Annotated in this window: 49 protein-coding genes, 2 tRNA genes and 10 pseudogenes (2 of these 61 only partly in view); 30 read left to right on the top strand and 31 right to left on the bottom strand. The window is 64.1% G+C overall.

Features of this window, described 5'->3' with window-relative positions; all coding sequences use genetic code 11:
- A protein-coding gene (gene glsB / locus LN139_RS10020) for a glutaminase B (RefSeq protein WP_236359761.1) crosses the window boundary here: on the bottom strand, positions 1-445 show its 5' portion. It extends 473 nt beyond the left edge of the window; 445 of the gene's 918 nt are visible here — the first part of the coding sequence; it begins with the start codon at positions 443-445; its stop codon lies beyond the left edge, outside the window.
- 132 nt (positions 446-577) lie between these two features.
- Here glsB and LN139_RS10025 point away from each other — a divergent pair, with 132 nt between their 5' ends.
- The 7 genes and pseudogenes from LN139_RS10025 (at position 578) to surE (ending at position 6,755) form a co-directional block, all read left to right on the top strand.
- Positions 578-1,117 (top strand): cytochrome b, encoded by a 540-nt coding sequence (locus LN139_RS10025; RefSeq protein ID WP_236359762.1) that lies wholly within the window; start codon positions 578-580, stop codon positions 1,115-1,117.
- An 81-nt stretch (positions 1,118-1,198) separates the two neighbouring features.
- The gene (locus LN139_RS10030) at positions 1,199-2,164 is read left to right on the top strand and encodes a PAS domain-containing protein (RefSeq protein ID WP_236359763.1); all 966 of its coding nucleotides are present in this window, start codon (positions 1,199-1,201) and stop codon (positions 2,162-2,164) included.
- Positions 2,165-2,187: 23 nt separating this feature from the next.
- Positions 2,188-2,499 (top strand): annotated as a pseudogene (locus LN139_RS10035) (GAF domain-containing protein); the annotation flags it as partial.
- 208 nt (positions 2,500-2,707) lie between these two features.
- Complete coding sequence (locus LN139_RS10040) at positions 2,708-3,799, top strand: ATP-binding protein (RefSeq protein ID WP_236359764.1); 1,092 nt, start codon at positions 2,708-2,710, stop codon at positions 3,797-3,799.
- Positions 3,792-4,883, top strand: coding sequence for a D-alanine--D-alanine ligase (gene ddlA / locus LN139_RS10045; protein WP_236359765.1), 1,092 nt, complete (start codon positions 3,792-3,794; stop codon positions 4,881-4,883). The genes LN139_RS10040 and ddlA overlap by 8 nt, the downstream gene beginning before the upstream one ends.
- A gap of 8 nt (positions 4,884-4,891) precedes the next feature.
- Entirely contained in the window at positions 4,892-6,001 is a 1,110-nt protein-coding gene (locus LN139_RS10050) for an FUSC family protein (RefSeq protein ID WP_236359766.1), read from the top strand.
- The gene (gene surE / locus LN139_RS10055; protein WP_236359767.1) at positions 5,982-6,755 is read left to right on the top strand and encodes a 5'/3'-nucleotidase SurE; all 774 of its coding nucleotides are present in this window, start codon (positions 5,982-5,984) and stop codon (positions 6,753-6,755) included. Before LN139_RS10050 ends, surE begins: the two co-directional genes overlap by 20 nt.
- On the opposite strand, the gene LN139_RS10060 is transcribed toward surE, so the two are convergent.
- Positions 6,752-7,396, bottom strand: coding sequence for an HAD-IA family hydrolase (locus LN139_RS10060; RefSeq protein WP_236359768.1), 645 nt, complete (start codon positions 7,394-7,396; stop codon positions 6,752-6,754). The genes surE and LN139_RS10060 overlap by 4 nt on opposite strands.
- A 46-nt stretch (positions 7,397-7,442) precedes the next feature.
- Positions 7,443-7,997 (bottom strand): DUF924 family protein, encoded by a 555-nt coding sequence (locus LN139_RS10065; RefSeq protein ID WP_236359769.1) that lies wholly within the window; start codon positions 7,995-7,997, stop codon positions 7,443-7,445.
- 151 nt (positions 7,998-8,148) lie between these two features.
- On the opposite strand from LN139_RS10065, the gene LN139_RS10070 reads away from it, so the two are divergent.
- From LN139_RS10070 to LN139_RS10085, 4 genes and pseudogenes are all read left to right on the top strand, one after another.
- Positions 8,149-8,397 (top strand): hypothetical protein, encoded by a 249-nt coding sequence (locus tag LN139_RS10070; RefSeq protein ID WP_236359770.1) that lies wholly within the window; start codon positions 8,149-8,151, stop codon positions 8,395-8,397.
- Positions 8,304-9,350, top strand: coding sequence for an MFS transporter (locus tag LN139_RS10075; protein WP_236359771.1), 1,047 nt, complete (start codon positions 8,304-8,306; stop codon positions 9,348-9,350). The genes LN139_RS10070 and LN139_RS10075 overlap by 94 nt, the downstream gene beginning before the upstream one ends.
- A gap of 345 nt (positions 9,351-9,695) precedes the next feature.
- Positions 9,696-11,353 (top strand): annotated as a pseudogene (locus LN139_RS10080) (nitrite/sulfite reductase).
- Positions 11,337-11,834 (top strand): DUF934 domain-containing protein, encoded by a 498-nt coding sequence (locus tag LN139_RS10085; protein ID WP_236359772.1) that lies wholly within the window; start codon positions 11,337-11,339, stop codon positions 11,832-11,834. Before LN139_RS10080 ends, LN139_RS10085 begins: the two are co-directional and overlap by 17 nt.
- A gap of 171 nt (positions 11,835-12,005) precedes the next feature.
- On the opposite strand, the gene LN139_RS24810 is transcribed toward LN139_RS10085, so the two are convergent.
- From LN139_RS24810 to sohB, 4 genes are all read right to left on the bottom strand, one after another.
- A complete protein-coding gene (locus LN139_RS24810; RefSeq protein WP_268944849.1) occupies positions 12,006-12,140 on the bottom strand; it encodes a hypothetical protein in 135 nt (44 codons plus the stop codon).
- Positions 12,127-13,080: a hypothetical protein gene (locus LN139_RS10090; protein ID WP_236359773.1), complete on the bottom strand. Its 954-nt coding sequence runs from the start codon at positions 13,078-13,080 to the stop codon at positions 12,127-12,129. The genes LN139_RS24810 and LN139_RS10090 overlap by 14 nt, the downstream gene beginning before the upstream one ends.
- A gap of 2,575 nt (positions 13,081-15,655) precedes the next feature.
- Complete coding sequence (locus tag LN139_RS25170; protein WP_329611032.1) at positions 15,656-16,930, bottom strand: dermonecrotic toxin domain-containing protein; 1,275 nt, start codon at positions 16,928-16,930, stop codon at positions 15,656-15,658.
- A 63-nt stretch (positions 16,931-16,993) separates the two neighbouring features.
- On the bottom strand, positions 16,994-18,013 hold the full coding sequence (gene sohB, locus LN139_RS10100; protein WP_236360351.1) for a protease SohB: 1,020 nt from the start codon (positions 18,011-18,013) through the stop codon (positions 16,994-16,996).
- Between the two features lie 221 nt (positions 18,014-18,234).
- Here sohB and LN139_RS10105 point away from each other — a divergent pair, with 221 nt between their 5' ends.
- Positions 18,235-18,549 (top strand): SCP2 sterol-binding domain-containing protein, encoded by a 315-nt coding sequence (locus LN139_RS10105; RefSeq protein WP_236359775.1) that lies wholly within the window; start codon positions 18,235-18,237, stop codon positions 18,547-18,549.
- Here LN139_RS10105 and LN139_RS10110 read toward each other — a convergent pair.
- The 3 genes and pseudogenes from LN139_RS10110 to LN139_RS10120 form a co-directional block, all read right to left on the bottom strand.
- Positions 18,527-19,857 (bottom strand): annotated as a pseudogene (locus LN139_RS10110) (ATP-binding response regulator). The gene LN139_RS10105 and the pseudogene LN139_RS10110 sit on opposite strands and share 23 nt — an antisense overlap.
- Positions 19,841-21,004: an alcohol dehydrogenase-like regulatory protein ErcA gene (gene ercA, locus LN139_RS10115; RefSeq protein WP_236359776.1), complete on the bottom strand. Its 1,164-nt coding sequence runs from the start codon at positions 21,002-21,004 to the stop codon at positions 19,841-19,843. Before ercA ends, LN139_RS10110 begins: the two are co-directional and overlap by 17 nt.
- 38 nt (positions 21,005-21,042) lie before the next feature.
- Positions 21,043-22,599: an EAL domain-containing protein gene (locus LN139_RS10120; RefSeq protein WP_236359777.1), complete on the bottom strand. Its 1,557-nt coding sequence runs from the start codon at positions 22,597-22,599 to the stop codon at positions 21,043-21,045.
- Positions 22,600-22,772: 173 nt separating this feature from the next.
- Between LN139_RS10120 and LN139_RS10125 the strand changes: the two genes are divergently transcribed.
- Positions 22,773-23,216, top strand: coding sequence for a CBS domain-containing protein (locus tag LN139_RS10125; protein ID WP_236359778.1), 444 nt, complete (start codon positions 22,773-22,775; stop codon positions 23,214-23,216).
- Positions 23,217-23,237: 21 nt separating this feature from the next.
- Here LN139_RS10125 and LN139_RS10130 read toward each other — a convergent pair whose 3' ends face one another.
- From LN139_RS10130 to LN139_RS10165, 8 genes are all read right to left on the bottom strand, one after another.
- Complete coding sequence (locus LN139_RS10130; protein WP_236359779.1) at positions 23,238-24,227, bottom strand: hypothetical protein; 990 nt, start codon at positions 24,225-24,227, stop codon at positions 23,238-23,240.
- A 40-nt stretch (positions 24,228-24,267) separates the two neighbouring features.
- Positions 24,268-25,455 carry a leucine-rich repeat domain-containing protein gene (locus tag LN139_RS10135; RefSeq protein ID WP_236359780.1) on the bottom strand — a complete coding sequence of 396 codons (1,188 nt, stop codon included), beginning with the start codon at positions 25,453-25,455 and terminating at the stop codon, positions 24,268-24,270.
- Positions 25,349-27,919, bottom strand: coding sequence for a dermonecrotic toxin domain-containing protein (locus LN139_RS10140; RefSeq protein ID WP_236359781.1), 2,571 nt, complete (start codon positions 27,917-27,919; stop codon positions 25,349-25,351). Before LN139_RS10140 ends, LN139_RS10135 begins: the two co-directional genes overlap by 107 nt.
- A 126-nt stretch (positions 27,920-28,045) precedes the next feature.
- Positions 28,046-28,384, bottom strand: a complete 339-nt coding sequence (locus tag LN139_RS10145; protein WP_236359782.1) for a hypothetical protein — start codon at positions 28,382-28,384, stop codon at positions 28,046-28,048.
- Between the two features lie 56 nt (positions 28,385-28,440).
- On the bottom strand, positions 28,441-29,745 hold the full coding sequence (locus LN139_RS10150) for an OprD family porin (protein ID WP_236359783.1): 1,305 nt from the start codon (positions 29,743-29,745) through the stop codon (positions 28,441-28,443).
- Between the two features lie 342 nt (positions 29,746-30,087).
- Positions 30,088-30,918 (bottom strand): amidohydrolase family protein, encoded by an 831-nt coding sequence (locus LN139_RS10155; RefSeq protein WP_236359784.1) that lies wholly within the window; start codon positions 30,916-30,918, stop codon positions 30,088-30,090.
- A gap of 25 nt (positions 30,919-30,943) precedes the next feature.
- Positions 30,944-32,200, bottom strand: coding sequence for an MFS transporter (locus LN139_RS10160; protein WP_236359785.1), 1,257 nt, complete (start codon positions 32,198-32,200; stop codon positions 30,944-30,946).
- 36 nt (positions 32,201-32,236) lie between these two features.
- Positions 32,237-32,968, bottom strand: coding sequence for a GntR family transcriptional regulator (locus LN139_RS10165; protein WP_236359786.1), 732 nt, complete (start codon positions 32,966-32,968; stop codon positions 32,237-32,239).
- Positions 32,969-33,139: 171 nt separating this feature from the next.
- Between LN139_RS10165 and LN139_RS10170 the strand changes: the two genes are divergently transcribed.
- The gene (locus tag LN139_RS10170) at positions 33,140-33,385 is read left to right on the top strand and encodes a hypothetical protein (RefSeq protein WP_236359787.1); all 246 of its coding nucleotides are present in this window, start codon (positions 33,140-33,142) and stop codon (positions 33,383-33,385) included.
- 243 nt (positions 33,386-33,628) lie between these two features.
- Positions 33,629-35,020, top strand: coding sequence for an MFS transporter (locus LN139_RS10175; RefSeq protein WP_236359788.1), 1,392 nt, complete (start codon positions 33,629-33,631; stop codon positions 35,018-35,020).
- Positions 35,021-35,248: 228 nt separating this feature from the next.
- Here the strand turns inward: LN139_RS10175 and LN139_RS10180 are convergent, their stop codons facing one another.
- The gene (locus tag LN139_RS10180; RefSeq protein WP_236359789.1) at positions 35,249-35,755 is read right to left on the bottom strand and encodes a hypothetical protein; all 507 of its coding nucleotides are present in this window, start codon (positions 35,753-35,755) and stop codon (positions 35,249-35,251) included.
- Between the two features lie 297 nt (positions 35,756-36,052).
- Positions 36,053-36,871: pseudogene (locus tag LN139_RS10185) on the bottom strand (IclR family transcriptional regulator); the annotation flags it as partial.
- Positions 36,872-37,109: 238 nt separating this feature from the next.
- Here LN139_RS10185 and LN139_RS10190 point away from each other — a divergent pair.
- The 8 genes and pseudogenes from LN139_RS10190 (at position 37,110) to LN139_RS10225 (ending at position 43,797) form a co-directional block, all read left to right on the top strand.
- Positions 37,110-38,128 (top strand): annotated as a pseudogene (locus LN139_RS10190) (ABC transporter ATP-binding protein).
- Complete coding sequence (locus LN139_RS10195) at positions 38,125-38,994, top strand: ABC transporter permease (RefSeq protein ID WP_236359790.1); 870 nt, start codon at positions 38,125-38,127, stop codon at positions 38,992-38,994. The pseudogene LN139_RS10190 and the gene LN139_RS10195 overlap by 4 nt, the downstream one beginning before the upstream one ends.
- A gap of 3 nt (positions 38,995-38,997) precedes the next feature.
- Positions 38,998-39,790, top strand: a pseudogene (locus LN139_RS10200) (ABC transporter permease).
- Positions 39,791-39,807: 17 nt separating this feature from the next.
- Positions 39,808-40,098 carry a (2Fe-2S)-binding protein gene (locus LN139_RS10205; RefSeq protein ID WP_236359791.1) on the top strand — a complete coding sequence of 97 codons (291 nt, stop codon included), beginning with the start codon at positions 39,808-39,810 and terminating at the stop codon, positions 40,096-40,098.
- Positions 40,095-41,454, top strand: a pseudogene (locus LN139_RS10210) (FAD-dependent oxidoreductase). Before LN139_RS10205 ends, LN139_RS10210 begins: the two are co-directional and overlap by 4 nt.
- An 11-nt stretch (positions 41,455-41,465) precedes the next feature.
- Positions 41,466-42,586, top strand: a pseudogene (locus LN139_RS10215) (NAD(P)/FAD-dependent oxidoreductase).
- Positions 42,577-43,608, top strand: coding sequence for an ABC transporter substrate-binding protein (locus tag LN139_RS10220; protein ID WP_236359792.1), 1,032 nt, complete (start codon positions 42,577-42,579; stop codon positions 43,606-43,608). Before LN139_RS10215 ends, LN139_RS10220 begins: the two are co-directional and overlap by 10 nt.
- Positions 43,609-43,711: 103 nt before the next feature.
- Positions 43,712-43,797, top strand: a tRNA-Leu gene (locus tag LN139_RS10225).
- Positions 43,798-43,961: 164 nt separating this feature from the next.
- Here the strand turns inward: LN139_RS10225 and LN139_RS25615 are convergent.
- The 6 genes and pseudogenes from LN139_RS25615 to LN139_RS10245 form a co-directional block, all read right to left on the bottom strand.
- Entirely contained in the window at positions 43,962-44,846 is an 885-nt protein-coding gene (locus tag LN139_RS25615; RefSeq protein ID WP_442964426.1) for a methyl-accepting chemotaxis protein, read from the bottom strand.
- A gap of 18 nt (positions 44,847-44,864) precedes the next feature.
- Positions 44,865-45,017: pseudogene (locus LN139_RS25620) on the bottom strand (hypothetical protein); the annotation flags it as partial.
- A gap of 76 nt (positions 45,018-45,093) precedes the next feature.
- Positions 45,094-45,588 (bottom strand): annotated as a pseudogene (locus LN139_RS25625) (MCP four helix bundle domain-containing protein); the annotation flags it as partial.
- A gap of 122 nt (positions 45,589-45,710) precedes the next feature.
- Positions 45,711-46,148 (bottom strand): lysozyme, encoded by a 438-nt coding sequence (locus LN139_RS10235; protein ID WP_236359793.1) that lies wholly within the window; start codon positions 46,146-46,148, stop codon positions 45,711-45,713.
- A 215-nt stretch (positions 46,149-46,363) separates the two neighbouring features.
- Positions 46,364-47,065, bottom strand: a complete 702-nt coding sequence (locus LN139_RS10240; protein ID WP_236359794.1) for a DUF3053 domain-containing protein — start codon at positions 47,063-47,065, stop codon at positions 46,364-46,366.
- 108 nt (positions 47,066-47,173) lie between these two features.
- Positions 47,174-47,575, bottom strand: a complete 402-nt coding sequence (locus LN139_RS10245) for a response regulator (RefSeq protein ID WP_236359795.1) — start codon at positions 47,573-47,575, stop codon at positions 47,174-47,176.
- A 167-nt stretch (positions 47,576-47,742) separates the two neighbouring features.
- On the opposite strand from LN139_RS10245, the gene LN139_RS10250 reads away from it, so the two are divergent.
- A complete protein-coding gene (locus tag LN139_RS10250; protein WP_236359796.1) occupies positions 47,743-48,072 on the top strand; it encodes a DUF6555 family protein in 330 nt (109 codons plus the stop codon).
- Between the two features lie 166 nt (positions 48,073-48,238).
- Positions 48,239-49,003 carry a S24 family peptidase gene (locus tag LN139_RS10255; protein ID WP_236359797.1) on the top strand — a complete coding sequence of 255 codons (765 nt, stop codon included), beginning with the start codon at positions 48,239-48,241 and terminating at the stop codon, positions 49,001-49,003.
- Between the two features lie 9 nt (positions 49,004-49,012).
- On the opposite strand, the gene LN139_RS10260 is transcribed toward LN139_RS10255, so the two are convergent.
- Positions 49,013-49,315, bottom strand: coding sequence for a DUF1654 domain-containing protein (locus LN139_RS10260; RefSeq protein WP_268944850.1), 303 nt, complete (start codon positions 49,313-49,315; stop codon positions 49,013-49,015).
- Between the two features lie 79 nt (positions 49,316-49,394).
- Entirely contained in the window at positions 49,395-49,694 is a 300-nt protein-coding gene (locus LN139_RS10265) for a hypothetical protein (RefSeq protein ID WP_236359799.1), read from the bottom strand.
- A 150-nt stretch (positions 49,695-49,844) separates the two neighbouring features.
- On the opposite strand from LN139_RS10265, the gene LN139_RS10270 reads away from it, so the two are divergent.
- Positions 49,845-50,303: a hypothetical protein gene (locus LN139_RS10270; RefSeq protein WP_236359800.1), complete on the top strand. Its 459-nt coding sequence runs from the start codon at positions 49,845-49,847 to the stop codon at positions 50,301-50,303.
- A 180-nt stretch (positions 50,304-50,483) separates the two neighbouring features.
- Here the strand turns inward: LN139_RS10270 and LN139_RS10275 are convergent.
- Positions 50,484-50,557 (bottom strand) — tRNA-Cys (locus tag LN139_RS10275).
- Between the two features lie 269 nt (positions 50,558-50,826).
- On the opposite strand from LN139_RS10275, the gene LN139_RS10280 reads away from it, so the two are divergent.
- From LN139_RS10280 to LN139_RS10295, 4 genes are all read left to right on the top strand, one after another.
- A complete protein-coding gene (locus LN139_RS10280) occupies positions 50,827-51,378 on the top strand; it encodes an ATP-dependent Clp protease proteolytic subunit (RefSeq protein WP_236359801.1) in 552 nt (183 codons plus the stop codon).
- Positions 51,379-51,609: 231 nt separating this feature from the next.
- Complete coding sequence (locus tag LN139_RS10285; protein WP_236359802.1) at positions 51,610-51,804, top strand: general stress protein; 195 nt, start codon at positions 51,610-51,612, stop codon at positions 51,802-51,804.
- 144 nt (positions 51,805-51,948) lie between these two features.
- Positions 51,949-52,806 carry an SDR family oxidoreductase gene (locus LN139_RS10290; protein WP_236359803.1) on the top strand — a complete coding sequence of 286 codons (858 nt, stop codon included), beginning with the start codon at positions 51,949-51,951 and terminating at the stop codon, positions 52,804-52,806.
- 36 nt (positions 52,807-52,842) lie between these two features.
- Positions 52,843-53,982, top strand: a complete 1,140-nt coding sequence (locus tag LN139_RS10295; RefSeq protein ID WP_236359804.1) for a glutathione-independent formaldehyde dehydrogenase — start codon at positions 52,843-52,845, stop codon at positions 53,980-53,982.
- 29 nt (positions 53,983-54,011) lie between these two features.
- Here the strand turns inward: LN139_RS10295 and LN139_RS10300 are convergent, their stop codons facing one another.
- Together LN139_RS10300 and LN139_RS10305 are read right to left on the bottom strand one after the other, a co-directional pair.
- On the bottom strand, positions 54,012-55,040 hold the full coding sequence (locus LN139_RS10300; protein WP_236359805.1) for a zinc-binding alcohol dehydrogenase family protein: 1,029 nt from the start codon (positions 55,038-55,040) through the stop codon (positions 54,012-54,014).
- Positions 55,041-55,151: 111 nt separating this feature from the next.
- Positions 55,152-55,710 carry the final stretch of a chloride channel protein gene (locus tag LN139_RS10305; RefSeq protein WP_236359806.1) on the bottom strand. 725 nt of this gene lie beyond the right edge of the window, so only the last 559 of its 1,284 coding nucleotides appear in the window; its start codon lies off the right edge, out of view — the gene reads right to left on this strand; the stop codon is at positions 55,152-55,154.

Below are 55,710 nucleotides of genomic sequence, written 5' to 3' on the forward strand. Positions count from 1 at the left end.
TGTCGGCTACGATCTGACCGTTGCCGGAAAGGCGCCGCACAAAGTCGCGCAGCGACAGCGTCGGCGCGGCGAAGCGTGACTGGTTGATGTCGCAGATCACCAGCGCGCCTGCGTTGATGAACGGGTTACGCGGGCGGCCGCGCTCGAACTCCAGCTGCACCATCGAGTTGAACGCCTGGCCGGAAGGCTCATGGCCCAGCCGCGTCCAGATCTCTTCGCCGGAATGCTGGATCGCCTGCACCAGGCTGAACACCTTGGAGATGCTCTGAATCGAAAACGGGGTGCGCGCATCGCCTGCATACCAGGCCTGGCCATCCACTGCCTGCACCGCGATACCCAATTGATCGGGGACCACTCTGGCCAGCGCCGGAATATAAGTGGCGACGTGGCCCTGGCCGATCATTGGCCGTACCTGTTCGAGAATTTCGTCAAGCAACGCTTGCATGCAACACCTGTCATAACCATCGAAGCGAGTGTGCCCTAGACGCCTGGCATCGCCAGTTCATCACATCGGCAGTTGCGCACCGCTGGCGCATCTGCGAAAACTGCGCTCACTGCGCCACCCAAGGAAGCTGCAATGGCTATCGCACGTTACAACGGGGTCATCCAGGCCCTGCATTGGTTGACTGCCGCTGCGCTGTGCGGGGTGCTGCCCTTCGTCTGGGTGGCGGAGAACTTTCCGCCGGGGGCCGAGCGTGTTTTCTGGTACCTGTTGCACGAGTCCACCGGCATCATGGTGTTCCTGCTGGTGCTGCTGCGCCTGACCTGGCGCTGGCGCCACCCTGCCCCGGCTCCGCTTGCGGGTACGGCACGCTGGGAAGCCTGGTTCGCACACCTGAACCACGCGTTGCTGTACCTGATCCTGCTGGTGATGCCGGTGACCGGCTACATCATGGCCGGCAACGGCAGGCCGGTGCCGGTCTACGGGTTGTTTTCGTTGCCGGGCTTTCCTACTCACGATGCGCTGGGCCAGTGGGCGAACCAGGTGCATGTGGCCGGGCAGTTCGTGCTCTATACGCTGGTGATTCTGCACGTGGCCGCTACCGCCTGGCATGTCGCCGTGCGCCGCGACGGGCTGCTCGACCGCATGCTGCCGCCTCAGCGCCCGCCCGAGTGAGGTGCGCTTCGATGGCTGAGCCAGTGCTATAGTGCCGCCACTTTCAAACCCTTGACCTGCCCCTCGCGGAACCCGCCCTGCATGCCTCAGCCCTTCGATGCCCGCCCTGCCCACACCCTGCCGTTCCTGCTGGCAGGCGGCGAAATGGCCGAGCGCATCGGCGCCCTGGATGCAGCCGGCCTTCTGGGCGAGCCTTGCGGGTGGCCGGCACCGCTGCAGGCGGCCACCGGCCTGTTGCTACGCTCGCCGCTGCCCATGGTGCTGCTCTGGGGCGCCCACGGCGTGATGGTCTACAACGACGCCTATGCCGCGTTTGCCGGCAGCCGCCATCCTGGCCTGCTCGGCCAGCCGGTGCGCGAGGGTTGGCCGGAAGTGGCGCAATTCAATGACCATGTGATGCGCACAGTCATGGCCGGTGCCCCGCTCGTCTACCGTGACCAACCCTTGATATTGCAACGCGGCGATGAGCCGGGCCAGGTGTGGCTCGACCTGTACTACGCCCCGGTCCCGGGCGAAGCCGGCGAGCCTGCGGGGGTGATGGCAACGGTGGTCGAAACCACCGAGCGAGTGCGCGCCAACATCGCCCTGCGCGACAGTGAAGCGCGCCTGAGCGCGCTGGTCGACGCCACTGCCGATGCGGTTTACAGGATGTCGCCCGACTGGGCCTCGATGGTGCAGCTGGAGGGCAAGGGGTTCGTCAACGACAACCGCCGCGAGAACCCGGACTGGCTGAGCGCCTACGTACACCACGGCGACCACGCCCAGGTCCTGGCGGCCATCGAGCAGGCGATCCAGGCCCGGGCGCCCTATCAGCTGGAGCACCGAGTGCTGCGTGTCGACGGCAGCACCGGCTGGACGTTTTCCCGCGCGGTACCGGTGCTCGATGAACAGGGCCAGGTGCGCGAATGGTTCGGTGCCGCAAGCGACATCAGCACGCGCAAGGCCAACGAAACGGCGCTGCGGGCGAATGAGGAACGCTTGCTCTTCTCGACATTCTGGGGCGCACCACCTCGCAGAGCAGCGATGCCGACCAGATCCTGCGGCTGACCACCGAGCTGCTGGGGCGCCATCTGGGCGCTTCGGTATGCTCCTACGCCGATGTCGAAGCCGACGGCAACGCCTTCACCGTTCGTGGCAACTGGCACACGAACCAGGCCAGGAGCATCGTCGGCCAGTATCGGCTGGAAGATTTCGGCGCATTGGCGGTGCGTAACCTCACCTGCGGGCAGCCACTGATCATCAACGACAGCGAGCGAGAGCTACCGGCTGGCGAAGTGCACAGCTACCAGGCGCTCGGCGCACGCGCCACGGTGTGCATGCCGCTGCTCAAGCAGGGCAAGCTCACCGCACTGATGGCCGTGCATGACCACCTGCCGCGGCAATGGCAGGCGCAGGAGCTTGCCCTGCTCGCCGAGGTGGTAGAGCGCTCCTGGGCGCACATCGAACGGGTGCGTTCGGCGGCGGTGGCCCGCGAAGGCGAACAGCGCTTTGTGCACTCGCTGGAGACGCAGGTCGCTGAACGCACCGCGAGCCTTGCCCGCAGCGAGGAGAACATCCGCCGCACCGAAGCCGCTTTGCAGCAGGCGCAAAATGGAAGCGCTGGGCAACCTTACCGGCGGCATTGCCCACGACTTCAACAATCTCCTGATGGCGGTGCTGGGCAACCTGGAGCTGTTGCGCAAGCGCCTGCCGGCCGACCCCTCGCTGCAGCGCCTGGCAGACAATGCCAGTGCCGGTGCCCAGCGTGGCGCGGCGTTGATCGAGCGCATGCTTGCCTTCGCTCGCCGCCAGGCGCTGCGCACGCAACGGCTGGACCCGGTCGCGCTGGTGCACGGCATGACCGAGCTGATGCAGAGAACCCTCGGCCCAACGGTGACGATCCACAGCGAGCTGCCGGCGCATCTACCGTGGGTGGATACAGACCCCAACCAGCTGGAAGCGGCGCTGTTGAACCTGGCGGTCAATGCCCGCGATGCCATGGGAGGCCAGGGGCGCATCACGCTCACCGGCCACGTGGCGCCGTTGGCCGAAGGTGGGTTGCCGCACGTTTGCCTGGCGGTCAACGACACCGGTGCAGGCATGGATGAGCGGACCTTGAAGCGCGCGACCGAGCCCTTCTTCACCACCAAAGGCGTGGGCGAAGGCAGCGGGCTTGGGCTGTCGATGGTGCTGGGGCTGGCCGAGCAATCAGGTGGCACCCTTCGCCTGGTCAGCCACCCAGGCCAGGGCACCACCGCACAGATCTGGCTGCCCGCTTGCCCGCCGCAGGCGCAGCCCGTCGAGGCCGCCAACGGCCCACAGCTGCCGCCAACCCCCGCGCTGCAAGTGCTGGTGGTCGACGACGACCCGCTGGTCCGCGACAGCACCTGCGCCCTGCTCGCCTCACTGGGCCATAACGCCACGGTCGCGAGCAGCGCTGAGCAGGCGCTGGGGTTGCTGCACGCCGGTGCGTTCGACCTGCTGCTCACCGACCACGCAATGCCTGTGCGCACCGGCACCCAACTGGCCGAGCAGGTACGCATGCACTACCCGGCACTGCCGATGCTGCTGGTCAGCGGCTACAGCGATGTAGTGGCACCACCGGAGCTGCGGCTGACGCGCCTGGCCAAACCCTTTTCCCGGCAACAACTGGCGCAGGCCGTGCATCAGGCACTGCGCACTTCAGAGGTGTGTGATGAGTGACAAGATCCGTGTCGGCATCGTGTTCGGCGGCCGCAGCGCCGAGCATGAGGTGTCCTTGCAATCGGCGCGCAATGTGTTGGAGGCCCTGGACCGGGAGCGCTTCGAGCCTGTGATGATCGGCATCGACAAGCACGGCCACTGGCATTTGTGCGGCACCGCCGACTACCTGCTCCACCCCACAGACCCGGCGCTGATCGCCCTGAACCCCAGCCACCGCGAGGTGGCGCTGCGCCCCGGCGACACCCGCGCCTCCCTGGAAGAAGCCGGCGCACCGCAGGCGCTGGCCAAGGTCGATGTGCTGTTCCCGCTGGTGCATGGCACCCAGGGCGAAGACGGCTGCCTGCAAGGCCTGCTGCGGATGCTCGACCTGCCCTTCGTCGGCTCCGACGTGCTCGGTTCGGCGATCTGCATGGACAAGGACGTGGCCAAACGGCTGCTGCGCGAAGCGGGCCTGCCCGTCACCCCTTCGCTCACTGTGCGCCGGCACCGCCCGATCAGTTTCGAACAGGCCCAGGCAGCGCTGGGCATGCCGGTGTTCGTCAAGCCGGCCAACAGCGGCTCCTCGGTAGGCGTCAGCCGTGCCGACGATGCAGCCAGTTTCGCGGCCGCACTGGCCGAAGCATGGCGTTACGACGACAAGCTGCTGGTGGAGGCCGCTGTAGAGGGCCGCGAGATCGAATGCGCGGTGCTGGGTAACGACGCGCCGGTGGCCAGCGGTTGCGGCGAAATCGTGATCGGCCAGGGCTTCTATTCCTACGAAACCAAGTACATCGACGATCAGGCGGCCCAGGTCGTCGTGCCGGCTGCGATCGACTCCGCCGCCAGCGAGCGAATCCGAGCGCTGGCCTTGCAGGCCTATGAGGTACTCGAATGCGCTGGCCTGGCGCGGGTGGACGTCTTCCTGCAAGCCAATGGCGAGGTGCTGATCAACGAGCTCAATACCCTGCCGGGCTTCACTCGCATCAGCATGTACCCCAAGCTCTGGCAGGCCGCCGGGCTGAGCTATACCGAACTGGTCAGCCGCTTGCTCGACCTTGCCCTGGCGCGGCACCAGGGCCGCCGCCAACTCGTCACAAGCCGCTGAGGGCCTCGATGATCAACCGCCACCTCCCTGCGCTGCTGCGCCGCGCGCTCAGGCCGCTGCTCGACCCCTACCGCCGGTTTCGGCATGCGCGCCTGATCCACGCCCTGCGTGTGTCGGTCGGGCTGGTGGCGACCATCCTGCTCACCACCGGCATCCACCTGCCCCACGGGGAATGGGCGTCGGTCACCATGCTGATCGTGATCGGCGGCCTCCAGCACCACGGCAACATCCGCCGCAAGGCCACCGAACCAGCCTATGGCACGTTGATCGGCGCTGCCATCGGCCTTGCGATCGTGACCCAGCAGAGCTATCTCGGCTGGCACCTGCTCACCTATGTGCTGATGTCCTCGGCGTGCGGCTTCTTCGCCTACCACGCCATCGGCAAGGGCGGTTACACCGCGCTGCTGTCGGCCATCACCGTGTTCATCGTCGCCGGCCATGGCGACAACCCGATGTCGGACGGGTTGTGGCGCACCGTGGACATCCTGATCGGCAACGTGCTGGCACTGGCATTTTCCTTCGCCCTGCCGCTGTACGCGGTGTACTCCTGGCGTTACAACATGGCCACCACCTTGCGCGAGTGCGCGGCGGTGCACGGCCGCATCATCGCCGGCGACGTGGTCACCAGCGACACCCACCTCAAACGCATGCGCAAACTCAGCGCGTCACTGGTGCAATTGCGCGGCCTGATGGCATCGGTGTCCAAGGAAGTGCATATCTCGCAAACCGAGCTCGACGCGCTGCAACGCAACCTGCGGCTGTGCATCTCGATCCTGGAGATCCTCGCCGACACGCGCCCTGCCGGCGACGACAGCGCGGCCATGGAAGCGCTGCGCCAGTCCTTGCAGGTCGAGCACCGTTTCGTTCGCCGCCAGCGGGTGGCCATGGCCCGCGCCCTGCGCGATGGCCACAGCGACCGCCTGCAACGCAGCGGCGAGTTGTACGGCGACCTGCATGCGCAGGCGGCCTACCCCGCTCTGGACGGCTATCGGATGCTGACACGGCAGTTGGTGGCCAATGTCGACGACATGCGCCAGCGCCTGGCCACTACCGCACCCCGCTGGAACTTCTCCCACCTGCCTCGCGAGGACAAACCGCATGGCCCCACCCCTGCTTGAACGGATTCTGATCAGCAACGACGACGGCATCGACGCCCCCGGGCTGGCGGCGCTGGAAACGGTAGCGGCGCAATTGGCCGAGCAGGTCTGGGTGGTCGCACCGGACCATGACCAGAGCGGCGTTTCCCACGCCATCAGCCTGCATAGCCCGCTGCGCGTGACGCAGCGCGGTGAGCAACGCTATTCGGTCTCCGGCACCCCGGCAGATTGTGTGGCCATGGCGGTGGGCGAGCTGATGCCCGAACCGCCGCAACTGGTGCTCAGCGGCATCAATAAAGGCGCGAACCTGGGGGTCGAAACCGTGTTCTCCGGCACCGTAGGCGCCGCGATGGCCGCCCTGCTGCTGGGCTTGCCCGCCATCGCGCTGAGCCAGGCGTTCAGCCGCCGCGATGCGGTGCGCTGGGAAACCGCACGCACCCTGGCACCCGGCGTGATCCGCCAGCTCTGGGCGGCGGGATGGAGCAAGGATGTGTGCCTGAACGTGAATTTCCCTGACGTAGCGGCCCATGAGGCCAAGCCTTTGCAAGTGACCCGCCAAGGGTTGGGCCGCATGCACGGCCTGGAGGTCACCGCGCGTACCGACCTTCGCGAGCAAGCCTATTACTGGCTCAGCATCAGCCGCCAATTGCACGACGACACGCCAGACAGCGAGAGTGCGGTCATTGCGGGCGGCGGCATTGCGGTCACGCCGTTGCAGTTCGAGCGCACCGGGCACGGCGCGCGCGAAGCATTGGCGGCGCGCCTGGGGCTTTAAGCCAGGCGGGCGACGCGCGCGGCGACTTCCTGGTAGTCGCGCGCACGGTGAAACTGCGGCAGGTGTTCGAAGGGCGAGAAGTCGTCGTCGCCGTAGCCGATCACCTGGCTGCCCGCAGCCAGGCCCGCCTCGACGCCAGCGTGGCTGTCATCGATCAGCACACACTCTTCCGGCGCCAGCCCCATGACCTGTGCCGCTGCCACGATCAGGCCTGGGTCGGGCTTCCAGGCCTTGACCTCATAAGCGCTGACGATGCGCGCATCGAAGTGCTCCAGCAGCCCCGCCTGGCCAAGGCAGGTCTGGATCTTTTCCATCGGCCCATTGGAGGCCACGCATTTGTCCAGTGCCAGCTCGCGCACGAACTCCAGCGCACCGGGCATCGGCGCAAGGCCGGTGCGGAACACTTCGAGGCTGCGCTCGCGGAATTCGTGCATAAAGGGTTGCGCGTCCAGCTGAGGGTGCTCCTCGCACAAACGCCCGACGAACAGCGCGAACTGCACGCCACGGAACCTGCGCAGGACCTCGTGGCTGTCCAGTTCGACCCCACATTCTGCCAACTGGCGGCTCAGCAGCTGCGCAGCAACGCGCTCGCTGTCTACCAGTGTTCCATCGGAATCGAATATCACGCCGCGAATGGCCATGCCGTGCTCCTGTGATCAGCGTTGAACCGGCTGTGTGACCGGCGAATCATCCGGAAAATCCGTCCGCTTCGAGAAACTGTACCTCTTCGGTGGTGGTTTCCCGGCCCAGCAGCGCATTGCGATGAGGGAAGCGCCCGAAGCGGGCGATGATATCGGCATGGTGTTGCGCCCAACGCAGTGGCTCGCCGCCGAGGTGGTGATGGCACGCCAGCGACAGATTCTGATCCTCGGCCCGTTCCGAGTGGCAGAACGGCAGGTAGCAGAACTGGCGCAAAGCAGGCTCCACTTGTTCGTCGAGCTTGAAATCCAGCACCTGGCGTGCGTATTCGCGGGCCAACGGGTCGGTGCCGTACATGTGGCCGGTACCCCGGAACGCGTTGCGCGGGTACTGATCGAGCAGCAGCAACAGCGCCAGCGCGCTTTGCGCGTCGCCCAGCCATTGGCCCAGCTCGCGGCGTGCCGCTTGCAGGTGAAGATCGAAGAACGCCTCGCGGAAACGCTCGTCGAAGGCCGGGTTGGCCTTGAACCAGGCGCTCGGGCCTGCGTCGCGCCAGAAGGCAACCACGGCCTGCGGACAATCGGCACGTAGGGTTTGGGCCATGCCATAGGCTCCTTTCGATAAATGAGGGGTCAGTGTGCCTGCCAGGATTCCCGGCATCCATTCCAGTCTTTCATGCGCTGAATAATAAAGATGAATTTCCTTTATGAGAAATCCGGGCGTAGGGTCGCGCTACCTCCACCGGAGCCCAACCATGCCTGAAGCAGACAATCATCCTCACTGGCAGCGCAACCTTGCCGTGTGCGTGTTCGGATCCTTTACCACGCTGGTGGCGATGACGCTGCTGTTGCCGTTTCTGCCTCTATACGTTGCCCAGCTCGGCGTGCAGGACCCTGCCGCCGTGGTGCAGTGGTCTGGCGTTGCGTTCGGGGCGACCTTCTTTCTGCGGCCCTCACCGCACCGCTGTGGGGCCGGCTGGGCGACCGCTACGGGCGCAAGCTGATGCTGATTCGTGCAAGCCTGGGCATGGCAGTCGCGATGTCCCTGATCGGCTTGGCCCAGGATGTGTATCAACTGGTAGCACTGCGCTTGCTAGCCGGGTTGTTGGGTGGCTACGCCTCCGGCTCGACCATCCTGGTGGCGACGCAAACACCCAAGGGCCGTTCGGCCTGGGCGTTGGGCATGCTGGCCTCGGGGGTGATGGCAGGTAATGTTGCGGGGCCGTTGATCGGCGGTTCGCTGCCGCCTCTGATCGGCATCCGCGGCACGTTCATGCTGGCGGGGGGCGTCATCTTCATTGCATTCCTGGCCACGATGTTTTTTCTCAAGGAGGCGCCCCGCCCCGGCCCCGGGCGCGCCAAGGCTTCGCCTGCCATGACCTCGATCGAGCCGCAAGCCAGGCGCAAGGTAGGGGTGATGTACACCACCGCCGCCATGTTGATGTTCGCGACGTTGTCGATCGAGCCGATCATAACGGTGTATCTGCAAGCACTGGGGGCGGAGCCGCTGACACTGATGGCCGGGCTTGCCATGTCCGCCACCGCATTGGGCAGCATTCTCGCGGCGCCACGGGTGGGCAAACTGGCGGACCGTGTCGGCCACTGGAAGGTGGTGGCCGCCTGTTTGCTTTTGGCTGCCGCGACGGTAGTGCCACAAGGCCTGCTCAGCAATAGTTGGCAATTGATTGGCTGGAGATTCGTGATGGGCCTGGCCTTGGGCGGTTTGTTACCCTGCGTCGCCGCGATCATTCGCCACAACGTGCCCGACCACCTGGCCGGGCGCATGCTGGGTTATTCCACCTCGGCCCAGTACAGCGGGCAGGTGCTCGGCCCGCTGGCGGGAGGTTTTCTGGCAGGCCACGTCGGGATGCGCGCAGTGTTTGCACTCACCGCGCTGCTGCTGGCCATTGCAGCCGGATTGGTGTGGGCCTCAAGGCCCAGGCCGGCGACGGCCTGATTCAGCCATGGCCAAACCAATAAACGGCAGCTGCGGCCAGCATCGCCAGCAGGAACGCGGTTGCCCAGGCATCGACATGATGGCTGGCCTTGCGAGGCTTCACGGGATGGCTCATGGTGGTGCCCTCTTGTGGGTTGTTATCAATGGCACTTTCGTACCAGTGAAGGCCAACCTTGGAACAAACACAAGTGGCGGAGCCTACCGGATATAACCTTCTTAGAGCGTTTGGTTCTTTGCATATGCCAATGAGTGGCTTTAATGAATATGTAAAAAAGGGTATCTTCCGGCCGCTCTGCGAGGAGTGCGCGGCCGTGCGCGCAATACCCGCCTGAAAACAGGATCCTTATGTACGTTTACGACCAGTACGACCAACGGATCATCGAGGACCGCGTCAAGCAGTTCCGTGACCAGACCCGCCGATACCTGGCAGGTGAACTGAGCGAAGAAGAATTCCGCCCGCTGCGCTTGCAGAACGGCCTGTACATCCAGCGTTTCGCACCGATGCTGCGCGTCGCTGTGCCCTACGGCCAGCTGACCTCTCGCCAGACGCGCATGCTCGCCAGGATCGCCCGCGACTACGATAAAGGCTACGCACACATCAGCACCCGCCAGAACGTGCAGTACAACTGGCCGGCGCTTGAAGACATTCCCGATATCCTGGCGGAATTGGCCACGGTGCAGATGCACGCCATCCAGACCAGCGGTAACTGCCTGCGCAACGTCACTACCGACCAGTTCGCCGGCGTGGCTGCCGATGAAGTCGTCGACCCGCGCCCGTGGTGCGAAATCGTTCGCCAGTGGACCACCTTCCACCCCGAATTCGCCTACCTGCCACGCAAGTTCAAGATCGCCGTTAATGGCTCGGCTGCCGACCGCGCAGCCATCGAAGTGCACGACATCGGCCTGGAGCCTGTGCGCAATGCCGCTGGCGAGCTGGGCTTCCGAGTGCTGGTCGGCGGAGGCCTGGGCCGCACCCCGATCGTCGGTGCCTTCATCAATGAATTCCTGCCCTGGCAAGACCTGATCAGCTATCTGGATGCGATCCTGCGCGTCTACAACCGCTACGGGCGCCGGGACAACAAGTACAAGGCGCGGATCAAGATCCTGGTCAAAGCGCTCACCCCGAAGTGTTCGCCGAGAAGGTCGAGGCCGAAATGGCCTACCTGCGCGGTGGCAGCACCACACTGACCGAAGCCGAAGTGCAGCGCGTAGCCCAGCACTTCGTCGACCCCGAATACAAGGCCCTGCCCGACCACAGCGCCGAGCTCGCCGCGCTGGATGCCGAGCACCCGGGCTTTGCACGCTGGCGCTCGCGCAACGTGCAGGCGCACAAGCGCGCGGGCTATGCGGCTGTGACCCTGTCGCTCAAACCCACTGGCGTGGCGCCGGGCGATGCCACCGACAAACAGCTCGACGCCATTGCCGACATGGCCGACCGCTACAGTTTCGGCGAGCTGCGCACCTCTCACGAGCAGAACATCATCCTGGCCGATGTCGAGCAGAGCCAATTGCACGCGCTGTGGCTCGAGGCCCGTGAGCAAGGCTTCGCCACGCCGAACATCGGCCTGCTGACCGACATCATCTGCTGCCCGGGCGGTGATTTCTGCTCGCTGGCCAACGCCAAGTCGATCCCGATCGCCGAATCCATCCAGCGCCGTTTCGATGACCTGGACTACCTGTTCGACGTGGGCGAGCTGGACCTGAACATCTCCGGCTGCATGAATGCCTGTGGCCACCACCACGTGGGCCATATCGGCATCCTGGGTGTCGACAAGAAAGGCGAAGAGTTCTACCAGGTCTCGCTCGGCGGCAACTCGGCGCGCGATGCAAGCCTGGGCAAGATCCTCGGCCCCTCCTTCGCGCAGGAGCAGATGGCCGATGTGATCGAAAAACTGATCAACGTCTACGTCGAAACGCGTACCGAAGACGAGCGCTTCATCGACACCTACCAGCGAATCGGGATCGAGCCTTTCAAGGAGCGCGTCTATGCAGCGAATCATTAAGAATGGCGAAGTGGTGGACGAAACCTGGCACCTGCTGCCCAAGGACGCAACCCTCGATGTGCTCAGCAACTGTGACGACTACATCGTGCCGCTGGCCCTGTGGCGTGAGCACGCTCATGCCCTGAAGGCACGCGACGGCGGGCTGGGTATCTGGCTCGACAGCGATGAAGAGGCCGAGGAAATCGGCGACCACGCCAGTGAGTTTCAGGTGATTGCCCTGAACTTCCCGGCGTTCACAGATGGGCGCAACTATTCCAATGCGCGCCTGCTGCGTGATCGCTATCAGTTCAAGGGCGAACTGCGCGCGATCGGTGATGTGCTACGCGATCAGCTGTTTTATCTGCACCGCTGCGGCTTTGACGCGTTCGCCTTGCGTGCCGATAAAGACCCCTATGAGGCGCTTGAAAGCCTGAATGACTTTTCGGTGACCTATCAAGGCGCAACGGACGAGCCACTGCCGTTGTTCCGCCGGCGCGGTTGAGCGCAGAAAAGGCCGCCCATCGGGCGGCCTTTTCATGGGCGGGCATCGGTAGATCGTGGCATCACCCTGATCTTCGACCGCTGAAACGCCCGAGTGCACTGTATCGGGCGTTTCAATTATCTGAACGCAGGGCACCTGCCTGGGCTGGACGGCAATGCTGCCAGACCGACCTCACTCCTGCACAGGCTCCCACCAAGGCTTCACCACCTGCTCGGTGATCTCCCGCGCCAGTCGTTCCTGCACCATCACCCGAGTGCGCCGGTAGATAAGCGAAGCGCGGCGGTACTGATCTTCACTCAGTTGCACCGACTGTGGCACGCCGTCTATGCGCCATGCCACATCGTTCACAGGCTCCACAACATCCACCGGGTGCTCCCAGGCCAAGAAACGCCCTGGGCAACTCATCGCTGGGGGCAATCATCTGGTCGACCAGGGCGCTGGGCAGTTCACCGCTGTCCATAGGCTCGGCCGTCGCCTCCTCTAGCCACTGCAGGGCTTGCTCCCACTGTTCGACGCTTTCGTCCCAACGCGGGTCCAGCAGGCTCAGGTAAGGGCGCCAGTCCTGTTCGCCAAGGGTCGAGCCCAGGGCGTTCTGATCCAGGCCGTGGCTGCTTCTGAGCAACCAGTCCAAAAAGCGGCTCTGCACAGTGTGACTCGCGGCTTGCTCTGGACCGAACAAATCTCGAAGCTCTTCCTGCCAGTGGCGATAGTTATGTTGCAGCAGCGCGTCGAAACGGTCCTCCGGCGCTGCCAACGAGCTGCGTTGAGCGGCTTCGAAGGCTTGCAACTGACGGCTCAGGCCTGCCAGGTTGGGCGCCCAGTAATCATGAATCTGGCTGAAAAGCCGATGCCGAAGTACGCTCAGGCGCTGCTCGAAATCCATGATCGCCGCGCGCTCACGGCTGTAACCATGGCGCGCGTCGAAGACGTGGGCGAGAAACTCACGCCAGGCGGCCGTCGGCGCACCTTCCTGCGCCACTTGTTCACTGACCCAGTCCAGAAACGTTGCATTGACAGAATTGCCCCGCGCAATTCGAACGGCTCGGGTCAGCACAGGATCCGGTGCGATCCAGAAATCGGCACGGTGCAGCACATAAACGCCCAAACCTTGCAACTGCGCCACCTGGCCACCCTGTACCGGATTCTCGTCCATCCGGATATACAGAACGCTGATGTTATCGGGGGCATCCCGCAGCGCCTGGATCAACGGTGCGACCTGCTGCAGGCGGTTGTTACTCAGGTCCACCGAACGCAGCGCACTGTGCCTGCGCCGGATCAGCCCCCCAGGCCACGAGGTAACTCGGTCAGCTGAGCATGCTCCAGGTTCAGGTTGACCAGATTCTCCAGGCCCGTCACATCAGGGGCACGGCCCAGCGGGTTGTTCCATAAGTCGAGGGTATGCAACTCGGATAAGCCCGCTATGAATCCCTCGCTGCCTGAGGGAATCCGAAGATTGCTGCTTTCCATCATCAACGTGCGCAGATGGAGGAGTTTGCCGATAGCCGCCAGATGATCGGCTGCCATCTCTCCGGCGTGATTCCACCGAAAAATCCGCAGGTCGCTCAACTCGGCCAGCTTGCCCAAAGCCTGCGCATCTACTGTATGCAAGCCGGAGATATCCAGCGACTGAAGGGGCCGCGCTGGCTCGAGCACGGGTTGTTGTGGCAACAGAACATCAAACATGTCAGGGCTGGGGCTGAGCTGAGTATTGCCAAGATCAAGTCGTACCAGATGTCTCATCGACTGTATCGCAGTCGGCAAGTGCTGCAGGGGATTATTGCGAAGAATGAGTGTATGGACGTTCGGGAAACACCTCAGAAATGCATCGTTCGATGAGCTCAAGGCCATATCCGACAATTCGAGAATTCGCACATGCGCGAATTCGATATTCAATGCCGGCAGGTTGCTCAAGGGCAGATACGACAACCGCAACGAACTCACCCGGGCACCGTCGTAGCCGTACATATAGGTTTCCCGGCGCCAGCACGCCATGATCGATTGGCTGGCGGTTGCAAGTGCAGCGTCATCCTGTGGGTGCTCGGCGTCTGGCAGCGACGCCTGGAACCGCCATTCGCGCAACGCCGCATCGACTGCCAGCCGCTGTTCTTCCAAGGCTGTGAGAGTATCGGCAAGCGGCAGGCCGCTATCAGCGACCAGCGATTGCCGGAGTTCGGCGAGCGCATCACCTTGAGCCCAGGGGAACAGCCTGCGCAAACGCCATGTGCTCGAACGCATGAGCAGGGAGGACGCTGAAAAGCGACCTGACAGTGGATAACCCAACGCCCCGTTGACGCGCTGCACTGGGCGTAACAGGTAACGTTCGGAAGGTCGGATGCCCAGGTCCCGCTGCGCCCTGCCGACGTCTTCCCAGGCCTGGGCCACGACACGATTTCTCAACCACTGCGGCGTTTCGCCCTTGAACAGTTGTTGACGCGCCGCCGGCGCCAGTGCGTCATGGATGGCCATTTCAAGCGTGGCAGGAGGGCTCCACGCTCCCGCCTGGTTGTATTTGTACTCACTGCCAAAACGCCGGATTTCGATAGCCACCCCCTGCCCTGGCCCGGCGTCACCGAGCGCGGCCCCCTCGAAAGTCGTGCTTTCCAGCCGCAAGTGCACGCCCGAAGGCCACTCCGGCAGGCGCGCCAGGTTGGCCATGAACAGGCGGTCGGCATCATCACCGGGCTCTGCGTTTTCCAGCGCTACCAATGCTCGAGCGGCGCGCAGCCGTCTGCTTTGCTCCAATGCTTTCAACGCAAGTCCCGGAACCAGCTTGCCTTGAGTGAGGTGGTGCATTTGCTCCGGATCGGCGCTGTTGACCACATCCTGGGCCATGTCCACTGGAAGGCTGGGAAAAGACCTGAGTACTGTGATGCCCGCCTCATCGACCTCGGGCTGTCCCAGCCAAAGCGGCATCAATGCGCTCACCTGCGAATGGAGGTAGTCAGCCCAGCGCCATGCCAGTGCCCGGGATTGCTGGTCAGGGACGGGAGAGCCGGCAATGGCCTGGCGCTGCTCGTCGGTCAACACAGCCAATAGCTTGGCCGACCATGCTCCGGAGGTGAAATCATCGGTTTGCACGACAACTTGCGCTGGGCCGTCGCCTGTACCGATCCGAAGAACGCCTTGCGGCCTTTCGTAGTCCAGGCCCAGCCCCTGCGGCCAGCCCGGCAGGCGGCCCAGCGTCAGCAACGTATCGCTGTCGGTTGAGCTCATCACGCCATCCTGGCGCAGAGCGTTTATACAGCCGGCGGCTCCCCGACGCAGGGCGCGCTCGCGGAGCCAGTAACGCAGCGCACCCGGCAGCGGAGCGTGCTGTTCGGCGAGCATCCTCAAACGTTGCTCTGGAACGCCCGACAGCCTCAAGGCGTCAAGCATGTCCTGGTCATCGGCAGCCTCGGGCAAATCGGCGAATGCTCGCAACAAATTGATGCCTTGGCGAGCGAGCGGACTATCTTGAGCCCATTGCCAGCGACCCAGTGGTGCCGGAACCAGCTCCGGAACGATGCCCGAGTGATTGGCTGGCACGTGCAACGCCAGCTCCTGGCCCTGCCCGACGACAGGTACCACTTCATCCTCTTCGAGCCGAACCCAGTGGCCAGTACCCCATGAATAGGCGCCTCCCGGTGCAGAAGGAATATGCCGAGCTGCAGCGTCGCTGTGCCATAGCGCACGGTCGTGGCGCCACAGCCTGGGCTGGCCGTCGCGGCCGTTGGCTATGTGCAAGCCTGAAAGCAAGCGGCCCTGAATACGCTGCAACAGTAGGCCCGCTGCGAGGTTGGCCGCGACCGCGAAAAATTGCCGGACCGCGGCCTTGCGGTCCCCTAAGCTCCAGCTTTGGTAACCGTCATAAAGCTGGCTGGCAACACCATCGACGAATACCGCCAGCGCCCCCAACCCAAGGGTTGGCAACCTGGCACCAGCATGGCGGAGATGAACAACCCTTGTTCGCTGTTGTTGATCCATTGAGCCAGCAAAGCACCGTGCCGCTCGGTGACAAGATCCTGGCTGGGTACTGCCAGCACTCGGGCATTGCTCAGCAGGCAGGCACGCCATTGGCGAAATTGCACTGCCGGGTCGTCATCGGCACGTTCAGTGAATCGCACCGTTGCGGCGTGGGCCGCGCTGGCAGCTGCCACCGGCCGAACCAGCGGCGAGTCAGTGGCGTCACCCAGGTTGGCGGCCAATTGACGTGCCAACTGCGGTTGCTCGTTCAAACGGGCCAGCCTCAAGGCAAATGCCCGGCCAGCTCGATTACGCAACACAGCGACCAGGTAATCACGGGCCAGGTCGGCATGAGCGAAACCGTGCAGCGCGCCGCCTGGCGCATTGGGCGCGTAGAGCACCGCACCTTCCTGCCTGCCGTCGTAGAGGAAAGCGCCCTCCAACTGGCAGCCAAACACCCTTACCTCGCGCGCAGAGCCGGCCAGTTGGCCGCTGCCCAGGCGGTCTGCCAATTCCGGTGCGATGTGCCCCTGCAGGCGAGCTTCGCAGATCGCCAATGCAAGCTGCGCCTGCTGCCAGGCCACAAAAGCGTGCTCAAGCACTGAACTGATGTGCTCATCCAGAAAGAGAATGCGATTGAGCTCGCGTTGATACGCTCCCCCGATGTCCAACAGATAGGCGGCTTTGACAAAGTCACGGGGGCGAACCTGATCGCTACCGTGGACAGTGAAGGCCTCCTCGGGGTCGCCAAAGCCGTCGGGGCTTGGGTAATTGACCAACGCGGCGCGCAGGAGTGAGCTGGTTCGCTCTCGCCCGGGGCAGAGCGGCTCGAGCACTGCACTCACCAGCGAGCCACTGGCGTTGATCGGCCCGCCCACCGAAGGCAGGCAGGAGGGCCGCCAGCGGCGCTCGATGGTCACTTTTTCGGGGTCTACTCCGGTACCGAAGTGGCTGTCCAGCATCGGCTGAAGACGTTCCAGCGCGAAGGTCGATGGGTCCGGTATATGGCTGAGCGCCGTGCGCAGCGCCTGGCATGAGCCTTCAGCCCTGAGCGTCAGGGCTTCCAGCTGATCGCGCGATTGCTGATTGGCCTTGAGCAGCCAATCAGGCAGGCGTGCCTTGAAAACGTCGTAGTAGGGAATACGCTGGTTCATTGAAGAGCCTCCATGAAAAGGCCCTACCCTGCGGCAACCTGCGCACTGGCATGCGGCGTTTATCTACCACATGCGCCATTGGCTCAATGCCGCCCACGCGCGGCTTGCACCTTGCTCTGCCGCTGCGGCTGCGGCCAGGCCGACACGCTCCTGCAGGCTCTTGCGCTCCTCGAAGTGGAGGCTGAACAGCTCGGCAACCTTGGCTCGTTCGGCCAGGTATTCGTCGCTGGTCTTGATCTCGTCCACCAGCTTCATGTCGAGCGCGCTCACGCCCAGCCACACTTCACCGGTAGCGACGGCTTCGATCAACAGCTGCGGGCGGTAATGCACCACGAAGTTCTTGAACAGGCGGTGAGTGATTTCAAGGTCTTCCTGAAACTTCTCACGACCCTTCTCGGTGTTTTCGCCCAGTACCGTGAGCGTGCGCTTGTACTCGCCAGCGGTGTGCATTTCGACATCGATGTCGTGTTTGCGCAGCAGGCGATGAACGTTGGGCAGCTGTGCGACCACGCCGATCGAGCCGATGACCGCAAACGGTGCGCTGAGAATCTTTTCACCGATGCAGGCCATCATGTAACCGCCGCTGGCGGCGACCTTGTCGACGCACACCGTCAGCGGAATACCTGCCTGGCGGATGCGCGCCAGTTGCGAAGAAGCCAGGCCATAGCTATGTACCAGGCCGCCGCCGCTCTCAAGGCGCAGCACGACCTCATCCCGAGGCGTGGCAACCGTCAGCAGCGCGGTGATCTCACGGCGCAGGCTTTCGGTGGCCGAGGCTTTGATATCGCCGTCGAAGTCCAGCACGAATACCCGCTCGGAATTGTCCTTGCGCTTCTTGCTGGCCTTTTGGGCCTTGGCTTGCTGCTTGCGCAGGCGTTTGAGTGCGTCCTTGTCGAGCAGGCTGCTTTCCAGCCGCTCGCGCAGCTGCCTGTATGCATCGTTGAGTTTGTGTACCTGCAACTGGCCGCCCTTGCGGCGGCCTTTGCTGCGGGCGGAAGCCACCGCCGCCAGAACGATCAGGATGGCTACCACCAAGGTGGCGGTCTTGGCGAGAAAGCCCAGGTAATCGGCGAAAAACTCCACAGTGTCTCCTTGTTGGCGCAAGCCCTGGCCGTGCCACGGCGCGGCGATGGCGGCAAGCATACCGGCGCGCTGTGGCGGCGGCCAGCGGTGGCCAACAGGCGGTGCTGAAACACCCTTTTGAAACGAGCGTATGAAATGCCGTTGACAGCGCCCGCCCCTTGCTCCTAACCTGCGCCATCGCTCGCCGCGCGAGCCCTCACGAGCCCCAACCGGAGTCCACCATGACCGACGTTTCCCGCGCCATCGAAGCCATGAAAGCCCGATTCAACCCCGCTGCTGCCAGCGGGCTCGACCTGATCTTCGGTTTCAACATCGACGATGCCCAGCACTTCAACCTGATCGTCAAGGACGGCACCTGCGAGCTGCAGGAAGGCGAAAATGCCGATGCCAACGTCACTCTGGTCACCGACAGCGAAACCCTCGCGGGCATCGTGAGCGGTGAAACCGACGGCATGCAGGCCTTCATGCAGGGCAAGCTGCGCACCGAAGGCGACATGATGCTGGCGCTCAAACTCAATGAGCTGTTCCCGGCCTGAGCCCGTTCCCGCCAGCCAGCAGCGCGGCCAGCGTTGCGCGCAGTTTGCCTGGTTTGGCGGGTTTGTTGAGCTGCGGCGCGCCCAGCGTGCGCATCGCCTGCCGGCAGGCATCGCTACGGTCAGCAGTAATGAACAGCGCTGCCAGGCCCTGCCCCATGCCTGGCGCAGGGTTACCAGCAGCTCGGTGCCAAGCCTGCCATGGTCCAGGTGATAGTCGATTATCACCACTTGCGCTGGCGGGCCCGCCAAGGCGCTTTGTTCATCGAGTGCAGTGCGTACCTGGCACCCCCACTGTGAAAGCAGCGCAGCCATGCTTTCCAGAATCGCCGGTTCGTTGTCTATCACCAATACCGACGCACCGTGCAATGGGTCGAACGACATCGGCAAGCCAGGCGACCTCGCTATCGGTACCAGCGCCTGCGTCGAGACGGGCAGTTGCACACTGAACACCGAGCCTTTCCCGACGCAAGACCTTACCCCGAGCGGATGGCCCAGGATACCGGCCATGCGTTCGACGATCGCCAGGCCCAGCCCGACCCCCTGCCGATCGGCGGCGCGCCCGTTGTCGAGCTGGCGGAACGCCTGAAATATCACCTGTTGCTGATCCTCGGAATGCCACAACCGCTGTCCCAGACCTGCAACAGAACATGCCCGCTGCGCCGCCTGAGGCTCACCAGCACAGCGCCAGTCGCGGTATAGCGGCAGGCATTGCTGATCAGGTTGCGCACGATGCGCGCAAGCAGATGGGCATCGGTTTCCACGACCGCATCGAAGTGGGCACGGCAGCGAATCTTCAACCCCTTTGCCGCCGCCACCGGCTCGAACTCAGCAGCCATCGACGGCAGCCACTGATGCAAGGCCAGCGGCGCAAGGCTGGGCACCACGGCGTCCTGGTCGAGCCGGGCGATGTCGAGCAGGTCACTGAGCAGTTGCTCTGCACCTTCCAGCGCCAGATGGCTGCGCTCCACCAGGTGTGCTTCGACAGCCGGCAGGCTGCGCTCGCGCAGGTCGCGATCGACAGCCGCGCGGCATTGAGCGGCTGGAGCAGGTCGTGGCTGGCGGCGGCCAGGTATTTATCCTTGCTGCGGTTCGCAGCTTCGGCGGCATCGCGCGCCAACCGCAGTTGTTCGGTGCGCTCCAGCACCCTGCGCTCCAGCTCATCATTGAGCTGGCGGTAGCGATTGCGTTCGGTCTCAAGCTCTTCAAGGCGCCCACCAGCTCGGCGTAGTGGTGCTTGCGCATGGAGTGGTTGCCCAGGCCCAGCAATCCCTCGAGCGATGCGCTGTCGGGTTCAGAGGGCTTCGCCAAACACCACCTCCACGTCGCGCTGGTTGGAATGCCGTGGGTTGGTGAGGATGCACGGGTCACCCATGGCGTGAGCCGACAGAAACGGAATGTCCGACGAACCCACCCCATGCCCTCCGAGTGTTTCGTGAAAGCCCACTGCGCGCTTGAGGGCGATCAGGTGCTGTACCAGGCGCTCGCGCACCTGCCCGGCATTGAGGCCGCGGCAGTCGATGCCGAAGGTTTCGGCGATTACCCTGAAACGCTCGGGCGCCGCGCTGTAGTTGAAGGCGACCACATGTTCGATCAATACCGCGTTGCACAAGCCGTGGGGCAAGTCGAGAAACCCGCCCAGGCTGTGCGACATGGCATGCACCGCGCCGAGGATGGCATTGGAAAATGCAAGCCCGGCCTGCATGCTGCCCAGCATGACCTTTTCGCGTAGCGCAATGTCGGTAGGGTTGGCGATCATCGGCACCAGGTGCCCGTTGATCAGGCGCATGGCTTCCAGAGCATGCGGGTCGGTCAAGGGCCCGTTACCGGTGGAGACGAACGCCTCGATGGCATGTACCAGTGCGTCGATGCCGGTACAGGCAGAGAGAAACGGGTCCATGCTGGCAGTGGTTTCCGGATCGATGAGCGCCACATCAGGCACCACGGCCTTGCTGACAATGGAAAATTTCATCCGCTCACGCTGATCGGAGATGATCACGAACTGCGAAACGTCCGCCGAGGTGCCCGCCGTAGTAGGGATCAGGATCAGGGGCGGGCTGGGCGTGCGCAGTGTGTCCACACCTTCGAATTCCAGGATGTTGCGCCCGTGGGCGGCGACGATGCCGATCGCCTTGGCGCAGTCCATCGGGCTGCCGCCACCAATGGCCACGATCACGTCACATTGCTGTTCGTGATAGAACTCCGCCCCCGCCATGACCTCTTCGACCCGCGGGTTGGGCGACACTGCACTGAACAGGCTCCAGGCCAGGCCCTGAGCGTCGAAACTGGCCTGCACATCGGCTACCCAACCGGCGGCGATCACACCGGGGTCACTGACCAGCAACACCCGCCGTGCCCCGAAGTGCCGAGCATAATGGGCCGCACTGTGACGGCTGCCAGCACCGAAGATGATTTCGGGTGAAACGAACTTGCGCAGCGCGCTCAAGGAGGCGGTCATGGCAGGGCCTTGTTCTTATGCATTTTGCGCGCAGGGTATCACGCCCCGCCCCTCTGCGCCGGGACCCGGTGCTCGCGGCAGAACGCCAGAAACTGCTGCGCCGGCAGCGCCTTGGCATACAGCCAGCCCTGAACGTAATCGACCTCGCGCGCGCGCAGGTAATCGGCTTGTGCAACGGTTTCGACCCCTTCGGCGACAATGCGCAAGCCCAGTTCGCGAGCCATGTCGATGATGTGATCGGTGACCGCGCTGGTGGGGGCATCGGCACCGAGCGTGTCGATGAAGGCTTTGTCGATCTTCAGCACATCCAGCGGCAGGCCTTGCAGGTATTGAAGGCTCGAATAGCCGGTGCCGAAGTCATCGATGGCCACCCGGTGGCCCGCGGCTCGGGCAGTTTCGATGGTTTGCCGGGCACGGTCGATGTCCATGAAGCCCCGCTCGGTCGCCTCGAGCCACAGCTGCTCAGCTGCGATGCCCGTACCCTCCAGCACGCGGGCGACCACGGGCAGCACCCGCCCGCTTTTGAGGTCTTCTGCGCACAGGTTCACGGCAACGTGCAACTGGGGGTCGCTACGCAACAGGGCGCCGAGTTCGTCGACCACGGCCTCCAGCACCAGATCGGTGATCGGCTGGATCAGGCCGCTTTCTTCAGCCAGGGGAATGAACAGATCCGGGCGAACCATGCTGCCATCGGGGCGGCGCCAGCGCACAAGGGCTTCGGCCCCGGCACACCCGCCACTGGCGAGGTGCATGATGGGCTGGTAATGCACCTCGAACTCACGCTGGCGCACCGCAATCTGCAGCTCTCCCAGCGGCGACAGCCGCCGCCGGCACAGCGCTATCACCAACCCCACCAGCCCTGCGCCGCAGGCCAGGGCCAACGGCAGCAGCCAGAGCATCTGAGTAGTGAACACAGCAGCAGGCGCCTGCGGGCCTGCCACCACGGCTTGCCAGCCCGGGGCTGCCGCCTGTTCTGCCAGCAGGCCGGCGGGCGCCTCGCCCCCCTCGGCCAGAACCGCCAACAGCCGACTGTCGGCGCCATCGTTATGGGCCAATAAGGTGCCGTTGGCGCCCAGAAGGCCGATCTGCATCGGCGACTCGGTCAGCACATCCGCCAGGCGCGACGAAATGATCAGTGCGTTGTAGTCGCCCTGCTGCAAACCCACCATGGCAGTGCCTTGGCCGACCAGTGGATGAACCGAGGTGAACACTTCAGTGCCATTGGCGAGGCGATAATCGCCGGCACCTTGCAGTACCACCTGGTTCACCGTACCCCAAGAGCTGCAGCGCAGGCGCCCATCCTGAAAGTAACCGATCTCTTCGATGAACCGAGTATTGGCAGTGAGCGCCTGCATCTGCGCGATGTGCCCGGCGCTGCAAGGCACCTCATAGCTCTGCTGCATCGTGGCAAGGGCCTGTTGCGCACCCTCGAACGATAACTGCGCCCGCTGGATCGCCCATTGCGCAGTGGCCTGCAACCGCATGCGCGCCTCGCGCTGGGCGCCCTGCCAGGCCAGCCAGCCGGCCAGCACCAAGGGCAGCGTGGCGGCGGCCACTGCCGCCAGGCAACTGATCAGAACTATGCGTTTGCGCATCACGGGCAGGGTCCTTTGCGTGCGTTCGGTCACAAGCCTATGCCTGGATCGCTCACCTGCCAACCATCGCCATGGCGTTTTTCAATAGGGTCGATGGCGTAATTCGATGTGCGCCATTTCAAGCCTTGGCCGATGCTTTCACCGCGCTCCCCACAACAAGATCGGTGCCCACCATGAAGACTGTTTTGCAACTGCTCAAGGAAAAACCTGAAAGCCACCAGGCTGTGCTTACCATCGGGCCCGATCAGTCCGTGCTCGATGCCTTGCGCCTGATGGCGCAGATCAACGTGGGCGCCCTGCCTGTGGTCGAACAGGGGCAAGTGGTGGGTGTGGTCAGCGAACGGGACTATGCGCGCAAGATGGTGCTGCTGGGGCGGTCATCGGCGGGCACACCGGTGCGTTCGATCATGAACGCACCGGTCATTACCGTTGGGCCCGGGGAAACCCTTGAGCGCTGCATGAACATCATGACCGACAGCCACCTGCGTCACTTGCCGGTCGTGGAAAGGGGTGAGTTGATAGGCCTGCTGTCGATCGGTGACCTGGTCAAGGCAGCCATCGCGGAGCAGGCGCAATTGATCGGGCAACTGGAACAGTACATCCGCGGGGAGCACTGATCCAGTTGCCGCAGGCGGTTTTCAGCGCGTCCACCATTGTTGAACGCAGTGCTGAGTGAGCGCCCAGCCCAGCGCTTCGAACGCCGCCTCCCTGGCGCCTGCAAGCCCCCGATACAGTGCGTTGTACTGGCCTTCGCTCAAATGCACAGGCCCTCGGTCATCCGGCCATTGAATATCGGCTATCACAGCGCCCTGCGAGGTGCTTGTCTGGTTCTCGGCCGCTATGCCACCGGCAGCGGCCTGGCGCAAGCTCGCAAGTTGCTCATCGGTCAAGCCGTCCGTGGCGACCTGCTCAAGGTTTGAAGCGGCATCCTCGGCCCAATCCTGCAGGCGGTCCCACAGTGCCTCGGCCTGTTGCCACTGCGGGACACCGTAGCGCAGGTAAGGCTCCCAACTGCGGCTCAGGCTCGCAATGCTGCGCAACGGGTTGGTGTCGCCGCTTGAGGGTGAACGGCCCACCAGCTCGCGGGAAAATGCCAATGCTGTCGTTTGATGGCTGTAGAGGTGATCCAGCAGGGGGTTGAACGCGTCGGGGGTACCCATGCGAATGCTCAATGACGGAAGAAATGCGCCAATCTCCAAAGCGGTCCACCAAGTCCATTCGTGGAGGTTGTTCGGGTCGCTGAGGTCGAACAGCGGATTGGCTACCGCATTGGCGAACACCCGCTCGCGCAAAGCGCCCAGACGCGCCTGAAACTCCTCGTCAGCCATACCCTGGCGCGCCAGGTGATAAACCGAGGTGCGTGCTTCGGCCTGGCGGATCATGCTTTCTCGATCAGCAGCCCCCACCGCATTGCCCAACGCTTCGTCCGCCACGATGGCCGTTGCATCGAACAGGGCAGCGAGGGCATCCTCCAGCCAATCTACAGCCTCCCCTCGTTCCAGAAGCCGCGTGGCACATTCACTGAACACCTCCAGCGTCCGGTCTGCGGCCCGGCTGCGCTCGCGAAAACGCTCCACTGCCCGCACCAGCCTGGGCTCGTTGGCGAACCATTGATCAGGCTGGTGCATGCAGGCGATCCCTGACTGCCTCAGCGACTCGGCGGCTGTGTCAGGTGAAACGGTTGTCGTCCAGATTCAGCGTTACCTCCACACCCACCAGGCGCCGGGCAGTGGTCAGCTCGGCCAGCGCACCGGGCTCGGCGATCAGATTGTCGCTCAGGTCGATATCCACGGTGCCCTGGGCTGTCGACCGAATGAGCTGGTAGACCGCTTCAGGCACATGGGGCAAGCCATTGTCGGAAAGATCGAGCGATATCAGGCTCGGTGGCGCCTCGAAGTGCGGCGCTTGCACAAACCGATTACGCGCCAGCGAAAGATGGCGCAAGTGGGTGAATGGCGCGATGACCTGCTGCACCTGTTCGGCACGCAAGCCGGTATGGTCAAGAGACAGTCCCTGCAAATGAGGCATGGCCGCGAGCTGGGCCAACTGCGCATCGCTCAGCCTGTTGTCATCCAGCGACAGCGAGCGCAGGCTGCCCAGGCGCTGCACGGCACGCAGTGGCTCGAGCGCACCGGTTGCGATGCTGCCGGAGAGATTCAGATTGCCTATCGGCGATATACCTTGTGCCGGCGCCAGCGCGGCGAATGCCTGCGGTGTATCGGCCAAGGGAAGATCACGCAGGGAGAGAAAGCGCAGGCGCTGCAAGCTCGACAACCCCTCGGGCAGTGCCGTCAGCCGGTTGTCGCCCAGGTAAAGGCTGACGATGTTCTCGAAACAGGCGAGGAAGTAGCCGTCCACCTGAGCCAGTTGCATACCGTTGAGCCGCAGTTCGCTGACATGGTCGAACCGGCCGATCACCACGGGCAGGCGCCCGATGGCCAGACCACTCAGATCGAGCCGAGTGCTGCCATCAGCGGCACGCACTTCACGCTGCCAGGCACGCAACAGGCGATTGGCGAACGCTCGGCGATGGTCGGCAAGCGCTGCCAATGCCATGGCGCTGGGCGCGCCGTCCTCGTTACGCAGGGCCGCAGAACCAACCTCCGGCAAATGGGCCAGCGCAGTGAGCTCGTCCTCATGCCTGATGCCACTGGCGCGCCATTCGTCCAGCGCGCGGCGCAGTACGCGAAAGTCTTGCTCAAGTGCGGTGATTTCCAGCTCTGCGCCACGATCACTGCCCCGGAGCTGATCAAGCAGCTCGAGCAACTGGTTTTCCGGCAGGCTGGGATAAAGCGCCCGCAGCCGCTCGCCGTGCGCACTCAGCCAGGCGTCGGCCGGCGCGGCCGCTGAGCGCATAACCCACCTGCTCCCCATGGCGCCGGGGGCGGTTGAAACGTTCCGGCCGAGGCCGCAGCCCCAGGTCACGCCGGGCGGCGGCCGGGTTGCGCACAGCCTCGGCGGCCGCCTGCTCGCGTATCTGCCCGATAGCAACGTCGTTATCGGCAGCCCAGCGCTCACGCGCCCGGGCAGGCAACGCATCGAGCAGCAGTTGCTCCAGCGGCACAGGCATGTTCGGCACAGTACCGCTGGCCAGCACATAACCGTGCTCGGCCGGCTGCACCCGCCGTGAAGGAGCCGCGCTATCCCCACGTCGCACCGGCCGCTCGTGCCCCTCCAGCTCGATGCGCAGTTCTCCGGGCCAGGCACCCAGCCGCTGAGCTGCTCCTATCAGCAAAAGGTCGCGGTCCTGTGTCGGAAGGCCCCGCTCCAGAGCCAACACCGCTCGGGCCGTTCTCACCAACCGCAGCGCCTGGGCAGCGGCACCCGCCAGCGAGGCCGGCACGCGGCCGCTCACCAGACGCGCACGCTCCACTGCCGAAGCATCCCTGACGATCTGCTCCGCGAACACGGCAGGCAAGGCGGGAAACTGACTCAGCAGTGGCTGCGTCAAGGGTTGGCAGGTCGTTGCACGGCCTTGGCCACGCAGCGCCTCAAGCCGCTCGTGCAGTGGCTGCCCACTTGCAACCTCGAGCCCCTGGGCCTGCTCGAGCAACCAGGCGAGGCTCGCCGGTAACGGCGTGCCGTTGAGCACGGCATAGCGCAGCTGTTCATCGCTCACCTGTGCCAACGCCTGCAGCCGCATCAGGCGCTCATCGCTCAGCGTTGCAGGTGCATGTTCCAGTGCCCGCAGCAGCCTGGCACCGGACCATTGCCGAGGAGAGTCATGAACCCAGCACCACTTCCCGTTGGGCAAACGCTCAAGGGTGGGCACCTGCAAGCGGTTACCCGGCGGGGCTTTGATCGTTGGGTGCCCCTGCTGCAGATCGACGGGGTACGGCCGCTCATCGATCACCACCCACTGCTGCGCCCCGAGCCGATAGACGCCATCGCTTCCCCGTTCCGCCTCGGGCGGCAGCGGATGCCCTTGCTGGAACGCTTCGGTATGGCCGCTGAACTGCGGGCCGGCTGTCATGTATTCCAGTGCAGCACCAGCGCCGGCCTGTGCGATCGCCTGGAGCGCACCGAACAGTTCACCCACCGCCTGATCAATCTCGTGTTCCTCAAGCAGATGGATACCGTTGTAGACCTGCGAAACGAAACCGTAGCTGCCTGCCAGCATGGCCGCGCCGCCGAGCAAGGTAGAACCTGGGACCAGCATCGCGAAACCGAACAACACTTGCTGGCCGATCGACCAGTACTGCTGCCAGGCAGCCAGCATTCGCTCGGTGTCGTAAACCGCAGTGGGCACCGCCACCTGCAGGGCATGCCTGCGTACGCTTTCACGCCATTGGGTAAAACGTGCAGCGAGGCTGGCCTGCCCCAGGTCAGGCAGGGTTACCGCGCGGCGGATCCCGGCGCTGTCACCTTCGGACAGTGCCTTGAGCAGCATCAGGCGTTCGTGAATGGGCAACTTGCGCGCCACGCACTCACGTACAGCGGGTGCAGCCATGCGTTCGAGCAGGCCATCAGCGGCTGCCCTCAGGCTTGGGTATTCCATCAATGGGCTGTCGGGGGCTCCGGGCACATAGAGCAGCACAGGGTGAACGCCGGCTTCATCTGCCTGGGTGCGCGTAACGACCAGACACCCCTGCACCGGCACCTGCCGATACCAGAGCCCCTGCAGCGTAGCGCTCACCACTCGCCCCTGGCGCGGTGGGACGCCGACGTTACCCAGCATCGCGTAGCCGTCTTCGCTAACCGCGCCCTTGAGCAAGGCCTCGAGAGCGTCGTAGCGCAGAGCTCCAAGGTCACTGGCCTGCCAAGCGGCTTCAAGCGTTTCGCAAGAGAGTGCCTGGCTGAGGTAGCCCTGGTAGCGCTGGCCCACATCCAGCGTGCGAACCGCCTGGAAAAAGCGCTCGAAGGGGAAACCAGTTACCCCGTCAAGGTGGTATTGCTGGCGGTCGAGATCATAGCCAGTGGCCGATGGAAAATTGACCACCGCAGCCTCCAGGAGGCTGCGCGACAGGCGCTGGTGATAACCCCGCGCCCCGCCTTCGGGCAATCGCACAGGGTTCACGATATTTGGCCCGACAGCGAAGTCATTCTCCTCGGGCACATACCAGGTGCAATGAAACCTGGGCACGAACGGGTTGATGCCTGGGTGGCCCAGTTCAGCGAGCAGGGGTTCGAGCAGCGGCAGTGCGAAGTCTTTCAGGCTTTGCAGCGGCGCCAGCGCCGCTCGCAAGCGGCGTGCTTGCCGGTTGCTTTCCAACCATCGAGCCTTGAGTTCATCGCGGTCGGGCTGGCTTGCCTGAACCAGCCATAGGGGTGCCTGCAAGGCGGGCTCGGCAGCAGGGCGTTCATCGAGATCAAGGGGCATGGGGGCTCTCCGGGTTGAGGAAGCCCGCCACCTTGCCCAGCCGAGCACAAGGCCCGACGGTATTTATCTAGCGCGAGTGCAGCGCGCGCCCTGAATGAAAAAGGAGCCTTGGCGGCTCCTTGACTACTACTGACAGGCTTTGGCCATCTCGACCCAGGCCGTCGACTCACGCCACTGCTGAGGCAGAAACAACTGCACCTTGGAGCCTGAACCGTCGCGGTCGACGCTGGTGCTTGCCAAGGCCTGAGTGAAACCGGCACTGGCCACCAGGCGCACGCCGCTGTCGGTCACATCCTGGCGCGCCTGCGGGCGCCAGGTTTGCCATTTGGGCAGCAGGCACTGCGCGTACTGCTCCGGCGACTTGTTCGAGGTGCCCGACCAGGTCGGCCCGTTTTCATCCTGCGGCTGGCTCGAACAGCCAGCCAGCAGCCCTGCCACGATCAACCCTATTGCCCTGCGCTTCATACCTGTCCCTCGGTGGTGGTGGTCGTGGCCACTGTAACAGGGCGTGACGGAGTTGTTTACAGGATCGACAACGGATACTGAACGATCAGGCGGTTTTCGTCGAAACTGTTGGTGTTGCCGTAGTCACGGCGCAGGCTCGAGTTCCTCCAACGAACGGTGAGTGCCTTGAAGGTGCCGCTCTGCACCACGTAAGCCAGCTCGGTTTCACGGCCGCGATCTACACCGTCGGTGACGGTGCCCGAGTGCACGTTGGTGCCTTCGATGAAGCGGTTCATCAGGGTCAGGCCGGGGATGCCCAAGCCGGCAAAGTCGTAGTCGTGGCGCACTTGCCAGGAGCGCTCGTCCTTCATGTCGTAGCTCCAGCCGTAGCTGTCGTTGGCCAGGGTGCCGCCGCTGGTGCCGCTCACGCGCTGCCAGCCGACGTCGCCAGAGACTTTCTGCAGGCCGACATAAAAGGTGTTGAAACCGTACTTGAGCGAGAACAGCCCGGAAACGGTGTGGTTGTCCTGATCGCCTGCGCGCTCCTGGCCATCTGCGCTGCCGATGAAGTAGCCGATGTTCGCGCCAAGCGTCACGGGGCCGACCGGCTGGGAGTGCAGCAACTGGAAGTATTTCTGGTCGTACACGTCTTCAAGCTGTGCATACCAGGCCCCCACCAGGGTGCGCTTGTCGTTGAAGGTGTATTCGGCACCGGCGAAGTTGAAGGCGCTGCCGTAGACGGTCGGGCGGCCGTGGTTCACCCGGTCGAAGTTGTTGAGGCCGATGTGCTCCATGCTGGCATCGTTACGCTGGCTGTTGCCCTGGAACTGGCCGGCGTACAGCGTCACGTTGGTGATGTCACGGGAGGTGACCTGCGCACCGCGCAAGGTCTGCGGCAGGGAACGGCCGTCGTCGGCCCGCAGGATCGGCAGCACCGGCTGCCACTCGCCCACCTTCAGCTCGGTCTTCGACACTTTGGCCTTGGCGGCGACCGCCAGGCGGCCGAAGTCGTCGGCCGGCTTGTTACCATCATGCACAGGCAGCAGCTGGGTACCGTAAGTACCACGCCCGCCGTCGAGTTTGTAGGACATCAGGCCCAGCACGTCGACGCCGAACCCGACTACGCCTTGGGTGTACCCGCTCCTGGCATCGAGGATGAAGCTCTGGGTCCATTCGGCGGCCTGGCCGCGCTTGGTCGGCCCGGGCAGCGCCTGCGACTTGCCGTTATCGACGAAGTTGCGGTTCATGTAAAAGTTGCGCAGGTTCAGGTTGACCTTGGCGTCGTCAACGAACCCTTCAGCGTGTGCAACGCCTGCGAAGGTGGCGACACTGACGGACAGGGCGAGGGTGTGGCGTGTAAAGCGAGCGAGCTTGACGGTCATTATTGTTATTCCCGACGTTGAGTGAGGACGCCCCGGTCGCGGCAGTGCGTTATCGGTGTGAGCGGTGCGGCAATCCTTGCACCTTGGCTGAAGGCCCCCCGGCCCACCGCCCCGCCTGGCACACCGTGCCGGGTTACGTTGCGGCAAAATTAACCAAATGTTTCAAAACCCGCAACTGCACGGCCGGTTTTACCCCCACTCAACCTCGCCTGATGCGTCGGAAAGTGTGCGATAGCCGAACACCGAGCTGCTCGGCGCGCGCAGCCAGCCAGGAGCTGGCAGGCCTGGCACGGCAGATGGAAGAAACGGTGCATCGGTTCAAGCTTTGAAGCCCAGCGAGCGTCAAAAGCCGAACAACGCCTTTGGCCCTTCGATCATCAAGCTATCGCGCCACCGCTGCTGCGGCGCGATACGTTCCAGCAGTTCGACCTGGCTTGCGTAATCGATCTGCTCCTCATGCTGCGTGTGAGGCCAGTCACTGCCCCATACCAGTTGCCGTTCGCCGAAGTGCTCGAACAACTGCGGCACCGCTGCTTCGGCGAAGGCCAGGTTTTCCGTGGCCGTGCCGCCCAGCCGGTAAAGCGCCGAGACTTTCACCCACACCCTTTCACTCGCCCCCAGCGCAAGCAGTTGTGCGAAGGTTTCATGCTGCACGCCCAGGCCTGCTCGCGGCCGGCCGAAGTGGTCGATCACCACTTTGCAGCCCTGCGCGAGCAACGCTCGGCACAAGGCGGGGATGTCTTCGATCTGGCGGTGCAGTTCTACATGCCAGCCCATTTGCGCGACCTTCCGCAGCAAGGGTTTCCAGTGTGGCGCGCCCAGATCAGGCATGGGCTTGCCGATCAGGTTCAAACGAATGCCGACGATGCCTTGCCCTGCCAAAGCATCGAGTTGCTCGGCGCTGGCCCCCTCCTCGACCACGGCAACACCCTTGAGGCGATGAGGTGCCCGGGCGATGGCCGCGAGCATGTAGCTGTTGTCGGTACCGAGAAAACTGGGCTGCACCAACACTCCGTGGCTCAGGCCGTGAGCGTCCAGATGCCCCAACCAGGCCGCCAGCGTGGCGTCATAGGCCGGGGTATAACGGCGCGCGGCGGTGAGCGCCAGCGCTTGGCCGAACACATGGGCGTGGCTGTCGACGCCGGTCACGGGGATGTTGCGGTGTGAAGTCATCAGGTCGTTCATCGCAGAGGTGAATTCAAGCCTTGCCCGCCGGTTGCGCGGTATCCAGATTGCGGCCGCGGGTTTCCGGCAATGCCAGTGCCGCGATCATCGCTACGCCATAGGCGATGCCGGCGTCGATACCGATGGCGCCGCCCAGCGACATGCTCTGGCTCATGTGGCCGACCAGCACCGGGAACACCGCCGAGAGCACCCGGCCGAAGTTGTAGCAAAAGCCCACACCCGCCCCGCGCACATCGGCCGGGTACAGCTCGTTGAAGAACGAGCCCAGGCTCGCCGGGATGCCCGCCGCGAAAAAGCCCAGCGGGAAGCCCAGGAACAGCATCTGGGTATTGCTCAACGGCAGGAACACGTAGCACTGCACCGTCACCACGCAGCACAGGGCGAACAGCAGGATGTTCTTGCGCCGGCCGAGTTTGTCGACCAGCACGCCACTAGCCATGCAGCCGCACCAGAAGGCAACGATGATCACCGCCAGGTAGCTGCCGGAGTTCAGCACCGAGAGGTGGCGTTCATTCTTGAGAAAGGTCGGCAGCCAGGTCATCACCGCGTGGTAGCCGCCATGCGCGCCCAGGCCCAGCAGGCCGCCCAGCAAGGTCACGCGCAGCAGCTCGGGGCGGAAGATGCCACCCACCGACGCCAGGAACGAGCGGCCCTGAGCCTGCTCGCGCTGATGCACCGCTGCGTCGGGCTCTTGCACGTTGCGGCGCACCCAGATGATCAGCAGCGCCGGCAGCAGGCCGACCACGAACATCACCCGCCAGGCGATGTCCTGCGGCAGCCAGCTGTAGATCAGCGTGTAGAGGCCGACCGCCGCGCCCCAGCCCACGGCCCAGGCACTTTGCACCGTGCCCATGACCTTGCCGCGATAGCGCGGATTGATGGTCTCGGCCATCAGCACCGCACCGGCTGCCCACTCACCGCCGATGCCGAAGCCTTGAAGCGCCTTGATCACCACCAATTGCTCGAAGCCGGTGACGAATGCAGACAGGAAGGTGCAGGCGCTGAACCAGAGAATCATCCACTGGAGTGTGCGCACCCGGCCGTAACGGTCCGACAGTGTGCCGCCCACCCAGCCGCCGATCGCCGAGGTCACCAGGGTCACGCCGCTGATCAGGCCGGCCTGGCCGTTGTTCAGGCTGAAGGCGATCAACAGCGCAGGAATGGCGAGGCCGAACATCTGGGTTTCCAGCGCGTCCAGCGCCCAGCCGCCGAAGCACGCCCAGAAGGTCTTGCGCTCGCGCGCGGTGATGTCTCGATACCACTTGAACATGGAAATGTCCTGTTGTTGTGTTGGGCAGAGAGGCGCTCAGCGGATCTCTACGCTGTAGCGAAAGTGTTGGGCATGGCCGCGCGAACGTCGCCACTCCAGCGGCTGGCCGGCATAACCGCGGGCCAGCCGCTCGATCAGCACCACCGGGCTGTGGGCGGCGATACCGAGCAGGCCCGCGCTGCGCTCATCGGCAGGCTCGGCGGTCAGGGTTTCGTCGGCCGAAGCGATCACCTGGCCGCAGAACTCTTCGTAGAGGGGATAAAGCAGCGGACCTTCCTGGTTGAGGTCTTTGCCGAGGATGGCTTCGAACGGCCCCTTGGGCAGCCAGATGTCCTCGGCCAGTACCGGTTGGCCATCGATCAGGCGCAGGCGGCTCAGGTGAATCACCGGCTCGCCGTCGGGCAGTTGCAAGGCCTTGGCGGCCTCGGCAGGTGCAGGCAGCACGTCTACGGCCAGTACCTGGCTCTGCGGGATGCGGCGCTCGCCCTCGGCGGTCTGGAAACGGAAGAAGCGGAACAACGAGTCCTGAAACTGAGCACGGCGGATGAAAGTGCCACGCCCCTGCTGGCGCTCCAGGATGCGCTCGCTGACGAGCATGTCGATGGCTTTGCGCACGGTGCCGATGGAGAGGTCGTAGTCGGCGGCCAGCACCGCTTCGGTAGGAATGGCCTCTCCGGCCTTCCAGCGGTTTTCACTGATATGCCGTGCCAGCGCGTCGCGCAGGCGCTGGTAAAGGGGAAGGCGTTCGTCGCTGGGCAATGCCGGCATGCGGTAGGCTCCTGGTTGTTATTTTATTTATGCAGTCATCTATATGAATTCTGGGGCGAAGTATTGACCGGTGGCCACAGGCCGTCAACCCGCCGCAGGTCTGATCGTCCGGAACCCTCACCGGCAGCCGCGCTCTTCTGTAGACATCCACGCGATACGGAGGGCGGCATCATGACCGTTGCTCAATGCACTCACCGCGACCACGTCATCGAGGCGCAGGTCGAAGAACACCCCGGCATTCCGACTCCTTGGGCGGGTGGCTGCAGGATCACACCGCCTGACGGGGTGATCACTCGCCGGCTGCCGTTGCCGGTGCAATCGGCGTTCCTTGCAGAATTGGATGCGGCGCAGCAGGCGTCGCTGGCTCATGGGCGATGGCTGGTGGATCAGCATCTGGACCATGGGCGGCAGTTCTAGGTGATGAGGCAAACAGTCGCCCGGCAAGCCGGCCTCCCACGGGAGTCAGCATTTCGTGGGACGGCTTGCGGCGCGACGGCTGTCCAGATCAAACGGTGGGAGGGCGGCTAGCCGCGCGACGAGGCCATTTGCACCCCGGTCATTTCTCCGACCGGCCAATGAACGCTTAGCAAGCTGATTTTCGCCAACAAATATTTCATCTTCTTCCTACAATGAGCCTTTCGCCCAGCCGAAGGCCCATTCATGCCCACCGAACCCCAGGCCCGTGTGGCCGCCCTCTCCGCCCGCATCGACCGTTTGCCCGCAACACCGAGCCTGTGGCGATTGGTAGCGCTGCTGTCGATCGGCGGTTTCTTCGAGCTGTACGACCTGTTCCAGACGGCCTACATCAGCCCTGGCCTGATAAAGGCCGGCATCTTCGCCACTGGCGCACAAGGCGCGTTCGGCGTGTCGGACCAGGCCGCCTTCGCCTCGGCGACCTTCCTTGGCCTGTTCGTCGGCGCCAGCCTGCTCAGCCCCTTCGCCGACCGCTTCGGCCGGCGCGCGGTGTTCACCTATGCGTTGATCTGGTACACCCTGGCCACCGTGCTGATGGGCGTTCAGTCCAGCGCCATGGCCATCATCCTCTGCCGGTTCCTGGTGGGCATCGGCCTGGGCATCGAGCTGGTGACAATCGACACCTACCTTTCCGAGCTGATGCCCAAGCGCATGCGTACCTCGGCCTTTGCCTTTGCGTTTTTCGTGCAGTTCCTGTCGGTACCGGCGGTGGCGCTGATGAGCTGGTGGCTGGTGCCGCAAGCACCGCTCGGCATCGATGGCTGGCGCTGGGTGGTGCTGGCGAGTGCGGTGTTCGCGCTGTTCATCTGGTGGTTGCGCAAGCGCCTGCCCGAGTCGCCGCGCTGGCTGGCGCAGCAGGGCCGTTTCGACGAGGCGGACGCGGTGGTCGTACGCCTTGAACAGCGCTGCGAAGAGGAACTGCGCCAGCGCTTGCCGCCGCCCGAGGTGGAGCACGCCGAATTCGAGCCCAAGGGCCGTTTCGCCGACATCTGGAAGCCGCCGTACCGGCGCCGGGCGTTGATGCTGATCGTGTTCAACTTCTTCCAGGCCATCGGTTTTTTCGGCTTCGGCAACTGGCTGCCCGCCCTGCTCGCCGGCAAGGGCATGGAGGCGACCCACAGCCTGGGCTATGCCTTCATCATTACCCTGGCCTACCCGCTGGGGCCGTTGCTGTTCACCCGCTGGGCCAACCGTTTCGAGAACAAATGGCAGATCGTAGGCTCGGCCATCGGCACGGTGATCTTCGGCACCCTGTTCGCCGCGCAAAGCACGCCCACCGGGTTGATCGCCTGCGGAGTCGGGGTGACCTTCTGCAATGCCTGGCTCACCTTTGCCTATCACTCCTACCAGAGCGAACTGTTCCCAACCTCCATCCGCGCCCGCGCGGTGGGCTTCTGCTACTCGTTCAGCCGGCTGTCGACGGTGTTCAGCAGCCTGATGATCGGGTTCTTCCTGGAGCATTTCGGCACACCGGGGGTGCTCGCGTTCATCGTCAGCAGCATGCTGATCGTGACCCTGACCATCGGCGGTTTCGGGCCGCGCACCCGCAACCTGGCGCTGGAACGCATCGCTCACTGATTCAGACCACGGCGGATTTATCTGCCGGCCACGGGCATGGTTCCATGCGCAGCTTCATGAGCCACTGGAAGCGCTGCCATGCCCTCGCCCGACTCACCTGGCCAAAGCTTGCTGGCATTCGCCAACGCCCTGCCGGGCACTGATTTCCTCTACCTGCTGCTGGACCCCTTGGCCCCCTGCCCAGCAGGCGGTGCACCGGGCGCGCAGCACCTGAGCCAGACACTAGGCTCAGCGCAAACCTGCCGGGTGCCACGCCAGATGCTGGCGCACAGCCCTGCCCATCAACCACTGCTGTGCCGATTGGCCGGCCCCGGCCAAGCCCTGGCAGAGGCTGCACTTCACGCGAGCCTCGCGCACGCATGCACCGAACAGAGCGCCGGCCAGCGGTACGTGTGTGGCTGGCTGCACAGCGTGGCGCCGATTGCCGAGGTCGCCCGGCACCTCGCGCGCCAGGCTGGCGCGCTGCCCGAGGCAGGCGGTGCCGCGCTGGCCTGGTACGAGCCACTGCGCCTGGAGCTGCTGGCCAGCATCCTGAACGATGGATTGGGCAGCGTGCTGGGGCCGGTGCAAGGTTGGTGGGCACCCACGAGCTGGGGCAGCATCCAGCAATGGACAGCGGCAGGCGTCGCGACCGACGCGCAATGCGTACGTGCCGAACAAGCCCTGGCGCATGTGCCCCTGATCAAACGCCTGCTCAACCTGTGGCGCGCTGCGCAACGCGCTCCGCTGGAGCATTTCACCAACCTCTGGCATGGCGCAACGCCGCTGCCGCCGAACGCTGCAAGCCAAGCGCTGAAAATGATACTGCAGGCCCGGTCACTGGGCCTGCGCGACAGCAGCGACCTGCTCACCCTCTGCCTGTATCGAGCCTGCGCGCATCCGAGGCTGCATGCGCACCCGCAGGTCCGATTGCATATCGAAGAAGCAGCGCGAGGGATGTGCTCGCTGCCCGCTGCGTTTTCGCGTTACAGCGACGCACAATGGCAGCGGATAATCGCCGAGCTCAGCGACGTGCTCCCCAGCAGCCTGTCGGCCAAACCCTGCCGAGGGCCGGCGCAGCGCAGGATCGAACGGGTTGACCTTCGCCCCGATGAACGCCGCCTCGCGCTTGAGCATCTCCACCACCATCGGCCGGCGCTGGTCGTTGAGCCGCTCGGTGAGCGTGGCCACACTCAGCGCTGCCACGGCATGGCCCTGGCGGTCGAGGATCGGCACCGCCAGCCCGGCCATGCCGTCGAGCACGCCGGTGTTGCGGTCGGCATAGCCGCGCTGGCGCACATTTTCGATCTCCGCTCGCAGCAGCACCTCGTCGTAGCGGTGCTCATCCTTGAGCCTGGGCAGGTTATAGCGAATCACCTCCTCGCGCTCCTCTTCGGCCACGAAGGCCAGGATCGCCAGCGCACCCTGGCCGCCGCCCAGCGGCATCCGCCCGCCGATGTCGCCGGTGAAGGTGCGGATGGGGTAAAGGCCTTCGCAGCGATCCAGGCACATGGCCTCGAAACCTGCACGGGCCAGCAGGAACATCGAATCACCCAGCGAGGCCGACAGCCGCAACAGGCTCGGCCGGGCGATCTCGCGCAGGTTGCCGGCACGCCCGGCCTGGGCGGCCAGGGCGAAAAAATCGAGGCCCAGCCGATAGCGTTTGCTGCCTGCGCACTGCTCGACCACCCCTTCTTCGATCAGCGCCCGCAGCAGGCGGTGGGTGGTGGGCTGCGACAGCGCCACACGCTGCGCCAGGTGAGTCAACTTTTCACCCTCAGGGCTCGCCGACGCCATTGCCCGCAACACTGCAAACAACCGACTGGCAGCACCCACCCCGGCATCGGACTTTTGATCACTGGAATCTTGCATAAAGGTGATGACCTCTTAATTTCACTCACCGGAATTTAAGAAAGAAATATCTCATTGAGTGAAAACATGACTTGTCGCCGATCCTAGCGGCGGCCTAACCTCAGATCCATAGGGCGATACCCACAATCACCGGCCGCCGCCACAGAAGCGAGCGCCACCGTCCGACTGCAAGGCCATTTCGCCCCTGCCTATCTACCGTGCCCGCTCACTGCGGGCGTGCACTGAGGAGCGTGACGCAATGGCATTTCTGACCCTTGAAAACCTCAGCAAGCAGTACGGCGCCACCTGGGCGGTGGCGAGCACTTCGCTTGCCATCGAGCAGGGCGAATTCGTCTCGTTGCTCGGCCCCTCCGGTTGCGGCAAAACCACCACTTTGCAGATGATCGCCGGCTTCGTGGAAGCCAGTGCCGGGCGCGTCCTGCTGGGCGGGCGCGACATCACCCACGCCAAACCCGCCAGCCGCGGCCTGGGGGTGGTGTTCCAAAGCTATGCGCTGTTTCCCCACATGAGCGTGCGCGACAACGTCGCCTTCGGCCTGCGCATGCGCAAGGTGCCGGCGCCGGAGCTGGCCCAGCGTGTGAATCAGGCTCTGGCGCTGGTACGCCTGGGCGCACACGCCGAGCGCTACCCGCGTGAGCTGTCCGGTGGCCAGCGCCAGCGCGTGGCCCTGGCCCGGGCGTTGGTCATCGCACCGCCGGTACTGCTGCTCGATGAGCCGCTGTCGAACCTGGACGCCCACCTGCGCGAAGAGATGCAGTTCGAAATCCGCCGTATCCAGCGCGAAGTGAACATCACCACCTTGATGGTCACCCACGATCAGGCCGAAGCCCTGTCGATCAGCGACCGGGTGGTGGTGATGGAGGCCGGCCGCGTGACCCAGGTGGACGCACCCTACCGCCTCTATGAACACCCGCGCACGCGCTTCATTTCCGATTTCGTCGGCAAGGCCAATGCGCTGCCGGGCTCGCTCGCTGACAACGCGGGGCCACAGGTTGACCCGCAGGGCAGCCTGCAGCTGTCATTGCGCCCGGAAAAGATCGACCTGTGCCTTCCAGGCCAGGGCCGCCTGCAAGGCGAAGTCCTGGCACGCTTCTTCCTCGGCAGCCAATGGCTGTATCGGCTGCGCACCCCGGTCGGCGAGCTGACAGTGGTGCAACGCGACGACGGCCAGCCAGCCATGAAGAAGGCACACTGCTGGGCCTGAATTGGAACGACGCCCTGCTGCGGGTGCTTGAGCCAGGCGAGGTGGCGGCATGAGCACGACCTTCTGGCGAGACGCCCGCGCAGGCTACGGCCTGAGCGCGCCGGCACTGATCCTGTTCAGCACCCTGCTGGTACTGCCACTGGCGCTGACCCTGGAGCTCTCGTTCAACGTGTTCGACTACGAAACCGGCATCAAGGCCGGGCAGTACACCCTTGAGCATTACCGTGCGCTGCTGGGCGACCCCTACTTCTACGAGATTTTCTTTCGCACCTTCTGGATCAGCTTTCTGGTGACGCTGCTGTGCGTGCTGATCGGCGTGCCGGAAGCGATCGTGCTGAGCCGCATGGGCGCACCGTGGCGCTCGATCTTCCTGATCCTGGTGCTGACGCCGCTGTTGATTTCGGTCGTGGTGCGGGCGTTTGGCTGGAGCCTGCTGCTGGGCGCCGACGGGCTGGTGAACCAGGCCCTCGTGGCGCTCGGCGGCCGGCCATTGAAGCTGCTGTACACCCCGTTCGCGGTGATCGTGGGGCTGGTGCACGTGATGCTGCCGTTCATGATCATCCCGGTGTGGACGTCGCTGCAGAAGCTCGACCCTGCCGCCGAACAGGCTGCGCTGTCGCTGGGCGCGAGCCAGTGGACGGTGCTGCGCAGCGTGGTGCTGCCGCAAGTGGTGCCGGGGGTGCTCTCCGGCACGTTGATCGTGTTTGGCCTGGCGGCCAGTTCCTTCGCCATCCCCGGCCTCTTGGGCGGGCGGCGGCTGAAGATGGTCGCCACGGTGATCTACGACCAGTACCTGGCCGAGCTGAACTGGCCGATGGGCGCCGCCCTGGCGGTGGCGCTGCTGTTGCTGAACCTGGTGGTGATGCTGGGCTGGAACCGCCTGGTCGAACGCCGCTATCAACGCACTCTGGGAGCCTGAGCCATGACCCGCAACGGCCCGCTGGCCTTGAGTTTCATGCCCTGGTGATGCTGTTCATGCTGGCACCGCTGCTGGTGGTGTGCCTGGTGGCCTTCACCCTGAAAACACCCTGAGCCTGCCGACGGCGGGGTTTTCGCTGCGCTGGTTCGAAGCGGTGTTCGAGCGCCAGGATTTTCTCGACGCCTTCCTCAACAGCCTGCGCCTGGCGGCCCTCGCGGCAAGCCTGGCAACGCTGATCGCAGTGCCGGCAGCGCTCGCGATCACGCGCTATCGCTTCCCCGGCCGTGGGCTGCTCAATGGCCTGTTCCTGTCGCCGATCATCATTCCGCACCTGGTGCTGGGGGTCGCGCTGCTGCGGCTGTTCGCCCTGCTGGGGGTCAACGGCAGCTTCAGCTGGCTGGTGCTGGCCCACGTGCTGGTGATTACGCCCTACGTGCTGCGCCTGGTGCTGGCCGCCGCCATCGGCATGGACCGCAGCGCCGAACAGGCGGCCCTGAGCCTGGGCGCAGGGCGCATCGCGCTGTTCTGCCGGATCACCTTGCCGATGATCCTGCCCGGCGTTGCCGGCGGCTGGCTGCTGGCGTTCATCAACAGCTTCGACGAGGTCACGCTGTCGATCTTCGTGACTTCGCCGGCGACCCAGACGCTGCCGGTGCGCATGTACGTCTACGCCACCGAGTCGATCGACCCGATGATGGCAGCCGTTTCGGCGCTGGTGATCGCCCTCACCGCTGCAACCATGATCCTGCTCGACCGCATCTACGGCCTGGACCGTGTGCTGGTGGGCAAACAGTAACCCCGAGGAACCGCGCCATGGCCCTGCTCCGACGCCTCGCCGAAACCCACCGCGCCCGCGTGCCCTTCACCCTCGACGGCCAGCCCGCAGAGGGCCTGGCCGGCGACACCCTGCTCACCGCCATCCTTACCCAGGCCGAATACCTGCGCGGTGCCGACTTCAATGCCGAACCGCGCGCCGGGTTCTGCCTGATGGGCGCCTGCCAGGATTGCTGGGTACAGCTAGGCGATGGCCGCCGGGTACGCGCGTGCTCGACCTTTCTCGAGCCCGGCGCCTGCGTACAGCGCGAAGCGGGGCGCAGGCCATGAGCGAGGTGGTGATCGTCGGCGCTGGCCCTGCCGGCATTCGTGCCGCCAAGACGCTCTGCGCGCATGGGCTGCGCCCGATCCTGCTAGATGAAGCTGCACGCGGCGGCGGCCAGGTGTACCGCCAGCAACCGCCGGGGTTCAGCCGCAGCGCCGCGCAACTGTATGGCTTCGAGCGGCGCAAGGCGCGAACGCTGCACGGTGCACTGGACCAGCTTGCCGGGCAGTTGGACTACCGCCGAGACGCTGGTGTGGAACGCTGAAACGCCGTGGCTCGACACCTTGCATCAGGGCCGTATGGCCGAGCGCCTGGCGTTTTCCGAGGTGATCATCGCCACCGGCGCCACCGACCGCATCCTGCCGATTCCAGGCTGGACGCTGCCGGGGGTCTACAGCCTGGGCGCGGCGCAGATTGCGCTGAAGTTTCAGGCTTGCGCACTCGGCGAGCACCTGGTGCTGGCCGGCAGTGGGCCGCTGCTCTACTTGCTGGCCTGGCAGTACGCCAAGGCTGGCGCCAGGCCACTGATGGTGCTCGACAGCGCGCCGCTGTCGGCCCAGGCGCGTGCGACCCCGGCGCTGCTCGCTCAGCCCACCACCTTCGCCAAAGGCCTCTACTACCGCGCCTGGCTAGGGCTGCACGGCGTGCCCATACACACCGGTGCACGCGTGCTCAGTGCCGAAGGCAAGCAGCGCGTGCAGGCTGTGAACTGGGAGGATGCCAACGGCCAGGCGCACCAGGTGAGCTGCGACGCTCTCGCCTTCGGCCACACCCTGCGCAGCGAAACCCAACTGGCCGACCTGCTGGGTTGCGCCTTCCACTGGAGCGCAGCGAATCGCGCCTGGCTGCCCACCCGTGACGGCGGCGGGCGCGCCAGTGTGCCGGGCGTTTACCTCGCCGGTGACGGCGCCGGCATTCTGGGCGCCGACGCCGCTGAAGTCGCGGGCGAGCTGGCGGCGCTGAGCCTGCTCGGCGACCGCGGGCTGCACGTCGACCCCGCGCGGCGCATCGAGCTGCAACAGCGCCTGGCATCGCTCGAGCGCTTCCGCTCGGGCCTGGAGCGGGCCTTTCCCTTCCCCGAGCGGTGGGCTGCCGATGCTGCCGATGAAATGGTGGTGTGCCGCTGCGAGCAGGTGAGCGCGGGCGACATCCGCAGTGCTGTACGCCAGGGCCACTGGGAGATCAACCGGGTCAAGGCCACCTGCCGGGTAGGCATGGGCCGCTGCCAGGGGCGCCTGTGTGGCGCCGCCGCAGCCGAGCTGATCGCCTGCGAGAGCGGCCGCACTCTGGAGCAGATAGGCCGGCTACGCGCGCAGGCACCGATCAAGCCCCTGCCCTTTGGTGTGGAGGTCAAGCCATGAGCACCCAGCACATGGATGCGATCATCATCGGCGGCGGCATCGTCGGCGCCAGCGCAGCCTTGTGGCTGGCTCGCGCGGGTAAGCAGGTGGCGCTGCTGGAGCGCGACTTTTGTGGCTCGCGCTCCAGCGGGGTCAACTATGGCGGTGTGCGCCGGCAGGGGCGCTCGCTTGTGCAGTTGCCGTTGTCATGCCGCGCTCATGAGATCTGGGGGCAATTGCCCGCCTTGCTGGGTATCGACGGCGAGTACGTGCGCTCCGGCCACTTGAAACTGGCACGCAGCGAGGCGGATTTCGCCGCGTTGCAGCGCTGGGCACAGCTCAGCGAGCCGTTCGATCTGGGCCTGCAACTGCTTGACCGCGAGCAACTGCGTGCACGCTTTCCCTGGGTCGGCGACATCGCCGCCGGCGCGTCGTATTGCCCCGAAGATGGCCACGCCAACCCGCGCCTGGTGTCCCCGCTTTCGCACAGGCGGCACGGCGCCATGGCGCACAGGTGCATGAGCAGTGCGCCGTGGCCCGCGTAGAGCCGAGCGACGCGGGTTTCACCGTTCACACTGCAGACGGCCAGCGCTTCTTCGCTCGCTGGCTCCTCAACTGCGCCGGCGCCTGGGCCGCAGGGCTGGCCGCGCAGGTCGGCGAGCCGGTGCCGCTGGTGGCCGGCCACCCGGCCATGTTGGTCACCGAGCCTCTGCCACTGTTCATGACTGCAAGCACTGGCGTGGAAGGCGGCGGCATCTATGCCCGCCAGGTGGCACGCGGCAACTGCGTGCTGGGTGGCGGCCAAGGCTTTGCACTGGGCGAAAGTACCGCCCGCGCCGGCCAGTTGGCGGTGCTCGATATCCTGCGCAACGCCTGCGAGCTGTACCCGGCCCTGGCCGGGGCGCAGGCGATCCGCACCTGGAGCGGCACCGAAGGCTATCTGCCCGATCGCGAACCGGTGCTCGGCCCCAGCGCCACCACCCCCGGCCTGCTGCATGGCTTCGGCTTTGCCGGTGCGGGCTTTCAGATCGGCCCGGCGGCGGGCGAAGCACTGGCCGAGTGCATCCTGCTGGGCGAACCACGCCACAGCCTCAAGGCTTTTTCCATCGAACGTTTCCGCACCTCGACTAGGAGCAATGCCCCATGCGCATGACCCTGCGGCTGCTGGCCGCCACCGTTTGCCTGCCCTGCACCGCCGCCCTCGCCGAGCCCACGTTGTACCTGGGCATGAACGGCGGCACCATGGAACGGCTCTACGCCGACAATATCCTCCCGGCCTTCGAAAAGGCGCACCAGGTGAAAGTGGTGATCGTGCCTGGCACTTCGGCCGACATCCTCGCCAAGGTCCAGGCCAGCCCCGAGAAACCGCCGATTCACGTGATGTTTCTGGACGACGGTGTGATGTACCGCGCCATCAGCATGAACCTGTGCAGCCCACTCGCCAAAAGCGCCACGCTGGCGCAACTGCCGCCCAACGCGTTGATCAAGGACCAGGCGGCGGCCGTGAGCCTGGGCGTCACCGGCCTTGCCTACAACAGCCGGTTGTTCAAGGAAAAAGGCTGGGCGGTACCCACCTCCTGGGCGGACCTGGCCGACCCGCGCTTCAAGGACAAAGTGGTGTTCCAGTCGCTGTCATCCTCCACCTTCGGGTTGCACGGCTTTTTGATGTTCAACCGCTTGCAGGGCGGCGACGAGCAGAACGTCGACCCCGGCTTCAAGGCCTGGCCGCAAACCGTCGGGCGCAACGTGCTTGAGTACATTCCAAGCTCGGCGAAGCTTTCAGAGATGGTGCAGACCGACGAAGCGGCGCTGTTCCCGCTTACGCCCACGCAGGTCACGGCACTAAAGCTCAAGGGCATCCCGGTGGAATACGCCCAGCCCAAGGAGGGTGCGGTGGTGTTGAACGTCGCTGAATGCGCCGTGGCCAACAACGACCAGCCGCAATTGGCGCAGCAGCTGGCGGAATTTCTGCTGAGCCCCGAGGCGCAGGCACCGGCGCTGGAGCTGGGCGACCAGATCCCGTCGAACCCCAACACCCCCACCACCGACAAGACCCGCGCGCAAGTGGAGGCCATGCAGGCCTACCAGAAGACCGCAGTAACCATCGACTGGGACCAGGTCAACAAGCTGCGCCCGCAATGGAACGCACGCTGGAACCGCCAGGTGGAGCGCTAGGCACCCAGGCCTTGCCTGAGGGCGGCGGGCTGTATATAGTCGCAGCCCTCGTCCGCGATAGTGCTTGATGTTCAAGGGCTTACGCGGCGCAGCGCTTTCAGCCGCCCGAATGGTGAAATGGTAGACACAAGGGACTTAAAATCCCTCGCGGGTAACCGCGTGCCGGTTCGAGTCCGGCTTCGGGCACCACGGTTGGCGCAGGTTGCAGCTCATGCAGCCGCATTATTTTGCTGGTCCTTGAAAAGGGGCCGCAGTCCGCAATCTCCCCTTCGGGTTCTTCAGCCCGATGATTTACCGCTGAATCAAGGCACGCACCTGCCCTTCGACAGGTGCGCCCAGGCGTCGCCGCCCTTTCAGACCGTGAACTCCCCCACCACCCGGCTCAAGCCCACCGCCAGGCGAGAAACTTCGGCACTGGCCGTAGCTGTCTGGCTGGCACCGGCCGCGCTCTGGGTAGAGAGGTCGCGGATGCTGGTCAGGTTGCGATCGATCTCGCGCGCCACCTGAGCCTGTTCTTCCGACGCGGTGGCGATCAGCAGGTTGCGCTCGTTGATCACCGTAATGGCCTGGGCGATCTGCACCAGCGAACTATTGGCCAGTTGCGCCACGGCATTGGAGTCGTCGGCCATCTGCCGGCTGTCATCCATGGCCCGAGCGGCTTGCACCGAGTCGTTCTGGATGGCGCCGATCATCTGTTCGATTTCCTGAGTCGACTGCTGGGTACGGTGCGCCAGGGCGCGCACCTCATCCGCCACCACCGCAAAGCCCCGGCCTTGCTCACCCGCACGCGCGGCCTCGATGGCAGCGTTGAGTGCCAGCAGGTTGGTCTGTTCGGCGATCGCGCGAATCACCTCCACCACCTTGCTGATGTCCTGGGTGCGCGTCGAGAGGGTCTGGACCTGGCTGGCGGTGCTGACAACGTTGACCGAGAGCTTCTCGATCGCAGCCAGTGTTTGCGCGACGTTGTCGATCCCCACACGGGCAAGGCCTTCGGTTTCCCGAGAGGCTTCAGCGGCGCCGGCGGCGTTGCGCGCCACCTCATCGACTGCCGCGCTCATTTCGGTGACCGCGGTGGCCGCCTGGTTCACCTCATCGTTCTGCCGCACCATGCCGCGGCTGGCTTCGTCCGTCACCGCCGACATTTCTTCGGAGGCGGAGGCCAGTTGTGTCGAGCTGTCGGACAGGTGGCTCACAGTCTGCCGCAGGTTGCCCTGCATCTGCCCCAAGGCCACCAACATCCGCGCGGCCTCGTCCTTGCCCTGCACCACGATGTTCTCGGTGAGGTCTTTGCGGGCAATGCGCTGGGCGATATTGAGGGCATCGCCAATCGGGGCGGTGATGCTGCGGATCAGCAGCGCTGCCAGCACCGCTGTCACCAGCAACGTCGCGGCGATCAGCCCGCCGATCATCCATCAGGCTGCTTACGTACGTTGCCTGGGCACCGATACCTGCCTGCCTGGCGCCGTCGTCGTTGAAGTCCCGCAGAGTGATGATCTGGGTCTGCAATTGATCGGTCAGCGGCCGGATGGACGCGGCGATGAACGCAGCAGCCTGTTCCGTGTTGCCGGTGCGGATGATGCTTTCCAGTTGGTCGAGCTGCTTCGTATAGGCGTCGCTGGTAGTCACGATCGCCTGGTAATACCCGCGCTCCTGATCGCCGCTGACCAGGGTGCCGTAATGCGCGATGGCATCGAGGAACTCCTTGCGGTAGCCGGGCAGCTTCTGCAGGGTCTGCTCGCGCAGGGCCGGGTCGGTCGCCGTGCTGGCCCGCAGGCTCTCCAGGCGCAGCCGCAGGGAGCTCGAGTTCATCGAGCCAGACCAGCGCACCCCAGCCATCCAGTTCGTTTCCACATCCTGCTCGACTGCGCGCAAATTCGACATCTGGCTGACGGCCATGCCGCCCAATAGGGCAACGATCATCAGGATCACTGCAAAAAACAGCGTGGCCCGCGGGCCGACATTCATATTGCGCAGTGCCATGGTGCTCTCCGGTATAGGCAATGGGTGTACCTGATACCGACTATCGGCATGGATCCGTTTCGCTTGAGGAGTACGGTGGGCACGTAATGCTTCTTTTTAACGTATCAAACTTGCCGGGCTGCTCACCGGCCCTCGAACAACGCCCGCTCTGCCTGCCTGCGTTTGACGAGCCCAGGCATCACCGCGCCAGCGGCCTTGTCCCAGCGCGCGAACTGTTCCGCTGCACCGTCGATATCCCCGGCGTTGAGTTTGCGCAGCAGGGTCGAGCCCGCCAGGTTGCCCTGCCCCACGTTGTAGGTGAAACACACCAGCGCGTCGAATTGGCACTGGCTCAGGGGCACGCGAACCAACCGGGCGACAGCCGCCTCTACCTTGCACAGTTCCTCCCGCAGCATGGCCTCTGCCTGAGGCTGGCCGATGACCATGTTGGGGCTCACACCTTCAGTGCAGCCGTAGCCGATGGTCCACGGGGCGCCGCCGCTGGCGGGGTCCGGGTAGGCCTTCAGGCGCAAGCCTTCGCAAGCCTTGATGAGCTCGACACCACGTTCGGACGTGTTCATGAATGCTCCAATGAGAAAACCGCCTTACGGGCGGTCGGGTTGGGCTGTTTCCAAGTGATAGGCAGGTTCGGCGAACAGCGCCAGGCCTGAAATCGACATTTTCAGGGCGTGGTTCAGCGCAGTTTCGTGGGCGGTTCAGAGGCGCTGGCGGGGCAGCGTTGAGGAGTCGGCCTCGCCCGAAGGCGAGGCCTGGAGAGCAGCATTCAATACAAGGCTCAGCGGCCCAGCATCACCGCTTGTACCTTGGCCTGCGCTTGCTGCGCACCCTGCGCCTGGGTGGCGAGGTCTTGCAGCAGGCCGTTGAGCTCCTTCAGCACGGTCGGGTCTTGCACTTTCGGCGCGGGGCCGCTGACGTCGATCTGCGCTTTGTGGGCGTTGACGTAATCAGCCACCTTCAGGCTGCTGGCCAAGGTGCCGTTGATCTGCGGCAGCACCTCCAGGAAGGTGTTTGACGGCAAGCTGACGGTACGCTCGTAGGCCTTGTCGTAGACGGCCTTCAGGTCATCAGGTTGCTTGAGTTTGGCGTGTGCAGCGTCGGCGGCAGCTTGTTTGGTCTTGATCTGCGACGCCATGTCGTTCAGGCCGGTCTGGGCAGCCTGGAGCTCGTCGCGGCGCGCGACCACATCGCCCAGCGAGCGCACGGCGCCCTTTTGCAGCAAGCCGTTGAGCGGCTTGACGCTCTCGTCCATGCCGCTGTTGAAGTCGGTGATGATCGAGTAATCGGAGGTGTAAGGGCCAAACGCTTTGGACTCGTCCGCGTTGGGCTTGGGCACGTGGACGCCTGGCTTGTCGATGATGCGGGTTTGCAGGAACTGGATAAAGGCTGAGCGCTGTTCAGGCTCTTTGTCGCCACACGCAGTAAGCACCAGCGGCAGGGCCAGGGCGAGCAGCCATTGGCGGTTGAGGCGGACATTCATGTCGTTAAGGCTCCAGAGGATCGTTGGGCAGTGTCAGTGCGGCTAAAAGCGCACATAAAGAAGTGTAATGATTTGTTGTGGCAGAACCCAGCAGCAGGGCACAACCCCTCACAGCGCACAGTTACGCCGGATCGCAGCATTGACCAGCCGTTGCAACTGCGCCACCGACCAAGGCTTGACCAGGTAGGTGGCGGTCTCGGGATAGCGCTTGGCAGGGTTACGCGGGTAACCGCTCAACACGATGATCTTGAGGTCTGGCCGTGCCTGGGCGACCGCCCAGGCCAGGTCATGGCCATTACGCCTGCCGGGGGTCATGACATCAGTCACCACCAGGTCCCAGGCAGCCGGGTCTTGCTCGAACAGCGCCAGGCCTTCGTCGGCACTGGTAGTGATAACGGTATCCACGCCCAGGTCCTCGAGCGCCAGCGCCACCAGTTCGCGAACGATGTCTTCATCCTCCACGACCAGCGCGCGAGGTAGCGAGCTGGGCACGGCTATGGGTTGGTCCATTGGGTAAAACCTTGCTATGGGGTCCGCAGTAGTAGTCCACTCGATGGCCGGAAGGTTCCTTTCGTCATCCGACCAGCGGCAAACCGTCACCTCACAGCGACAGCCCACATTCAAGCGCAACGGCGCGCGCTCCGATAAACTGATTGAGGCTGAATGAGGATCCGGTCATGAATACGCTCCCTGCCAGGCTCACCCAGTACTTCGAAGTTCACTACGTATTGCACGGCGTGAAAAAAGTCATCGTGGTCGAAAAAACCAGCATGTCCGAGCTCGACGCCTGGATCTGCGCCATGCTGTACGCGGTGGGCGGGCAGCATCAAGGCATGGTCCGTGAAAGCCGGTTCGAGCGCGTCAGGGAACTGGCCCTGGCCGAGGGGCTGGACAAAGTGCGCTGGAACCGGATTCAGAAGATGGACAAGACTCGCCCCAGTCTGTTTTTTTATGGGGAAGTGATGGCACAGGGGATTTTCATGAAGGCGCGGGAGAGCAATCCCTGATAAACCTCGACAGGGCTTGCCAACGGGCGTTTTACGCGTTTACCCCCAACGATGCATCCGAGGATGTTGTTGCTTGCAGTAGCATCCGATCAAAACCAACTGATGCGGAACTTGATGGCATAACCAGCGGGCAACGCCGGTGCAGTTGCGCTGAGCGGACACAAGGTTGAAACCCCATGGCCTGGATGCGTCGTACCTGTCGCAGATCCTGACCGGGCACCGCAACCTGGGTGAAAAGGCGGCCGCCACGCTCGAGCAGAAAATCGGCTTGCCGGCGGGCACACTGGTCAGCCCTGCCCCGGCCAGCGACGTTGCGCCGGGCGACGCCTCGCCGGGCAACGCTTCGCCCGGCGTGTCAGCGGCAGACAAACTGATGCAGGCGCTGTCGCGGGTCAAAGGTTTCTCCCTCGCTGCACGCCACCGGATCGCCGCAGCCGCGCGTGAGCGCGCCGAAGATGAAGCGGCCGCGCTGGTGCCCGCAAACCTCTCCAACCTGCGCCCGCGCAACGAAGAGATCCTGATCCCGCAATACGACATCCGCGGCGCCATGGGCCACGGCCAGGTACCGGCCGACTACAACGAAGCGGTGCGCAATATCGTAGTCCGCGAGCAAACGCTGCGTGAGAAAGGCGTGAGCTACACCGCCGCCACCGCGCTGGCGATGATCACAGGCTGGGGCCAGAGCATGGAGAGCACGATCAACGATCAAGACCTGGTGGTGGTCGACCGTGGCGTCACCGACTTCATTGGCGAAGGCATCTATGTGGTCACCTGGCACCAGGAGCTGTACATCAAACGCATCATGCGCCTGGACGAGGACCACTACCGGCTGATCTCCGACAACCCCCATTACGAGAACCAGACCGCCCGCATCGATGACGTGGCGTTTCACGCCAAGGTGCTGCTGGTGTGGAATGCGCGCAAGGTCTGAGCCCGCGCATTAAAAGGGTGGCTCGTCTATCAGCTGCATCTCGTCCATATGCTCAGGCCGCCAGTCATGATCGGAAATCGCCTCCCAGCTCACGGTGAACGAACCATCATCGTTTGGGGTGATCGCCACGCCCTCGGACTGCGCGATCAGCTCCTGAATGGCGGCCCAGGCCTGGTCATCGTCGCTGTCGAGGCGGTGCACGGTCAGGCGGCGGTCGAGCTGCACCTGGGGCGAGGTCAGCATGGTCGAAATCCTTAACCCAAGGCGATCCACAGCACTCAACGCCTGATGCCCTTCCTTTTGTACCGCCATGTCACACTCCGAATAACTGTATACACATCCAGTATTGGGTAAGCATAGCGCCACTCTGAAACAAAAGTAAGCCCTTGTGTCAGGGTTGTAATCGGGTTTTCAGAGACTGCCTGACACGCTCGATGGCCTGGGAGCTTACGTCTTCGCGAAAGCACAGAGGCGCCCGCCCGCCGGGCCGGCTGTAGGCACTGCGCTTACCGCAGCGGCTGCCGTTGCTCGCCAGGTTGTAAGGGCACGGGCAGTTGCCGGGGTATTGGGCGATCGACTGGTCGATCAGTTGCTGAGCGATCTCATCGTCGGTGGGGTTGCTTGAGCGGGCGTGAGCGGTGGTGGCCAGGCACAGGGCGAGGCTGGCGAGGAGCAGGTTCAGGAGGCGCATGGTGGCGAGCGTTCGAGTGACTGATGGCACTCTGGTTATAGTGGCAAAGCCATTACATCGCCACTATCAGATTTGGGAGGTGAGGGTTTCGCCATGAACGCATCGGAACCGCTAAAATCTCGCTCCCATTTCCCCGGCCTTGGAGCCTGTGTGAAGCAGTATCGCGGTTTGATCATCTTCCTTGCCTGCGTTGCTCTGGGCTTCGTTACCTTGCAGGTCTGGCACCAGCGAGAGGCCCCCGCCGAGCGTACAGCTCACCGCGAGCGCGCGCTTCAGGCTATCGCCACGATCTACAGGATCGAAATGCGCAAAGCCGAGATGGACGGAATCCGGGTGGTGAACGTGGGCTACGACAACAACGTGATGACGTTCGACTATCAACTGAAGGAGGCCATTCCTGCGCAGACTAGCCATAGCGAACTGTTGGCTGCTCTGAAGAAGGGGGCGATGGAGGACAGCTGCACCCTTGAACCGCTGGCGCGGCACATCTCGGAGGGGTTGATGGTGGTGTACAGGCTGGCGGATGTTGATTCCAACGTACTGGGGCAGGTACGCGTGGGGAGCAGTGATTGCGCTAGTGCTCAGGGCAATCCACCCGTGCGGGGGTGAGGCTGGATGGGGGCTTGAGCCTGTCGGGAGAGACGGGTGAATGCAGGCAAGCCCCAGCAGGTCAGGTTCACCTGTGACAGCACGGGCATGCGTTGGTCAGATAGCCTATGCCCGACACCCTGACCAAAAAGCGCGGAAAAAGAAAACCCCGCAAGCGCTAGCCTGCGGGGTTCTATGGGGTGGAGGCCGAGGTCGGAATCGAACCGGCGTAGACGGATTTGCAATCCGCTGCATAACCACTTTGCTACTCGGCCCCAAGTTGAAAACCAGACAAAAATCATCTGACCTTCAAGAAAAGCACCTGACCCGGACATGAATCACATCGCTAACCTATTGATTAGCAAGCATTTTTGACAGCCCGTGTCAGCAATGGACGCAATTCTGGACTGCTGGCCCTATGTTGTCAACCGCCTGGTAAAGAAAATATTTCCACCCCGCCTCACCGCGCCGATGGTCGCACGCAGTGAACCCCGTCCGTTGCTCGGGCATCCTTTTCAGAGAGTCGAAGCAGAAGGCGCATTCCATGGCTATCCACATCGTGCACTTCACAGGCCCCATCCACTCGGCAACCTGCGGCCGGTTGATCGAGGTGTGCTCGCAAGCGGTCGAGCAGAAGGCCGAGGCGATCATCCTCAACATCGCCACCATGGGCGGCGAGGCAAGCTACGGTTTCACCTTGTTCAATTTCCTGATCGCGCTACCGGTGCCGGTGCACACGCACAACCTGGGCACGGTGGAGTCGATGGGCAACATCATTTACCTGGCTGGCAGCCAACGCACGGCTTGCGAGCACAGCAAGTTCCTCTTTCATCCCTTCCATTGGAACCTCAACGGTGCGATCGACCATTCGCGCATGGCTGAATACGCCATGAGCCTGGATTACGACCTGGAGCTGTATGCTCGTATCGTGGAAGAGCGCACCCAGGGCGCATTGCTGTCGCTCCCCACACGCGAATGCCTGATTGCAGCACCGATGATTCTCGACGCGCACAGCGCACTCGACTATGGCCTGGCCCATCGTGTCGAACCGGCCGCCTATCCTGCCGGCGCGGTCACCCATGTCGTCCACAATTGACGAAGTACTTTTATGCTCCGCGATAATAACCGCCACACCCACTAACCCGCTTCAGGAATACCTCTACGGGGGCAAGCGGCTGTACATGTATCGGGTAGTAGCAAAGAGACATAGTCACCATTCGTCAGCGTGAAAACAATAATTTGGAATCCTTGCTCTACCGCCCTCCTCTCATTCAATGCATCGCACGACAAACGATGCTTCCCAATAAACGAGACGAGGAAATCAATCATGAGCAACTCGAATCCAGGCAACTTTTCAAACGATCGCGAAAAGGCTTCCGAAGCGGGAAAAAAAGGCGGCAAGGCCAGTGAAGGCAAGGCCTCCAGCGATGCTGGCCACGCCGGAAGCAAAGGCGGCGGCAACAATTTCGCAAACGATCGTGAAAAGGCATCAGAGGCTGGCCGCAAAGGCGGGCGTAGTTGAATACTGATACCTGCAATCGGCAATGGGCTGGCTTTTACGCTTATTGCCGATTTTCTTAATTACTTTCCGACCGCACTGCCATCATTGGCAACCGCTCATTTCTAATTGCAACTCTACCTGTTTGAAAAAGTTCAGGATATCCAGATGAAAGATTACCCGCGCCCCCCTTTCAAGGTGCAGCCACAACGTACGCCTGGCGATCAATACAAGATGGACCCCGTGCCCGACTGTGGTGAAGAGAGTTACCGCGGCCATGGCCGGCTGGATGGCAAGGTCGCTTTGATCACGGGTGCTGACAGCGGCATCGGCCGCGCTGTGGCCATAGCATTCGCCCGTGAAGGCGCCGACATCGCCCTGGCCTACCTGGATGAGCATGAAGACGCCCGCGACACCGCTGCCTGGGTCGAGCGCGCCGGCCGGCAGTGCCTGCTGCTGCCCGGCGACCTGCAACACCTTGCACAATGCCAGAGCACGGTCGAGAAGACCGTGGAGCGCTTCGGCCGCATCGATGTGCTGGTCAACAACGCCGCGTTCCAGATGACGCACCCGACGCTGGAAAGCATTCCCGACGAGGAATGGACACGCACCTTCGATATCAACATCACAGCGATGTTTCGCATCTGCCAGGCAGCCGTTTCGCACATGCCGCGCGGCGGGTCGATCATCAACACCAGCTCGGTCAACTCCGACATGCCTCGCCCTGACCTGCTGCCCTACGCCAGCACCAAAGGCGCCATCGCCAACTTCAGCGCCGGGCTGGCGCAACTGCTCGGCGAGCGTGGCATCCGCGTGAACAGCGTTGCGCCCGGGCCGATCTGGACGCCGCTGATCATCGCCACCATGACGCCTGAAGCCGTTGAGTCGTTCGGTGCCGAAACCCCGCTGGGCCGGCCCGGCCAGCCGGTGGAGCTGGCACCCGTCTACGTGCTGCTGGCCTCGGATGAAGGCAGCTACCTCTCCGGTGAGCGCTTCGGTGTCACCGGCGGCCGGCCGATCCTTTAACGCCTTATCCCCCTATTCCTTCGTTGGAGAAACACCATGAAAGCCATCGTCTACAACGGCCCTGAAGATGTCAGCGTCCAGAACGTGCCAGATGCCCGAATCGAAAAGCCCACCGACGCGCTGATCCGCATCACCACCACCAACATCTGCGGCTCGGACCTGCACATGTACGAAGGCCGCACCTCGTTCGAGACCGGCCGTGTGTTCGGCCATGAAAACCTGGGTGAAGTGATCGAGGTGGGTGCCGGCGTGGACCGCGTCAAGGTCGGCGACCGCGTGTGCCTGCCGTTCAACATTGGCTGCGGGTTCTGCGACAACTGCGAGCGTGGGCTGACCGGCTTCTGCCTGACTGCCAACCCCGGTAGCGCAGGCGCTGCCTATGGCTTCGCCGAAATGGGCCCGTACCAAGGCGGCCAGGCCGAGCTGCTGCGCGTACCCTATGCCGACTTCAATTGCCTGGTGCTGCCGGAAGACGCGCAAGAGCGCGAAGACGATTACGTGATGTTGTCGGATATTTTCCCCACCGGCTGGCACGCCACCGAACTGGCCGGCCTGTTACCGGGTGAGAGCATCGCCATTTACGGCGCAGGCCCGGTGGGCCTGATGGCTGCCCACTCTGCAATGATCAAAGGCGCCTCGCAGGTGTTCGTGGTCGACAGCCACCCCGACCGCCTGGCGCTTGCCGCACGCATGGGCGCCACGCCCATCAATGCGCTGGAACAGGAAGCGGTCGAGCAGATCATGAACCACACCAATGGCCGTGGCACCGACCGGGGTTGCGAGTGCGTGGGCTATCAGTGCTGCGACCGCCACGGCCATGAAGCCAACCACCTGACCATGAACAACCTGGTCGCCTCGACCAAGCCCACCGGTGGCATTGGCGTGGTGGGTGTGTTCGTGCCGCAGGACCCGGGCGCAAGCGACCCGCTGGCCAAGGAAGGCAAGATGGCCTTCGACTTCGGCTCGTTCTGGTTCAAAGGCCAGCAGATCCGCACCGGCCAGGCCAACGTCAAGGTCTACAACCGCCGCTTGGCCGAGCTGATCCACCACGGCCGCGCGCAGCCGTCGCAGATCATCTCGCACCGCCTGAAACTCGATGAAGGCCCGGCGGCTTACCGCCACTTCGACGAGCGAGATGAAGGCTGGACCAAAGTGGTGCTCAAGCCTGCGGCCTGAGCCACCCCGGCAAGGGTGTAAACGGCCACTCAGGCCGGTTGGCCAGCCTTGACCAGCACCACCTTGCCGATCATGTCGCCAGCCTCTACCAGCGCGTGCGCTGCAATCAGGTTGGCGGCATCGATGCCTTCGATGCGCTGCGTCAGCGTGTGCCGAATGCTGCCCTCGTCCACCAGCTCCGCGACGCGCCGCAGCAATGCGTGCTGGCGGCTGATGGTGGCCGTGGTGTAGATCGGGCGCGTGTACATCAGCTCCCAGTGGATCGAGATCGACTTGCCCTTGAACGGCGCGATGTCCAACCCGACCGGATCATCGATCAAGGCGAACTGCCCTTCAGGGCGCAGCACTTCAGCGATCTGCTTCACGTAACTCGCACTGTCATTCAAGCCCACCACATGCGTGACCTGGCCCAGGCCCAACGCTGTCAGCTGCGGCGCCCAGGGCTGAGAGTGGTCGATGACCTGGTGGGCACCATGATCGAGCACCCACTCGCGGCTGCGTTCGCGTGACGCCGTGCCGACGATGGTGACACCGGTCAGCCGGCGTGCCAGCTGAGTGATGATCGAACCCACGCCACCCGCCGCACCAATCACCAGCAGCACTTGGTGCTCGGTGGGGTCGGCCTCGTGGATGCGCAAGCGGTCGAACAGCAGTTCCCAGGCGGTGATGGTGGTCAGCGGCAATGAAGCGGCCTGCGCGAAACCGAGCGAAGTCGGCATGGGGCCGACGATGCGCTCGTCCACGGCGTGCAGCTCGCTGTTGCAGCCGGGGCGCGTGATATCGCCGGCGTACCACACGCGGTCCCCCACCTTGAAACGGCTCACGGCAGGGCCGGTGGCGACGACCACGCCTGCCGCGTCCCAACCCAGAATGCGCGGCATGCCGTCGGCAGGCAAATCGCCCCCCTTACGAACCTTGGTGTCGACCGGGTTGACCGATACGGCTTTCACCTCCACGAGCAGGTCGTGCTCGCGCAACACCGGCTCGGGCAGATCTACAGCTTGCAGGGCATCAGGATGGTCAATGGGCAGATTCTTGAAAAAGCCGAAGGCTTGCATGGTCGGTATCCTTTGCGAGTCAGTGGATGCAGGCCCGCACGATAGCCCCTCTTCGAGCCTGCAAAAACCGTCTGATCCACAAAGACTTTCTTCATTTCGCAGTGAATAACGTCACTTGATTGCATCTCGCGCCGGCGTGGCGCTCTGCGCCCGTACGAACCCCAACGCCAGTTGCTGGTATAGCTCCGGTCCCATCCGCGCACTGATTGCACTGGCGACCAGTGCCGTGGCCAGCAGGCTGATGACCATGCCGTGGCTGTCGATCATCTCCATCACGATGATCGCCGAGGTGATCGGCGACTGAGTGACGGCTGCCAGAAAGCCGACCATGCACAAGGCAACCACCGGCAACGCCGCGCTGCCCAATTGCGCCCAGTGCGCGATGTCGGCCCCCACCGCAGCGCCCACCGCCAGTGCGGGCGCGAAGATGCCGCCGGGAATGCCGGAGAAGTAGGTGAGCACCGTGGCCAGGAACCGAGTGATCGCCGCGTGCCAGGGCAAGTCGGCGCCGCTGTTGATGATCTGCGTAGTAATGCCGTAGCCGCTGCCGAACGACATCCCGCCACTGATCAGGCCCAGCACCGCCACCAGCAGGCCGCAGGCCCCGGCGAACCACACCGGGTGCGCCGCGCGCCAGCGCCACAGCCGCCAGTGCGCGTGGCGTTGCGGC

Origin of the sequence: Pseudomonas sp. KNUC1026 (assembly GCF_021650705.1) — a bacterium.
GTDB lineage: Bacteria > Pseudomonadota > Gammaproteobacteria > Pseudomonadales > Pseudomonadaceae > Aquipseudomonas.

What these genes read in the sequence shown, in the direction of transcription:
- LN139_RS10025 (WP_236359762.1), top strand. Translation starts at nt 578, where the DNA reads ATGGCTATCGCACGTTACAACGGGGTCATCCAGGCCCTGCATTGGTTG.
- LN139_RS10030 (WP_236359763.1), top strand. Translation starts at nt 1,199, where the DNA reads ATGCCTCAGCCCTTCGATGCCCGCCCTGCCCACACCCTGCCGTTCCTG.
- LN139_RS10040 (WP_236359764.1), top strand. Translation starts at nt 2,708, where the DNA reads ATGGAAGCGCTGGGCAACCTTACCGGCGGCATTGCCCACGACTTCAAC.
- ddlA (WP_236359765.1), top strand. Translation starts at nt 3,792, where the DNA reads ATGAGTGACAAGATCCGTGTCGGCATCGTGTTCGGCGGCCGCAGCGCC.
- LN139_RS10050 (WP_236359766.1), top strand. Translation starts at nt 4,892, where the DNA reads ATGATCAACCGCCACCTCCCTGCGCTGCTGCGCCGCGCGCTCAGGCCG.
- surE (WP_236359767.1), top strand. Translation starts at nt 5,982, where the DNA reads ATGGCCCCACCCCTGCTTGAACGGATTCTGATCAGCAACGACGACGGC.
- LN139_RS10060 (WP_236359768.1), bottom strand. Translation starts at nt 7,396, where the DNA reads ATGGCCATTCGCGGCGTGATATTCGATTCCGATGGAACACTGGTAGAC.
- LN139_RS10065 (WP_236359769.1), bottom strand. Translation starts at nt 7,997, where the DNA reads ATGGCCCAAACCCTACGTGCCGATTGTCCGCAGGCCGTGGTTGCCTTC.
- LN139_RS10070 (WP_236359770.1), top strand. Translation starts at nt 8,149, where the DNA reads ATGCCTGAAGCAGACAATCATCCTCACTGGCAGCGCAACCTTGCCGTG.
- LN139_RS10085 (WP_236359772.1), top strand. Translation starts at nt 11,337, where the DNA reads ATGCAGCGAATCATTAAGAATGGCGAAGTGGTGGACGAAACCTGGCAC.
- LN139_RS25170 (WP_329611032.1), bottom strand. Translation starts at nt 16,930, where the DNA reads ATGAACCAGCGTATTCCCTACTACGACGTTTTCAAGGCACGCCTGCCT.
- LN139_RS10105 (WP_236359775.1), top strand. Translation starts at nt 18,235, where the DNA reads ATGACCGACGTTTCCCGCGCCATCGAAGCCATGAAAGCCCGATTCAAC.
- ercA (WP_236359776.1), bottom strand. Translation starts at nt 21,004, where the DNA reads ATGACCGCCTCCTTGAGCGCGCTGCGCAAGTTCGTTTCACCCGAAATC.
- LN139_RS10120 (WP_236359777.1), bottom strand. Translation starts at nt 22,599, where the DNA reads ATGCGCAAACGCATAGTTCTGATCAGTTGCCTGGCGGCAGTGGCCGCC.
- LN139_RS10125 (WP_236359778.1), top strand. Translation starts at nt 22,773, where the DNA reads ATGAAGACTGTTTTGCAACTGCTCAAGGAAAAACCTGAAAGCCACCAG.
- LN139_RS10130 (WP_236359779.1), bottom strand. Translation starts at nt 24,227, where the DNA reads ATGCACCAGCCTGATCAATGGTTCGCCAACGAGCCCAGGCTGGTGCGG.
- LN139_RS10135 (WP_236359780.1), bottom strand. Translation starts at nt 25,455, where the DNA reads ATGCGCTCAGCGGCCGCGCCGGCCGACGCCTGGCTGAGTGCGCACGGC.
- LN139_RS10140 (WP_236359781.1), bottom strand. Translation starts at nt 27,919, where the DNA reads ATGCCCCTTGATCTCGATGAACGCCCTGCTGCCGAGCCCGCCTTGCAG.
- LN139_RS10145 (WP_236359782.1), bottom strand. Translation starts at nt 28,384, where the DNA reads ATGAAGCGCAGGGCAATAGGGTTGATCGTGGCAGGGCTGCTGGCTGGC.
- LN139_RS10150 (WP_236359783.1), bottom strand. Translation starts at nt 29,745, where the DNA reads ATGACCGTCAAGCTCGCTCGCTTTACACGCCACACCCTCGCCCTGTCC.
- LN139_RS10155 (WP_236359784.1), bottom strand. Translation starts at nt 30,918, where the DNA reads ATGACTTCACACCGCAACATCCCCGTGACCGGCGTCGACAGCCACGCC.
- LN139_RS10160 (WP_236359785.1), bottom strand. Translation starts at nt 32,200, where the DNA reads ATGTTCAAGTGGTATCGAGACATCACCGCGCGCGAGCGCAAGACCTTC.
- LN139_RS10165 (WP_236359786.1), bottom strand. Translation starts at nt 32,968, where the DNA reads ATGCCGGCATTGCCCAGCGACGAACGCCTTCCCCTTTACCAGCGCCTG.
- LN139_RS10170 (WP_236359787.1), top strand. Translation starts at nt 33,140, where the DNA reads ATGACCGTTGCTCAATGCACTCACCGCGACCACGTCATCGAGGCGCAG.
- LN139_RS10175 (WP_236359788.1), top strand. Translation starts at nt 33,629, where the DNA reads ATGCCCACCGAACCCCAGGCCCGTGTGGCCGCCCTCTCCGCCCGCATC.
- LN139_RS10180 (WP_236359789.1), bottom strand. Translation starts at nt 35,755, where the DNA reads ATGCTCCAGCGGAGCGCGTTGCGCAGCGCGCCACAGGTTGAGCAGGCG.
- LN139_RS10195 (WP_236359790.1), top strand. Translation starts at nt 38,125, where the DNA reads ATGAGCACGACCTTCTGGCGAGACGCCCGCGCAGGCTACGGCCTGAGC.
- LN139_RS10205 (WP_236359791.1), top strand. Translation starts at nt 39,808, where the DNA reads ATGGCCCTGCTCCGACGCCTCGCCGAAACCCACCGCGCCCGCGTGCCC.
- LN139_RS10220 (WP_236359792.1), top strand. Translation starts at nt 42,577, where the DNA reads ATGCGCATGACCCTGCGGCTGCTGGCCGCCACCGTTTGCCTGCCCTGC.
- LN139_RS25615 (WP_442964426.1), bottom strand. Translation starts at nt 44,846, where the DNA reads ATGTTGGTGGCCTTGGGGCAGATGCAGGGCAACCTGCGGCAGACTGTG.
- LN139_RS10235 (WP_236359793.1), bottom strand. Translation starts at nt 46,148, where the DNA reads ATGAACACGTCCGAACGTGGTGTCGAGCTCATCAAGGCTTGCGAAGGC.
- LN139_RS10240 (WP_236359794.1), bottom strand. Translation starts at nt 47,065, where the DNA reads ATGAATGTCCGCCTCAACCGCCAATGGCTGCTCGCCCTGGCCCTGCCG.
- LN139_RS10245 (WP_236359795.1), bottom strand. Translation starts at nt 47,575, where the DNA reads ATGGACCAACCCATAGCCGTGCCCAGCTCGCTACCTCGCGCGCTGGTC.
- LN139_RS10250 (WP_236359796.1), top strand. Translation starts at nt 47,743, where the DNA reads ATGAATACGCTCCCTGCCAGGCTCACCCAGTACTTCGAAGTTCACTAC.
- LN139_RS10260 (WP_268944850.1), bottom strand. Translation starts at nt 49,315, where the DNA reads ATGGCGGTACAAAAGGAAGGGCATCAGGCGTTGAGTGCTGTGGATCGC.
- LN139_RS10265 (WP_236359799.1), bottom strand. Translation starts at nt 49,694, where the DNA reads ATGCGCCTCCTGAACCTGCTCCTCGCCAGCCTCGCCCTGTGCCTGGCC.
- LN139_RS10280 (WP_236359801.1), top strand. Translation starts at nt 50,827, where the DNA reads ATGGCTATCCACATCGTGCACTTCACAGGCCCCATCCACTCGGCAACC.
- LN139_RS10285 (WP_236359802.1), top strand. Translation starts at nt 51,610, where the DNA reads ATGAGCAACTCGAATCCAGGCAACTTTTCAAACGATCGCGAAAAGGCT.
- LN139_RS10290 (WP_236359803.1), top strand. Translation starts at nt 51,949, where the DNA reads ATGAAAGATTACCCGCGCCCCCCTTTCAAGGTGCAGCCACAACGTACG.
- LN139_RS10295 (WP_236359804.1), top strand. Translation starts at nt 52,843, where the DNA reads ATGAAAGCCATCGTCTACAACGGCCCTGAAGATGTCAGCGTCCAGAAC.
- LN139_RS10300 (WP_236359805.1), bottom strand. Translation starts at nt 55,040, where the DNA reads ATGCAAGCCTTCGGCTTTTTCAAGAATCTGCCCATTGACCATCCTGAT.